This is a genomic window from Paenibacillus sp. J22R232, from assembly GCF_056269165.1.
The window spans coordinates 1-57,671 of sequence record NZ_JBWDNK010000025.1 but is presented as its reverse complement, the minus strand read 5'-3'; the positions used below and the strand labels follow the sequence as shown (position 1 = coordinate 57,671).

At 50.5% G+C, this 57,671-nt stretch carries 48 protein-coding genes (1 of these 48 running past the window's edge); 3 read left to right on the top strand and 45 right to left on the bottom strand.

Annotation, left to right across the window (positions count from 1 at the left end):
- The 31 genes from AC0YN3_RS31825 to AC0YN3_RS31675 all read right to left on the bottom strand — a co-directional run.
- Nucleotides 1–798, bottom strand: the 5' end (the start) of a protein-coding gene (locus AC0YN3_RS31825) for a glycosyl hydrolase family 18 protein (RefSeq protein WP_475778856.1). 936 nt of this gene lie to the left of the window's left edge; only the first 798 of its 1,734 coding nucleotides appear in the window; the start codon lies at nucleotides 796–798; the stop codon falls past the left edge of the window.
- A 203-nt stretch (nucleotides 799–1,001) separates the two neighbouring features.
- Nucleotides 1,002–1,436 carry a peroxide-responsive transcriptional repressor PerR gene (gene perR, locus AC0YN3_RS31820; RefSeq protein ID WP_441946237.1) on the bottom strand — a complete coding sequence of 145 codons (435 nt, stop codon included), beginning with the start codon at nucleotides 1,434–1,436 and terminating at the stop codon, nucleotides 1,002–1,004.
- Nucleotides 1,437–1,508: 72 nt separating this feature from the next.
- The gene (locus AC0YN3_RS31815; RefSeq protein ID WP_475778855.1) at nucleotides 1,509–3,416 is read right to left on the bottom strand and encodes a DUF4097 family beta strand repeat-containing protein; all 1,908 of its coding nucleotides are present in this window, start codon (nucleotides 3,414–3,416) and stop codon (nucleotides 1,509–1,511) included.
- Nucleotides 3,398–4,108, bottom strand: a complete 711-nt coding sequence (locus AC0YN3_RS31810) for an MgtC/SapB family protein (RefSeq protein WP_475778854.1) — start codon at nucleotides 4,106–4,108, stop codon at nucleotides 3,398–3,400. Before AC0YN3_RS31810 ends, AC0YN3_RS31815 begins: the two co-directional genes overlap by 19 nt.
- 145 nt (nucleotides 4,109–4,253) lie before the next feature.
- Nucleotides 4,254–5,693 (bottom strand): Asp-tRNA(Asn)/Glu-tRNA(Gln) amidotransferase subunit GatB, encoded by a 1,440-nt coding sequence (gene gatB, locus AC0YN3_RS31805; RefSeq protein WP_475778853.1) that lies wholly within the window; start codon nucleotides 5,691–5,693, stop codon nucleotides 4,254–4,256.
- A 36-nt stretch (nucleotides 5,694–5,729) separates the two neighbouring features.
- Complete coding sequence (gatA, locus tag AC0YN3_RS31800) at nucleotides 5,730–7,187, bottom strand: Asp-tRNA(Asn)/Glu-tRNA(Gln) amidotransferase subunit GatA (RefSeq protein WP_475778852.1); 1,458 nt, start codon at nucleotides 7,185–7,187, stop codon at nucleotides 5,730–5,732.
- A gap of 35 nt (nucleotides 7,188–7,222) precedes the next feature.
- Nucleotides 7,223–7,510 (bottom strand): Asp-tRNA(Asn)/Glu-tRNA(Gln) amidotransferase subunit GatC, encoded by a 288-nt coding sequence (gene gatC, locus AC0YN3_RS31795; protein WP_281379088.1) that lies wholly within the window; start codon nucleotides 7,508–7,510, stop codon nucleotides 7,223–7,225.
- Between the two features lie 188 nt (nucleotides 7,511–7,698).
- On the bottom strand, nucleotides 7,699–8,082 hold the full coding sequence (locus AC0YN3_RS31790) for an ATPase (RefSeq protein WP_475778851.1): 384 nt from the start codon (nucleotides 8,080–8,082) through the stop codon (nucleotides 7,699–7,701).
- A 102-nt stretch (nucleotides 8,083–8,184) separates the two neighbouring features.
- On the bottom strand, nucleotides 8,185–9,030 hold the full coding sequence (locus AC0YN3_RS31785) for an ABC transporter permease (RefSeq protein WP_475778850.1): 846 nt from the start codon (nucleotides 9,028–9,030) through the stop codon (nucleotides 8,185–8,187).
- Nucleotides 9,027–9,977: an ABC transporter ATP-binding protein gene (locus AC0YN3_RS31780; RefSeq protein ID WP_475778849.1), complete on the bottom strand. Its 951-nt coding sequence runs from the start codon at nucleotides 9,975–9,977 to the stop codon at nucleotides 9,027–9,029. The genes AC0YN3_RS31785 and AC0YN3_RS31780 overlap by 4 nt, the downstream gene beginning before the upstream one ends.
- The gene (locus AC0YN3_RS31775) at nucleotides 9,974–10,183 is read right to left on the bottom strand and encodes a PLD nuclease N-terminal domain-containing protein (protein WP_475778848.1); all 210 of its coding nucleotides are present in this window, start codon (nucleotides 10,181–10,183) and stop codon (nucleotides 9,974–9,976) included. Before AC0YN3_RS31775 ends, AC0YN3_RS31780 begins: the two co-directional genes overlap by 4 nt.
- 51 nt (nucleotides 10,184–10,234) lie before the next feature.
- On the bottom strand, nucleotides 10,235–10,456 hold the full coding sequence (locus AC0YN3_RS31770; RefSeq protein ID WP_475778847.1) for a sigmaY antisigma factor component: 222 nt from the start codon (nucleotides 10,454–10,456) through the stop codon (nucleotides 10,235–10,237).
- A complete protein-coding gene (locus AC0YN3_RS31765) occupies nucleotides 10,444–10,776 on the bottom strand; it encodes a YxlC family protein (RefSeq protein ID WP_475778846.1) in 333 nt (110 codons plus the stop codon). Before AC0YN3_RS31765 ends, AC0YN3_RS31770 begins: the two co-directional genes overlap by 13 nt.
- Nucleotides 10,763–11,296 carry an RNA polymerase sigma factor SigY gene (gene sigY / locus AC0YN3_RS31760; RefSeq protein ID WP_475778845.1) on the bottom strand — a complete coding sequence of 178 codons (534 nt, stop codon included), beginning with the start codon at nucleotides 11,294–11,296 and terminating at the stop codon, nucleotides 10,763–10,765. The genes AC0YN3_RS31765 and sigY overlap by 14 nt, the downstream gene beginning before the upstream one ends.
- A 155-nt stretch (nucleotides 11,297–11,451) precedes the next feature.
- Nucleotides 11,452–13,029 carry a PH domain-containing protein gene (locus tag AC0YN3_RS31755; RefSeq protein ID WP_475778844.1) on the bottom strand — a complete coding sequence of 526 codons (1,578 nt, stop codon included), beginning with the start codon at nucleotides 13,027–13,029 and terminating at the stop codon, nucleotides 11,452–11,454.
- Nucleotides 13,022–13,501 carry a PH domain-containing protein gene (locus AC0YN3_RS31750; protein WP_475778843.1) on the bottom strand — a complete coding sequence of 160 codons (480 nt, stop codon included), beginning with the start codon at nucleotides 13,499–13,501 and terminating at the stop codon, nucleotides 13,022–13,024. Before AC0YN3_RS31750 ends, AC0YN3_RS31755 begins: the two co-directional genes overlap by 8 nt.
- Before the next feature lie 17 nt (nucleotides 13,502–13,518).
- Entirely contained in the window at nucleotides 13,519–14,748 is a 1,230-nt protein-coding gene (locus tag AC0YN3_RS31745; protein ID WP_475778842.1) for a M24 family metallopeptidase, read from the bottom strand.
- Nucleotides 14,749–14,803: 55 nt separating this feature from the next.
- Nucleotides 14,804–15,289 (bottom strand): hypothetical protein, encoded by a 486-nt coding sequence (locus tag AC0YN3_RS31740; RefSeq protein WP_475778841.1) that lies wholly within the window; start codon nucleotides 15,287–15,289, stop codon nucleotides 14,804–14,806.
- Between the two features lie 19 nt (nucleotides 15,290–15,308).
- The gene (locus AC0YN3_RS31735) at nucleotides 15,309–15,734 is read right to left on the bottom strand and encodes a hypothetical protein (RefSeq protein ID WP_475778840.1); all 426 of its coding nucleotides are present in this window, start codon (nucleotides 15,732–15,734) and stop codon (nucleotides 15,309–15,311) included.
- Nucleotides 15,731–15,877, bottom strand: coding sequence for a hypothetical protein (locus AC0YN3_RS31730; protein WP_475778839.1), 147 nt, complete (start codon nucleotides 15,875–15,877; stop codon nucleotides 15,731–15,733). The genes AC0YN3_RS31735 and AC0YN3_RS31730 overlap by 4 nt, the downstream gene beginning before the upstream one ends.
- Before the next feature lie 44 nt (nucleotides 15,878–15,921).
- Nucleotides 15,922–16,071 (bottom strand): hypothetical protein, encoded by a 150-nt coding sequence (locus AC0YN3_RS31725; protein ID WP_183562657.1) that lies wholly within the window; start codon nucleotides 16,069–16,071, stop codon nucleotides 15,922–15,924.
- A gap of 35 nt (nucleotides 16,072–16,106) precedes the next feature.
- Nucleotides 16,107–17,000: a hypothetical protein gene (locus tag AC0YN3_RS31720; RefSeq protein WP_475778838.1), complete on the bottom strand. Its 894-nt coding sequence runs from the start codon at nucleotides 16,998–17,000 to the stop codon at nucleotides 16,107–16,109.
- A 13-nt stretch (nucleotides 17,001–17,013) separates the two neighbouring features.
- Entirely contained in the window at nucleotides 17,014–17,949 is a 936-nt protein-coding gene (locus AC0YN3_RS31715) for a type II secretion system F family protein (protein WP_475778837.1), read from the bottom strand.
- Nucleotides 17,942–19,267, bottom strand: a complete 1,326-nt coding sequence (locus AC0YN3_RS31710; protein WP_475778860.1) for an ATPase, T2SS/T4P/T4SS family — start codon at nucleotides 19,265–19,267, stop codon at nucleotides 17,942–17,944. Before AC0YN3_RS31710 ends, AC0YN3_RS31715 begins: the two co-directional genes overlap by 8 nt.
- Before the next feature lie 44 nt (nucleotides 19,268–19,311).
- Nucleotides 19,312–20,160, bottom strand: a complete 849-nt coding sequence (locus AC0YN3_RS31705) for a CpaE/TadZ family protein (RefSeq protein ID WP_475778836.1) — start codon at nucleotides 20,158–20,160, stop codon at nucleotides 19,312–19,314.
- On the bottom strand, nucleotides 20,157–20,882 hold the full coding sequence (locus AC0YN3_RS31700; RefSeq protein ID WP_475778835.1) for an SAF domain-containing protein: 726 nt from the start codon (nucleotides 20,880–20,882) through the stop codon (nucleotides 20,157–20,159). The genes AC0YN3_RS31705 and AC0YN3_RS31700 overlap by 4 nt, the downstream gene beginning before the upstream one ends.
- Before the next feature lie 242 nt (nucleotides 20,883–21,124).
- Nucleotides 21,125–21,475, bottom strand: a complete 351-nt coding sequence (locus AC0YN3_RS31695) for a type II toxin-antitoxin system PemK/MazF family toxin (protein WP_028609438.1) — start codon at nucleotides 21,473–21,475, stop codon at nucleotides 21,125–21,127.
- Between the two features lie 3 nt (nucleotides 21,476–21,478).
- The gene (locus AC0YN3_RS31690) at nucleotides 21,479–21,760 is read right to left on the bottom strand and encodes a CopG family ribbon-helix-helix protein (protein WP_028609437.1); all 282 of its coding nucleotides are present in this window, start codon (nucleotides 21,758–21,760) and stop codon (nucleotides 21,479–21,481) included.
- A gap of 221 nt (nucleotides 21,761–21,981) precedes the next feature.
- Nucleotides 21,982–23,172, bottom strand: coding sequence for an alanine racemase (gene alr, locus AC0YN3_RS31685; RefSeq protein WP_475778834.1), 1,191 nt, complete (start codon nucleotides 23,170–23,172; stop codon nucleotides 21,982–21,984).
- A 148-nt stretch (nucleotides 23,173–23,320) separates the two neighbouring features.
- The gene (locus tag AC0YN3_RS31680) at nucleotides 23,321–24,595 is read right to left on the bottom strand and encodes a LolA family protein (RefSeq protein ID WP_475778833.1); all 1,275 of its coding nucleotides are present in this window, start codon (nucleotides 24,593–24,595) and stop codon (nucleotides 23,321–23,323) included.
- 207 nt (nucleotides 24,596–24,802) lie between these two features.
- Nucleotides 24,803–28,126 (bottom strand): outer membrane protein assembly factor BamB family protein, encoded by a 3,324-nt coding sequence (locus tag AC0YN3_RS31675; protein ID WP_475778832.1) that lies wholly within the window; start codon nucleotides 28,124–28,126, stop codon nucleotides 24,803–24,805.
- 258 nt (nucleotides 28,127–28,384) lie between these two features.
- Between AC0YN3_RS31675 and AC0YN3_RS31670 the strand changes: the two genes are divergently transcribed.
- Together AC0YN3_RS31670 and AC0YN3_RS31665 are read left to right on the top strand one after the other, a co-directional pair.
- Nucleotides 28,385–28,600, top strand: coding sequence for a PspC domain-containing protein (locus AC0YN3_RS31670; protein WP_183562635.1), 216 nt, complete (start codon nucleotides 28,385–28,387; stop codon nucleotides 28,598–28,600).
- 29 nt (nucleotides 28,601–28,629) lie between these two features.
- Nucleotides 28,630–29,295, top strand: coding sequence for a PspA/IM30 family protein (locus tag AC0YN3_RS31665; protein ID WP_475778831.1), 666 nt, complete (start codon nucleotides 28,630–28,632; stop codon nucleotides 29,293–29,295).
- Between the two features lie 144 nt (nucleotides 29,296–29,439).
- On the opposite strand, the gene AC0YN3_RS31660 is transcribed toward AC0YN3_RS31665, so the two are convergent.
- The 5 genes from AC0YN3_RS31660 to AC0YN3_RS31640 form a co-directional block, all read right to left on the bottom strand.
- On the bottom strand, nucleotides 29,440–32,568 hold the full coding sequence (locus tag AC0YN3_RS31660) for a hybrid sensor histidine kinase/response regulator (protein ID WP_475778830.1): 3,129 nt from the start codon (nucleotides 32,566–32,568) through the stop codon (nucleotides 29,440–29,442).
- Between the two features lie 36 nt (nucleotides 32,569–32,604).
- Complete coding sequence (locus tag AC0YN3_RS31655; RefSeq protein WP_475778829.1) at nucleotides 32,605–33,741, bottom strand: response regulator; 1,137 nt, start codon at nucleotides 33,739–33,741, stop codon at nucleotides 32,605–32,607.
- A 57-nt stretch (nucleotides 33,742–33,798) separates the two neighbouring features.
- Nucleotides 33,799–42,354, bottom strand: a complete 8,556-nt coding sequence (locus AC0YN3_RS31650) for a cadherin-like beta sandwich domain-containing protein (protein ID WP_475778828.1) — start codon at nucleotides 42,352–42,354, stop codon at nucleotides 33,799–33,801.
- Between the two features lie 261 nt (nucleotides 42,355–42,615).
- Entirely contained in the window at nucleotides 42,616–43,434 is an 819-nt protein-coding gene (locus AC0YN3_RS31645; RefSeq protein ID WP_475778827.1) for a PPK2 family polyphosphate kinase, read from the bottom strand.
- Between the two features lie 23 nt (nucleotides 43,435–43,457).
- Nucleotides 43,458–44,144 carry a M50 family metallopeptidase gene (locus AC0YN3_RS31640; RefSeq protein ID WP_475778826.1) on the bottom strand — a complete coding sequence of 229 codons (687 nt, stop codon included), beginning with the start codon at nucleotides 44,142–44,144 and terminating at the stop codon, nucleotides 43,458–43,460.
- A gap of 120 nt (nucleotides 44,145–44,264) precedes the next feature.
- Here AC0YN3_RS31640 and AC0YN3_RS31635 point away from each other — a divergent pair, with 120 nt between their 5' ends.
- Nucleotides 44,265–45,080 carry an alpha/beta fold hydrolase gene (locus tag AC0YN3_RS31635; RefSeq protein ID WP_475778825.1) on the top strand — a complete coding sequence of 272 codons (816 nt, stop codon included), beginning with the start codon at nucleotides 44,265–44,267 and terminating at the stop codon, nucleotides 45,078–45,080.
- A 56-nt stretch (nucleotides 45,081–45,136) separates the two neighbouring features.
- On the opposite strand, the gene AC0YN3_RS31630 is transcribed toward AC0YN3_RS31635, so the two are convergent.
- The 9 genes from AC0YN3_RS31630 to AC0YN3_RS31590 form a co-directional block, all read right to left on the bottom strand.
- Nucleotides 45,137–45,757, bottom strand: a complete 621-nt coding sequence (locus AC0YN3_RS31630) for a hypothetical protein (protein WP_475778824.1) — start codon at nucleotides 45,755–45,757, stop codon at nucleotides 45,137–45,139.
- Nucleotides 45,758–45,992: 235 nt separating this feature from the next.
- On the bottom strand, nucleotides 45,993–46,523 hold the full coding sequence (locus tag AC0YN3_RS31625; RefSeq protein ID WP_475778823.1) for a type 1 glutamine amidotransferase domain-containing protein: 531 nt from the start codon (nucleotides 46,521–46,523) through the stop codon (nucleotides 45,993–45,995).
- Nucleotides 46,524–46,595: 72 nt separating this feature from the next.
- Nucleotides 46,596–51,551 carry a DUF5724 domain-containing protein gene (locus AC0YN3_RS31620; protein WP_475778822.1) on the bottom strand — a complete coding sequence of 1,652 codons (4,956 nt, stop codon included), beginning with the start codon at nucleotides 51,549–51,551 and terminating at the stop codon, nucleotides 46,596–46,598.
- Nucleotides 51,552–51,571: 20 nt separating this feature from the next.
- Entirely contained in the window at nucleotides 51,572–51,994 is a 423-nt protein-coding gene (locus AC0YN3_RS31615) for a ubiquitin family protein (RefSeq protein ID WP_475778821.1), read from the bottom strand.
- A 396-nt stretch (nucleotides 51,995–52,390) separates the two neighbouring features.
- Nucleotides 52,391–53,254 carry an STM4011 family radical SAM protein gene (locus AC0YN3_RS31610; RefSeq protein ID WP_475778820.1) on the bottom strand — a complete coding sequence of 288 codons (864 nt, stop codon included), beginning with the start codon at nucleotides 53,252–53,254 and terminating at the stop codon, nucleotides 52,391–52,393.
- Entirely contained in the window at nucleotides 53,251–54,609 is a 1,359-nt protein-coding gene (locus tag AC0YN3_RS31605) for an STM4012 family radical SAM protein (RefSeq protein WP_475778819.1), read from the bottom strand. The genes AC0YN3_RS31610 and AC0YN3_RS31605 overlap by 4 nt, the downstream gene beginning before the upstream one ends.
- A 12-nt stretch (nucleotides 54,610–54,621) precedes the next feature.
- Entirely contained in the window at nucleotides 54,622–55,407 is a 786-nt protein-coding gene (locus tag AC0YN3_RS31600) for an STM4013/SEN3800 family hydrolase (protein WP_475778818.1), read from the bottom strand.
- Nucleotides 55,408–55,413: 6 nt separating this feature from the next.
- The gene (locus AC0YN3_RS31595; protein WP_475778817.1) at nucleotides 55,414–56,649 is read right to left on the bottom strand and encodes an STM4014 family protein; all 1,236 of its coding nucleotides are present in this window, start codon (nucleotides 56,647–56,649) and stop codon (nucleotides 55,414–55,416) included.
- Complete coding sequence (locus AC0YN3_RS31590; protein WP_475778859.1) at nucleotides 56,622–57,461, bottom strand: STM4015 family protein; 840 nt, start codon at nucleotides 57,459–57,461, stop codon at nucleotides 56,622–56,624. Before AC0YN3_RS31590 ends, AC0YN3_RS31595 begins: the two co-directional genes overlap by 28 nt.
- Between the last annotated feature and the right edge of the window lie 210 nt (nucleotides 57,462–57,671).

Genomic DNA, 57,671 nt, shown 5'->3' with positions numbered 1-57,671 from the left:
TACTGCTTCCCAGGTCATATTGATTTTGTTGCCCAGCACCTTCCATGCAATAAAAGGAGCTGCTTGCTCCTTGGCTGGGATCTGATCAATATCCGTTAGTTTTACATCGTTTTTGTTCACGAAGCCTGTCCAGCCAATAGCGCTTTGAACTTGCAGCCAGCCGTCCTGCTCCTGCCAAATTCTTAATGATTCACCTGGAAGCACCTTTTGGATATAAGGAGCGCGAATGGTAGCTTCGGTGCGAATTGCTGCTCCCTTCTCACGAATAGCCTCTCCGAGCTGAATCGATTCTCCTTCGGACAACAGAGTAACGATTCCTGTGTCTTTCATGTATTCAACCTTCAGTCCATATAGCTCTACTAATGGCTCTGCCGGAATATAGACATTGTCGTTTTTCTTTTCTACCGCAATCGTTAGGTTATAGGGCTTTTGATTGATTGTGGCGGTTAGGGAATCTGTTTTCAAATGAAGCACCTTATCGGCTGTCGTCAAAATAATGGAGCCCGAATCCGGTTCATATCGGATTGGCTTGTCCGCTCCAAGCTCCTGCTCAAGCACCGAAAGAGGCAGCTTAACTTCATTGTTTTCGATAATAGCTCCCAGACTTGCTTCAACGCCCCGGATAAGAAGCGGATGCTCTGCTTGATAGTCAGGATCTATTTGTTCATTGTTCGGAATATAACGCATGTACCCGTACCAACAAAATACGGCTAGTACACCGACTATAAATAACAGAAAGATGCTCCGTGCTCCACGATTACTTTTACGTCGCGGCGCTCGGTTATATATTGTTTCCAAATCATCACTCTCCTGAATGCATTCATGATCGTAGGCTTCCCAAGCGTAAACGGCTGAAGCCATCCTCTGGCGGCTAAGCTAACGTTTCGCGTAGAAATATAGAGAAAGTTGGCAGACTGATACCCTTTCCTATATTTTAATAAAAAACGTGCAGATTAGCGTTGAGTCGCTTCACGGCACGTTCATTTAGTGGCTTAACGCCATTATTTCGCTGATGTGGTATTGCATGTCGAGCATATTCCGTATATCTCCATCCGATGGCCTTCCACGACAAACCCCGTCACTCGCGATGCAGCACGCTCAACCTCAAGCAGCGGCGGATAATCGAAGTCCACGATGGAACCGCAATGTTTGCAAATCGCATGGTAATGATCCGATAAATCCGAGTCGAAACGGCTTGAATCGTCACCGTAAGTCAGCTCACGCACTAATCCAGCTTCTACAAATAAACGCAGATTGTTATATATTGTAGCTACGCTCATGCTGGGATATATCGGCGAGAGCGCTTTATAAATTTCATCTGCTGTAGGATGGGTCATTGAGTCCATCAAATAGCTTAATATGGCGTGACGCTGCGGGGTCATTCGGACGCCGTTGCTCTTCAGTTGCTCAAGTGCTAAGTTAACGCTGGCTCCCATTCCCCTCACGCCCTTCCTAAGTAGTTACAGCTATTGTACGTTCTTGTTTAAGCGTTTGTCAATGAATGCGCCTCATTGGGATAGCCCAAATTGCCTAATGGCAATGCTGTTTGTGGCATTAATTTGAATGCGGTAAGTCCCCTCGCCTATAGTGCCTCTAATCGTTTTCTTACTTACCTCAAGCGGAAGCTCCGTCGTAATATTACCGAAAGTTACCGATCCGTACATCCGGAAATGTCCATTAGCCGGCATTGCGAGCTTTACTTCGCCAACGGAGCTGTCCAAGTCCCAGTCACCGCCTACCGTGCTGCTGCTCAGCTCAATGCTGCCGTTTAAAGTATCTGCTTTTACCGACGAGCCTGCGCCGTCCATTTTAATTTTCCCGTTTTTGGTTTCGGCCTCGATATTCCCTTCAATTCGCTTAATCTCCAGGCTTCCATTGAGGGTATTGGCATAAAGCTTTCCTTTTATGTTCGCTGCCGTAATCGTGCCGTTTTTGGTTTCTAGAATGGAATCGCCGGTTATGCCGTTAGCCGTAATTCCGCCATTATTACCTTTGACGGAGACAGCTCCAACAATGTTGCTAACCGTTACCATTCCGCTGTTGCTCCGAATGTCTAAACCGCCGGGAAGCAGAAGCTTCATAATTTCAATCGAACCGTTATCTGCTTCTATTTTCATGTTCAAAGCTGGCTTCGGCTCTTCTGTAACCTCCGGGCTTTGCTCTATTTCCTCTAAATTGGTTACCGATGGAGATGCTGAAAACCCTGCTCCGTCCGTTGAATCCGTTTCCGCAGGGGAAGGTGAAATTGCAAATCCATCCGTTGCTGACGGCTCTGGCGTCGCTGTAGGCTCCTCTTCAACCTTTACCTGATCAGACAATGACATAGGTACGGTTATGAGCATGTTCATTCTTGGTTTCCTACTGCCATTCGCTCCATAAGACTCGCCTTTCGCTTCAAGTGTCACTTCTTTGCCAGGATTTACTTTGACCGTCGATTGCTCGGCAATTGCATCCGCTTCCGATTTTTCAGTGACATCTACCCATACAGCAGTAACAACCTCGATTTCCTGTACGTCACCTGACTTAACGGTCACCTGTCCATTAGGATTGGCAATTCGGATTAGGGAAACTGCCTCATCCAGCGGTACTTTAATGATCGCTTTGTCATATCGGAAGCCTTTTTCTTCGCCATAGTCGGCAGCTCCGTTCAAATCCACGTTGAATTGATCGAGCCAGCGAAAAGGAATATCCGCGTATTGCGTTACCGCATAAGCCGTAAATGAAATGACTAGCGCAATCATCACACCCGCTACATCCAGCCGAAGCTTCTTCTCCACTCCTTTGAATTTCCAGCTGTACAGTATGATTTCAATTCCTAATACTATAAATATGACAGGCCACCATTGTCCCAGTAGTGAAATATCGTTCCGCCCGTTTAATTGGTCCAATAAAAGCAGAACTCCCACCGTCAGTATGAGAACCGCAGCCGTAAAGCGTCCAAGCTTAAACATAAGTACCGACCCTTTCCGTGAACGTAGCAGCAGTATAATTGAGGATGCCATAATAATTGGACCCACGCAAAGTTCAGCAAGCTCATTCATCCAAGGCATAATAGTGTGGGGCGGTTTCACCAAAACAAGCATGACAATCCCCGCTGCCAATAATAAACCGCCATGCACCGCATTAAACGAAGCAGGCTTGTGAACCGCTGCATCGGCACTTTGCAAAGAATCAAATACACTGATGAAATAAAAAACTGGCAGCATGATTCCGAGGTAAACAATAAGCAGTAAATGCCTTCCTCCATCCGAATCTGCCAGCCGAACAATCGCAGTCAGATCCAGCCAAAAGGCTGCAATCAGCAGTAAGCCCTTCGGATGCTGTCCGGTATACATATGTCCCGCACCAGGCATTGCAAAAGCAAACAAAACCGTAAGCAGCCTATTTTTAATTCGTTTTATTCCGAGCTGACCCAACGCACACCCTCCAAATGCTTAATGCTATCGAGCAGGACGAGAAGCGCTTCCGATTTCGGCAATGTAATGTACAGCTGCAGCATTACCTGGCCGCCCTCATCATCGTCCTCGCATTCTTCCAGCAGCATTTTTCTCATGACGATCTTGCGGTCCAATAACAATCCGTTTATATCAATCATGGCTTGAGACAGATCCTTGGCTTTGATTTTGAGCAAATGCTCCTTCTTGGCGCTAATATACCTTTTCTCCAGCTTATTAAACGCCCACAGCGTGACAAGCACCATTACGGTCGCCGTTGCCGATGCAAAATAAAATCCTGCTCCCACGGCCAGCCCAATGGCGGATACGACCCAAAGCGATGCTGCAGTGGTAAGGCCCGTAATCGACTTCCCGGTAAACAGGATCGTTCCCGCGCCAAGAAATCCAATTCCTGTAATAACGGCTGCCGCTAGACGTGCAGGGTCAACCCGTACATTCGGTTCATCGACAAACGCAGAGAAACCGTACATAGAGAGCAGCATCAGCAAGCAGGAGCCTAAACAGACTAATATATTCGTACGCAGGCCCGCTGCATGATTCGATTGCTCGCGCTCAAAACCTACAAGGCCGCCGAGCAGCAGCGCGAGTAGCAATCGGAGCAGAATATGAAGCTCACTGATATTCCAAGGATTATGCGCGGCAAGTAATTCCATAAGCGATCCCGACCTTTCTATACACGCTATTGTAACATAAGTGTATGCGCGAGTTGGAGCACACAGCTCTTGTACGATACCAGCTGCCCAAAAAGAAAGACGCGGCTCATCGCATGATGAACCGCGTCTTTCGGTGTAAATCAGTTTATTTCAACTGCTCGATTAACAGCTTGTTGGCAAGCGCGGGATTCGCTTTGCCCTTGGATGCTTTCATGATCTGACCGACCAGGAAACCAATCGCTTTGTCCTTGCCTGCTCTGTAATCCTCAACCGATTGTGGATTTGCTTCGATAATCTGATCCACGATAACGAGAACGGCGCCTTCATCGCTAATTTGAACGAGACCTTGCTCCTCAACGATTTGCTGCGGCAGCTTGCCCGATTCAAGCATGGCTTTGAATACCGTTTTGGCAATCTTCCCGTTGATCGTGCCTTTCTCGAGCAAACCGATCATTTCGCCGAGACCTTGCCCCGTAATTTTCACATCGGAAATTTCCTGCCCGTTCGCATTCAGATAACCGAGCAAATCGCCCATGATCCAGTTCGAAACCGATTTGGCATCCTTCGTATAGGAAAGGCTCTCCTCAAAGAAATCCGCGAGCTTCTTGGACGATGTAATCACTTCTGCGTCATATGACGGCAGGCTGTACTCAGACGTGTATCTGGCCTTACGCCCGTCGGGTAATTCCGGTATCGTCGCCCGTACGCTTTGCTTCCATTCTTCGCTGATATGCAGCTGCACAAGATCCGGATCCGGGAAGTAGCGGTAATCATGTGCTTCTTCCTTGCCACGCATCGAGAACGATTTGCCCAGCGCATCGTCAAAACGACGCGTCTCTTGAATAACTACGCCGCCGCCATCTAGAATTTCCGCTTGGCGAAGCTGCTCATATTCAAGGCCGCGTTGAACGCCGCGGAAGGAGTTCATGTTTTTGAGCTCGGCACGCGTACCGAATTCCTTCTGCCCGTAAGGACGGAGACTGATGTTGGCATCGCAGCGCAAGCTGCCTTCCTCCATCTTCACGTCCGATACGTCGCAATACTGCATAATAGCCTTTATTTTCTCCAAATAAGCTTTGGCTTCTTCCGGCGTTCGAATATCTGGCTCCGATACGATCTCGATGAGCGGCGTTCCGACACGGTTGAAATCGACAAGAGAGGCATAGCCGCCGTCTACGTGAGTCAGCTTGCCTGCGTCTTCCTCGAGATGGAGCCTAGTAATGCCAATCCGCTTCGTTTCACCATTCACTTCAATATCGATCCAACCATGCTCGCCGATCGGCTGATCGAATTGAGAGATCTGGTAAGCCTTCGGAGAATCCGGGTAAAAGTAGTTTTTACGGTCGAATTTACTGATGTCCGCAATTTGGCAATTAAGCGCCATCGCTGCTTTCATCGCGTATTCGACCGCTTGGCGGTTCAATACCGGCAGCACGCCGGGATGTCCAAGACATACTGGACAGGTATGGGTGTTCGGAGGCGCGCCGAAAGCCGTGGAGCAGCCGCAAAAGATTTTACTATTCGTATGCAGCTCCACATGGACTTCCAGCCCGACAACCGTTTCGTATTTGTTCGGTTCAGACATTCGTATCGATCCCTTCGTAAACGTATATATGGCCGCTTATAGCTGCGGACGTTGTTTATGATGCTCCGTATGCTGCTCGAACGCATGAGCGGCGCGCAGCACCGTCGATTCGTCGAACGCTTTCCCGATAATCTGCAAGCCGATCGGCAAGCCGTCAGCCATTCCGCACGGTACACTAATAGCGGGAACGCCTGCAAGGCTTACTGGTATCGTACAAATATCGTTTAAATACATCGTTAACGGATCGCCAACCTGTTCTCCGATACGGAAAGCCGGTGTCGGAGCCGTTGGTCCGATAATCAGGTCATATTGGCTGAACACTTGGTCGAAATCCTGTTTGATTAACGTACGTACCTTCTGAGCCTTCAAATAATAGGCGTCGTAATAGCCCGAGCTAAGCGCATACGTACCGAGCATAATCCGGCGCTTCACTTCAGCGCCAAAGCCTTCGCTGCGAGATTTCTTGTATAAATCAATCAGGTTTTCTGGATTCTCGGCGCGTACGCCATAACGTACACCGTCAAAGCGAGCCAGATTTGAAGATGCCTCCGAGGAAGCAAGCAAATAATACGTCGCAATCGCATATTCCGTATGGGGCAAAGAAACCTCTTCCCACGTAGCGCCTAACGACTCGTATACGGACAGTGCTTGGAGCACCGCTTCCTTCACGCGCGGATCGATACCCGCTCCGAGGTACTCCTTCGGCACGCCAATACGCAAGCCTTTAACATCGCCGGTAAGAGCTGATGTGTAATCAGGAATTTCCACGTTAGCAGATGTGGAGTCGCCTGCATCATATCCCGCAATAGCTTGCAGTACATACGCAGAGTCCTCGACATTTTTGGTTAATGGACCGATTTGGTCAAGGGAAGAGGCAAAAGCAACGAGTCCGAATCGCGACACTAGCCCGTAAGTTGGCTTAAGTCCTACGATACCGCAATAAGCAGCGGGCTGCCGAATCGAACCGCCAGTATCAGATCCGAGCGAGAAGTATACTTGGCCAGCGGCCACCGATGCTGCCGATCCGCCGCTGGATCCGCCGGGTACGTATTCCGTATTCCATGGATTGTGAGTCGGGTAAAAGCTCGAATTCTCATTCGATCCGCCCATAGCGAACTCGTCCATATTCAACTTGCCAATCGTTACAGATTGAGCTGCTTTCAGCTTGCGAACGACGGTTGCATCGTAAATCGGGTCATAGTTGCTTAAGAACTGGCTTGCGCAAGTAGTCAGCAGCCCTTCCGTAACGATATTGTCCTTCACTCCCGCTGGCAATCCAAACAGCAACCCGCGTTCGCCGCCTTCTTGCAGTTGCTTGTCCAGCTCGGAAGCCTGCAAGCGTGCTTGCTCTTCGTTCAAAGTAATAAAAGCCTTGATAGCAGGCTCAGTTTCCGCAATTCTCGCATATGATGCGCTAACCAGCTCAGAAACGGAAAGTTCCTTATTGTTCAGCTTGTTATGTACATCCTGCAGGCGCAAATCAAACAGTGCCAACAGTAGTTCCTCCCTTCAAATAAAACCCATTCGTATTATTCAAGTACCGCTGGTACTTTAAATTGTCCATCCTCTTCATCAGGCGCATTGAGCAGCACTTTCTCGATTGGCAGCGATGGCCGATTCTCATCCGCACGCATCACATTCGTAATCGGAAGCACATGGCTGGTTGGCTCGACATTTTCGGTATCTAAACCGTTTAGCTTCTCGGCATATTTCAATATCGCGTTGAGCTGCTCTGTAAACTGATCCTTCTCCGAGTCGGAAAGCTCAAGCCGCGCCAGTCTCGCGACATGCTCTACATCCTTGGGCGTAATGCTCATCAGGTATTCTTCCTTTCCTATTCCTGTAATCATTCTTCCTATTATATCTCACTTGCATGGCGAACATCAATGAAAAGGGCAAACATCCAGCCCATATGCATGCTGCAATTCCGGTGACTGCATAAAAAAAGACTGTCCCGATGTCAGCAAAGTGACATACAGAACAGTCTGCAGCGCATGGCTGCGAGCTAAATCCATGCTTTTAAATTAACTTGACGGATAAAATCTGCAGGGCTAAGCGGTTCATTGCCTGCCTGTTCCAGCTCGGCCTCCGGCTCAGGCTCGCCATTCATCACGCGCTTGAACAATTCTTCGTTGTGCGTAGCGAGCGCGAAATCAATTAGCGCTTCCCGTTCGATGCGATCAACCTCGTCTTGAATAAGTACCTCTTCGAGCTCCACGTCCTCGTCCGGAATTAAAAAATTCCGATTCGCCGAAGGCACCCTCAGTACGTAATCAAACACATTATCCGCATTGCGATCGTAAGCTATTATATAACCATGCTCCCCTATGGGAAGGTTTTGTTCAAATTGGTCAGCCACAATGACGACCTTTGTGCCTAGTTGTAGCATCGTCCTCAACTCCCGTTTCTTCGCCGCTGATTCTTTCACTACTATCCTACTAAAAAATAATAGCGGTGTCCAATCGAAGAGAGTCAATAGACAGACTTTTCTTTACTCAGCTGCCAAACTTTTACGAAGCCGCGCGGCTGCAAGGCTTATTGCAGCTAACATACAAACAATAGTTACCACTACAGCTGCACTGAAGTTACTAGAGTCTGGTGTGCCTGCGGCCGCTAGCTGATAGGCAAATCCGCCTAAAGCGCCAGGCGTCCAGCCAAGCTGCCTGGGGAAAAGGCTTGCCAGCAAGGTAAGCATCAAGGCGCCTCCCAGCGCAGCAAAAGCTGCTGCTGCCGAGCTTCGCAGCCATGTACTGAAAAACAGGGTAATCGTCATTACCGCGCTTAACCACAAACCATAAACGAGCATGCTATCGTATGCCTGGACGATTGGCGTCTCGCCAATCAATAACCCCGTATAGTACCAAGATGCCAAATAACCGGCAGCAAGCGAGCCCCACGCAAGCAGCAGCATCGACGTCCATTTGGAGCTGATATAGGCTAATGCGGATATGGGCTTTACAAGAATGATCGCCGAGACGCCGCTTTGACGCTCTCCAGAAACCGTACCCATGCAGGCTAATACGAGAACGAGCATGCCCAGCGTACCGAATTGCTGAAGGGTTTGTGCGAGCACCTCGGCGGCGAGCGGCATTGGAATATCGATAACCGTTCCTTCCGGCAAGTTGCCCGCATGCTCTAGAATTACAGGCATGTAATAGGTCGAAACAGGCTGCATGATGCCAAGGAGAACGAAGACAAGCGGTACCCATAGCAGCTTATAGCTTCGCGCTTGTTCGAGCAGCTCCTTCCGAACCATAACCAGGTAGCGGATAAAGCTTGAGGTCGCAGGAAATGAAGCTAGATCAAGCTTGTTTGTCGCAGTCGCTGCACCCTTCATTCGCCCACCACCTTCATAAATAAATCCTCTAATGATGAATGGCCTACCTCAAGCTTGCTTAGTTTTATTTGATTGCGTGCCAGCTCCCCGACAAGGATCTGCCTGGCGGCGTCTACATCCTTCACGGCAAAGCTCGCTGCTCCGTCTTGCTCATATGCCATTTCGAACAAAGAGAGTTGATTGGCAAGCCTCTTCTCATCCCTTATGGTTTGGATAAATAAAGTCAGCCATTGCCTTGAGCCTTCATCGTTCTCAAGCTGCAGGTTAATAATCGGCTTCCGCTGCTCATTGCGAATGGTTTCGATTGCTCCTTGCAGAGCAACCTTCCCTTCACGGATAATGATGACATCGTCGCAAAGCGCCTCAGCATCATGAAGGACATGCGTCGAGAAGAGGACCGTCGTTTCGCGTTTCAATTCGCGCAGAAGATCCAGCACCTCCCTGCGCCCAATCGGATCAAGCGCCGAAACGGGTTCATCCATAACAAGCAGCTTCGGACGATGGACAAGCGCTTGAGCAAGCCCAAGCCGCTGCTTCATGCCGCCCGAGTACGAACCGATCCGTCTTTTGGCAGCGCCTGCAATTCCTACGCGTTCGACCAGTTCCTTTGCCCTTTTCTTAGCCTCGGCAGAGGTAAGGCCGCACAATTGGCCAGCATAGGCAACAAACTCCAAACCCGTCATCCAATTATGGAAGGAAGGCGTTTGCGGCAAGTATCCAATCAGCTCTCTGTGCGCACCGCCATGTCCGGCACCTTTGAAGACCATCTGGCCTGAAGTCTGCTTTAGCAGGCCGGCAATCATGCGAATGGTCGTCGTTTTGCCTGCCCCATTCGGTCCGAGCAGTGCAACGCAATGCCCCTCGGCTATCGTAAAATGGATGCCATCAACCGCTTTTACGGTGCCGAAGCTTTTCGTCAAACCTTTAACCTCGAGCAATGCGGTCATCCTTCGTTCCTCCTGCCTGCGATAAAAAAGGCGATCGGCCCGAATATATTGATAAAAATAATAATGAGAACCCAGACCCACTTGGGTCCGCGCGTATTCTCCGCCTTTGCGCACAAAACCAAAGCGATAGTCATTATAATCAATTGAATGACGATAATCGGCGCAAGGATTGGCAATAAATCGGCGATTACGATTGATTCATTCATCCTTTATCCTCCTTTAAACCTGTCAGCTTCCGCTGCTGCTTCTCTCGTTCACTACTTCTCTTGATTTCGCCTGCCGCGACGAAACCATCCGCTTCGAACAAATAAAAAGTAAAAAGCAAGCGGCATCGGAATTTGGATCAAGCCCCATATCCCCCAAAGCCAAGGCATGCTGTCCCGTTTGCGCGCATCGATAAATAACCAGGTAGATTGCGCAATCAGAGCAGCAGCGAGCAAAATCCAAAACCAAATCGGCAAGATCTTCAGCTCTTCCATTGGCGCAGCCTCCCCCGTGCGAGTGCGTAGCTGGCATACCCAATCCCGCCAGCCGTAGTGACTGCTTGAATAATTGCGAACCATCTCCAGTTACGGTCGATGATCCACAGCATCACTCCGAGAATAAAGCATGCCAGCAACCAGAACAGCAGCAGCTCTCTCCGAAGCTTTCTTTTCGTATCCTTAACGTGTGCATGTACAAGCTCCTCAAATCGATGCTGCTCAGGAACCTCCGGCGCATGCGCAGCGTCAAAGCGGGTTAAATCTTCTTTCATTAGATTATTGAACCAAAGCTGGTCTTCCTCATCATGCTTCTTCATGCTCCGTTAGCTCCTTTCGCAGCTGCTTCAATCCATTATGCAGTCTCGATTTCACTGTTCCCGCCGGAATGTCCAGCATTGCGGATATTTCATCTTGTCCATAGCCGTAATAATATTTAAGCAGTACGGGAATCCGGATGCTGCTGCTCAGCCGTCCCAGCGCTTGAAGTGCATCCGACCACTCAACGCCTTCCCGGATCGTTTCGTATTGAATAGACCGCAGCGAGCGTTCTTCCTGCAGCCAATGCCGCTCCAGCTCATTGCGGCGCATCCGGTCAATAACAATCCTAGAGGCTATCGTAATCAGCCACGTCGAGAATTTGGCTTTTCCCTGAAAGGTAGCTATTTTCTCAATCGCCTTCAGCATCGTCTCCTGCGTGACATCCTCCGCGCGGCTTTTGTTCATCGTTGCCTTAAGCAGATACTGATACAAAAACGAGTAATGCTCACGGAGCAGCTCGGATAGCGCCCGCGAGTCTCCGCGAACCGCTTTCTTAATAAGCTTCGTCTCGTCTTCCACGAGCGCCTCACCCCCTTGCTTCTTTCGGTAATATTGCTTAGACGAACAGCTTGCGCGATTCGTTCACTCCGAATGCGTATTTTTTTTGGAATGAAAAAAGCCGCAGAAGCGAGTGGCTCTTCTGCAGCAGCTGTAGGGTCTATTTTACACTAATGCTATTGTTGACTTCGGCTGTACCAACGCCATACAGGCTCAACATCGGCATGATCCAAGCATTTCACGCGGTACTCGAACGGGCTGCCGAGCGCACGCACGGATAAGGTTAGCAAGTTCTTGCGCTGCTGCCCAATCGAACGGTTCACACGCATCGTCACAATCTGCGGCCGTCGAATCAAAAACGTCGATCTCGATAAAAATCGCGTACGCAGCGTAAGCTGCCCATTCCTCAGACTAACCCCTGCGGCAGCGTAACAGCTTCTCCTCCACCATAGAACAAGTGGCATGAGCGCTAACGACCACAACCCTGCTTCTTTCAAGAAAATAATTGAAGCTGCGCATAGCAGCGCGGCAAGCAGAAGCTCGATCCTAATATAGTACAACAACGCTCGCTTCGGTGCGCCCTGCAAGGTTGCTTTCTCAGAATGCTCAATCTGCGGTACGAAATCATTCAAAACCTGCTGAATATCGGAACGTTTGATAAAGGGATGCAGCATAAGCTGCTCCTTCTTGTCAGACGAAACGATTTGCAGCCGGATCTCTGCGTAACCAAAGGCTTGCCGCAGCCAGCTTTCGCTCACAATGACAGCTTGCACTTTTTTAGGATCAAACACGAACGACTTTTTTTCCAACAACCCATAGGATACTGAAATTTGGCCGCCTTCTTTTTGAACGGCGAAGCCGCTGAACTTCAGCACGTACAATACAATCGAGAGCAGCCAAGCAAAGACAAGTCCTGCAATGACTACAACGACAACGACGATATAGCTTGGCATAAGGCTAGAGGAATCCTCGACGACCGACTCGAAAAAATGATCGGGAAGCAGCTGGTTGATGAAATCGTTAGCGAAAGAGTACAATCCTGCCATAAAAGCTGCAACCAAACCAAAATTCATCGAGGTCGCAGCTGCCTGTAGCAGCTGTCCCGCATGAAGCGCAATCGACGGACCGCGCTCAGCCTTATGGCTGACGGATTCTGACAGTAATGGTTTTTGATTTATTTTCACAACCATCTGGTCGTCTACCCCAGGTTTCTGCGTTATCAGCTTCTCAGACACCAGTTGACCTTCGTGAGCGACAATGACCGTGGCTTGTTTCTTATGCACCGGTTGAGCTTCGCCAGCAGCAATGACCGTGGCTTGTTTCTTAAGCATCAGCTGGATATCGCTTGCTTCTTTAAGGGAGAGCGCCGGTAAAATGCCGTCTGCCTTCTTATTGCCGCCGGGCGTCTCGATCTTCACTTGTGCGACCTTTAACAATCGCTGAACAAGCGGCTGCTCTACGTTAACCGAATGAATCCTCGTATAATAAATCGTCTTCTCGTCTCTGAACAACCAGCCTTTGCGAATGATGATCCGATCGCTCTCAAGCCAGAAACCAAAGCTTTTCCATTCGATGTAGCTGAACACAAGTATGATGGCGGATAACGCAGAGACGCCTGCATACCAATACCATTCCAGTCCCGTCCAGTCCGTTCCCCTCAACAAGCCGATCACTATAAACGGAATGAAGCCTCGAATCGTATTCAGCAGCCCGAACAGAATATATATGGGATGAAGCGTTCGACGCTCATTCATCTTGATCGTCCACCTTAGCCAATGCGCCGATTCTGCGTTTAAGCTGCTGAGCTTCTCCGAGCTTCAGCCCGCTGATCCGGTGCGTTGTCGCAGCCGTAACAACCGAAACGCTCGCCAAATCGTATTTGCGCATAAGCGGTCCGCTTTCAAGCTCCACATGCTGCACGCGAACCATAGGAACCAATACATTGCTCAAAAAAACAAGCCCGGATTGGATTTCCAGCTCATCCTCAAACAACTCATACTGAAACCGCTTATATTTCATTTCCGGAAAAATCCAAGTAAAGAGAATGATGGAAGCAACGCACACAGACAATGCAATCCATCCCGGAACGAGCGTCCAAGCCCAGATCGATGCGCAGATGAAATAGGCAATTACGACAGCTAGGAAGATACCGTTCGATATGAGCTCGCTAATTCGGTAAACCTTTACGTAATCACGATGAAGCCGCTTCGTAAGCTCCCGATTCATACTTACATCCCCCTTGTTTAAGGTAATACAATTAGACCTTCCCTGAACTGCGTCAGCTTCCTTGCCCCCCGATCCGTAATAAGGTAGCTGTTCTCAATCCCAACAACCCCAAGGCCAGGGAACGTAAATTTAGGCTCGACGGCAAGCACCATTCCTGGCTCCAATGGCATATCGAAGCCCTTGGCGAGAACCGGCCATTCATCAATTTCAAGCCCGATGCCGTGTCCAAGGAATTTGGCCTGGTCGGCACCGAAGCCCATGAAGTGATCGGAAAGATTTGCGGCAGCGCAGCCTTCAAGCGCAGCCTCGTATAACTTCGAGCATGGCGTGCCAGGAACCATCATCTCCTCTGCCTTAGCGATGAGCGTCTCCGACACCCCGTATGCATGCTGAAGCGTTTCGGGCAGCTTCCCGATAACGGCAGTCCGAGTCTGGTCAATCACATAACCGTCTACGCAGCAGCCGATATCGATCAAGATGGGCTCATTTCGCTTAATCAAAGAACGGCTGACGCTTTGCGGAGAAGCAGCACCGAGCCCCAGGCCTCCTGCCGGACCGTCAAAATAGGAAGGCACTGCAGCAGCCGGGCCCGATATGACCATCCCCGTCGTAATTTCTTGATTAAAGCCCCGCATGCGCATCAAGCCGATATGTCCCCTAATTCGCAGCTCGTATTCGATGCGTGCCATCCACTCAAGCTCGCTTATCCCCTCTCTAAGCACGCTAAGCGCTGCGGTCAATGACTCGGAGACTACGCTTGCCGCCGCTTCGATTCTGCCTATTTCCCAAGGTGACTTCACCATTCGAAGCTTGCGAATATGTGAAGAGCCATCTATGATCGCGCAGCTTGCGGCAGAACCAATGAGCTCCTTTAGCTTGGTATATAGCTGAGCCGGCAGCACATCGAGATCAGCGGCGATTCGCAGGCCTGATTCCTTCCCAAACAAATACGGGTAATGGTGCGCAAGCGTTTCCCCAAAAAACCGAAAAGCACCAAGTTCGGCTACCTTTACCGCGGTCTCCAGCTTGGCTCGCTGAACACTGCGCCGAACGTAAAAGGTAGCATCGCCGGTGCTTGGAATAAACAAATACCCATTTTGCATCGAGCCGGTGAAATAATAAAGATCAACATTTTGCGTGAGCAGAAACGCATCTACGCCTTCCCTCTGCATAACCGCCTGCAAACGGACCAACCTCTCGCTCACAAGCGCTTCAGGAACATCAGCAACAATATCCATCACAGCCATTATCAACTCCTAAGTAAACTCCCTCCCCTTATTACACCAATTTTCCTATTTTACGTCAACCTGCTACGAGCTCCGCCGCCCCCTTAATATGCCATTCAATAGGCTCCATCACTTCAAAAACGCGTGGATATACCATTTTTATGATTAAAATGACGCCTGGACGCTGTAAGGTAACCTCGTATTGGTAAGCATTATTTCGGTATGTATAGGGAAATATTTCGTCCGCGTTTACCAGCTTGAACACCGCAACCTGCACCGCTTCCTTCAAAAAGGAGCCGGAAAGCGGTGCACCTTCTTCATCCAGCAGCAAGTTCTGCTGCAAGTACAAAGCTGCTGCTGCTTCCGCCTTTATCGGCTCAAGACGAAAAACACCTTCTCCTAGCGCTGCCGTATCAACCTGCTGGGCCGCTGCATGAGCGGCTCGATTGACGGCATGCTTCCCTTGAAACAAAGTCTTCATAGCGAGCTGTTCCTCTACCTGAAGCAAATGCAACGAAAGCCAAATCGACATCATTACAACGATGAGCAGCAGCTTGTACATTCGTTAACTATCCTCTCCCCTACGGAACATACTCGCTCATTTTCATCCCGAACGCCTTCATCCTATCTGACGGCAATGGCGGCGTTAAGCCAATTAAGCGATCAATTTCAAATAAACGCTCGTAGGGGTAGCTCATTGTTAATGATATGCCCTCACCGCGAGGCAGCGGATCGTACGGATTGGATGCTGACTGCCCATTCGTTGTTGCAAGCTCATACGATATATCCTCAGGACGCATGCCAAATCTGGCTAGGCGCTGTCTGGACTGCTCCTGCATCGCAGGGCTTATGTAACCGTAACTTCCGCTAGCTCCTATTTCCAATAAGTAATCCACCTCTTGCTGTAATACCGCCTGCCTGACAATCAGAACATGTTTATAAATCGGAGAGAACATAAGCCAGCAGAGCAGCGCTGCAAACAAAACGAAAATCAAAATCTGCTTCATGGGCTCATGCTCCTGATATGCGAGCTGATCGAGCTGCCGGCGCCGTCTATCTGCCGCTTCATTCCCGCATCGCCCTCGGCGATTGATTGATAGCAAGCCAGTACGGCAACAAGCAACAGCATGGAGATTAGAATTCCGCGCAAATCGTATTCCCTCCGCTCTCTTTGGTTAACGCAATAACTATGAATTAAGGAAGCATCTGACTAATCTTTGTATTTGCGGCTGTGCCCTGCGTTTCGATTTGACTGCTTGTTCCAGTCGTATCCTGAGCGATTATCGTATTGAATAGGACGATTACGACGACCAGCATCATTACGGTCATTAGAATATTGCGCACGTGATCACCTCCTTCCGCGAGCTACGGCGTCTATTTCAGTTCAGGGACTGAAAGAGCTTCTGTCCTTCTCTCACCCACGGATAAATAAAGATTTGGAAGGTGTACAAAATCGGAATGCCCGCGATGATAAATAATAGATAAGAAGTTGATTCTTTGCGGCTTTCCTTGGCCAGCTCAATCTTTTCCTTATAGTCTTCTATTCTTGTGCGAATCAACTCATAATATTGATGGCTTTCATGCAGCCTCAGCGCGTCCAGCGTTTCTACGAAGCTTAAGCCCTCTTCCGTGCCAAGCCTCTGTTTAAAGCGCTGCAGCGCCCCTCCCGCATCGTGATACCACTCGGCAAGAAGCTGGTTCAATTCAAAACGTATCACACGCGTAAAGGGAACACAGCGCTGCAGCTTAGCATGAATATGCAGCGAAGAATCTGACAAATAAATCAATTGCTTGCTCACTACAAAAATCTCTTTCGTCACCTGCAGCGCACGCATCTTGCGAATGGAACGCAGCCATAGAAGGTCAAGATGAATAAGCAGCATTGCCAGAAGCAGGAAGGGGCCGATGTAGGAAACGGGAACGTAGGCGTTCAGCCATTTATGCCAAATACTCACACTAACGATTAAGCTGCCCATCGCGCAAACAAGCAGCCGGTACGCGATCATATACCATGCCGCATCAGCCGTTACCCCGCAGCCGGCAAGCAGAATTTCTCTTTCCATGAAAGACTGCCTCTTTCTTGAAATGAAGAAGAACCGCAGCCAGTTATCCGGCACCATTCTCGTACGCCAAGCCGACACGACAGACAGATGCTTCCATCTAGCGGGACGTTCAGGCCATAGCTGCAATAGGATGTAAAAAAATACCGCTCCGAAAACGCATTGCCCGGCCATTAAAGCCAGCCCCATCATTTGCATCGCCCAATTCGGCATTGCTAACCTCCTCTCACATCTTTTTGCGCGATAGCCATAATCCCATCAGAAATGAAGCGAAAATCAACAAAGCTGCATTAAGCAGCATATCCCTTCCCATCGGATCAACAACGTAATAGAAATAGGTATTTTCTTTGTTGTATCGCAAGTTAATGCCAATAAATAAAGCAAGGAACAACAGCGGTGAAAAATTGGCAACTCGGATTTCCAGCAAGCGGTTCCGCTCTTGTTCATTCGCCCGCCTAGCTTTGCGCATATCGGTGAGCAGCTCTTTCAAGCTGTCTGATACCGTTACGCCTTCTGCGAGCGCTACCCGCAAAATATGCACGAAATAATCAGCCCACAAATGACCGAGCGACGTGCTGAGCAACCTTAAGCTTGCTTCATCGTCACCCCGCACCGACAGATTGCGGTAAAGCTGCTCGAATACGGCTTGCATCGGTCCCAGCAGTCTTCGCTCTTCTACGGTTCGCTGCAGCGCAACCCTGACCTGGCTCTCTCCTGTAATCAGATAGCATTGATAAAAAAGCTCAACGGCCGGCAAAAAGTCCATTTGCGTCTGCATGCGCCGATGCACGAGCAGCGTCCGAAGGATCGTATAGGGCAATAACCCAATCACTAAGCCGAACAATAAGGTTCCCTTTATGCTTTGGAAGAAGAGCCCGCCCGCAGTAAGCCCTGCCAGCAGCAGCAGACCGGAAATATAAGCAAAGGCGGACGGTGAAATAGCAAGGCGCAGCGCCTCCAGCAAATCCGATAAATGACGGTACAGCCATGCGTAGCGTTTGAAGCGCTCTGCTGCCCGCACGCGCAAGCTGCGATTCGAAATATAAGTTAGCTTGCTGACGAGCTGCTGCTCCTTAGACCAAAGGAAAAGCAAATGGATAATCGCAATAAACAATAGGCAAAACAACAGTCCAGCAGCCGCGCCGGCAGAAAGCTCATTCATAGCGCTTGCCTCCTGCAGCAAGCCGTAAGGCAGCTGGGGCGGATGGAGGCGCAGGATAAATCCATTCATCCTTTATCTCATCGTACGTAACCCAATCCTTAAGTCTTACCTGCCCGCTCTCCCAGCTGAGCTCGCTAATCCTCCTAATCAGGCGTCTCCCTCCCATTAAAGCCATCTCGATTCCAATCTCTGTAACGTATTGCGTGATCCGTTTGGTCAAACGCTCAGCATTCATCCCTCTGCCATCCTGCATGCACATATCCGTAATCGCCTCAGGCACATCCTCCAGGGTATTGGCATGCACGGTCGTCATGCTTCCCGAATGTCCCCGCGTGCAGGCACGCACATAAATGTTCGCATCCTGGTCGCGTATCTCTGCATGAATAATCCGCTTCGGCGATTGCCTCAAGGCGAGCTTGAAGGCCTGATCCGACCGGTGATAATCATCCTCTTCATCCGTCATGTACTCGATTACGTTTTTGTTTGGGAAATCGCGCCCGAGCATCATTTCAAAGCGGCCTTCGATCGTAATAATCCGCTCTTCGTCCGGCAGCTCGGCAATGAGTGCTTTCATTAGATTTGTTTTGCCTGAATTCGTAGGACCAATGATAACTAAATTGAACCGTGCCTCCAGAATGGCGGTTAGCAGCATCTTGATCTGCCCGTTCATCGTCCTATACCTCGGATCGCATAATGTAAGCAAGCCAATGCTTCGTACCGTATAAAAACGAATGGTCAAGGTTGGATTTGCCGTGAACCCGAATCCGGTCATCGTTACGCGTGAGCCATCCTGCAGCATGACCTCTGCCCATCTCTTGCGCGGATTTATGCGATCATTATTGTACAAGACCAGATTTTGCTGGATTCGCTCAACCTCCCGTACGCTATCAAAACGAAATTCGCTAGGCTTGGAGACTCCGTTTCTGACAAGGAAGATGCTCGTTCCGACAACCTGTATTTCCTCTAAACCGGCTTTATCCGCCAGTACCAGCTCGAGCACATTCAATCCGATTACTTCAGCAAACAACGCTTCTGCGAGTGTGTGATAGGGGTGCTGCACATGATCTGCCCGATGAATACGAAGTCTAATCAATCGATCCGCGATGACGGCAAGCACCTGCTCTCGTTCCTGCGAATAGCCTAACACCGCGCGATTCAGCGTTTCGCTGTATTGCCTCCGCTCAGCTTCTCCTACTCCGTGCGGAATGCTTAGATAAGAGCGAATATCATCAGCCAGCCGTACGAACTCTCCCTGCGAGTCTGCTGTCTGGTACGGTGCAAGCGGCTCATTATCGTGCTGCTCCCGCTCCGACTGCATCTGCGCAGCAAAACCTGAAGGCGAGAATCGATTCTGCTGTGCCGTCACGAGCTTGTACCGTTGCGATGGGCAAGCAGCTTGCGGTACCACGGCTGTACGGCTACGGAAACCCCCACGCTCCGAATGCCATGCTTCTGCATCATCGCCTTCGCGGGACCCTTCATCATCTCCGAACCGCCGCTGTCGGTCTTCAGCCACTGAGCATAGGTTCCATTATCCAATTGGCTGGAAACCGATTCGCTTAATTGAAGCTGGCCCAATGCCGACGTGCCTAGCTCTTTACAAATATGCTTCATCTGATAGCCTCCGTTTCTCCAAGGTCCATTAATGACGACCGAATCGTATTGATCGGGATTTACCCCGAATAATGGCGATACCTGTCCGATCCAGCGCTTGCCATCCTCTTGAAAATGAGACAAGGCCGGCGTAGTCACAAGTATCCTTGAGCCTGCTCTCCTAACCGTGCAAATCGTAGCAGCGTTATCCCAGTATGCGCCGACATCCGCGACGACGAATGCAAAGGTCTGCTCTGCGACATCGAGCAAATGCTCCGCTTCCTCTGGCGTGAAGTATTCCGCTTGGTCCCTCATCATGTTGCCGAATAATACCTGTACGTTCGGCTGGCTTGCCACCGGATAAGCCGCCTTACGCAGCATATCCGGCGTCAACGCGGAGGATCTCAGCTCTGGGCGAAGCTTATCCAATGTGACGAGCGGCTCATCGATACCGAGATAGCGATGGATTTTCGAGCTTTTGAGATTGAGGCATAAGTACCCGACCGGCTTGCCGCTCGCTTCCCCAATCCGGACAGCAGCTGCGAACGCCGCTGCTGTCGTTCCGATATTCGGTGTCGTTCCTATAAATGCAGCTAAGGGTACCATTGCAGCATTCACAGCCCACCATCCTCTCCAGCTGCAGCAAGATCAAGCGATTCCGGGCTGTACGCCACGACCAGCTTCAATGCTCCTCCTTTGCAATAGCGATCAAGCAGTAACCATTGCTCTTCCGTTAAATTCAGGTTCAGGTAGTCGATCATGCCGTTAGCCTCTCGCCGCGAAGCATACATCTGCTCCTTATTCCCTTCCGCCCGCGAGATGAGATTCGGATTCTCGACATTGTCGATTTCCACATTACCCGATGACTTCACCGATGCAACGGTAACGGCGTCTGAGAATAACCGCTCGGAGGGCTGTCCTTCCCCCGATGCATACAGTAGTACCTTATCGCCAGCCCTAATGCCGTTGGAGATGGAACGGATGTACTCCTTGGGAATCTGGAAAGTAGATTCCGACCGCTTGGGCTGCAAGTGGAACTCATCCACCTTCCAAAGCAGCAATGGCTCGCCTTTGCCGAGCGGAATAATCGTCTCTTTCCCGGCTGCGTCCTCCAGCTTCATGACCATATCGGGAACATACACCGCCTGAGGAACCGTTTTGTATTCCAAATCGCTCTCCTGAAGCCGTTCTCCCGCTCCTATGAACCGTTTGGGTACAATGACGGCTATCGTCTCCTCGTTCTCCAGATGCACGCGCTGCAGCTCGTAGATGCCATAAACCAAGCTTGCCGACAGAACGGCCGCTGTCAGGCTGATGATTGCGTTTCTTCGTTTTCTCATCGCCACTCCTCCCCGAACACAAAAAAAGAACGCACCAGCAGCCATCTATGGCTTACTGAGTGCGTTCTTCGCATAATAGTGCTCGTATATAGGTTTACTTAAGTAATTGAGTTCATAATAGCAAATCCATCTTTCATTTGTCTATCATTTTTTCCTAATTTCATCATTTTTATGTAAAAGACGACAAAAAAAGCCATTCAGCAGAAGGTTATCCCTTCTTAACGCTAAACAGCCCATAACGCTCAGAAATCAATTAAACCTACGCTAATTAGTAAAGCATCATCGACCTTGCGCATCGTTTCATCATCCAAATGCGTAATTTTGTCAGTCAGTCTCTGCTTATCAATCGTTCGAATCTGCTCAAGAAGCACAACGGAATCGCGGTCAAAGCCATGTGCGGCTGCATCCATTTCGACATGGGTCGGCAGCTTTGCCTTCTGGATTTGAGCCGTTATTGCAGCTACGATGACCGTAGGGCTGAAACGGTTACCAATATCATTCTGAATGACCAGAACGGGACGAACGCCTCCCTGCTCCGATCCGACGACTGGCGATAAATCCGCAAAAAAAACATCACCACGTTTTACAATCAACCTCTACACCCCGCTAACGAGACGGCCTAACGTATGATCTGCTTCTTCCTCCGCTTGAAAAGCTTCCGAGGCCATGTTCAGGTTTATTTTCGCCATTTCCATGTATCCGCGCTGCATGGATTCCCGGATTTGACGTTTTTTACGTTCCACCAAATAAAGCTTCATGGCTTGCCGAATAAATTCGCTGCGGTTGGAGTTTTCCTTGGCAACAATCCCGTCAACCTCCTCCAGCAAATGATCTGGCAGGCTAATCATGATTCTTTTGGTATTTTGTACATTGGCCACCGAACTCGCACCCCCAAAACTTTTCCATAACCTTACTACACATTATGACAATATATTGCCGTCGCTATACTTCAACATATCTATGATAGCCGTATATCAAATATGCTGTATGTTTTCATGTATAGCCTTTATAGATACCCTTCCATACTACATTCGAGATTTTTGGCGAAAATCCTCTTCATTTACGAAAATTTGTAAGTTGAAACAATTACCATTTGTTATTATGACTGAGCAAGGGGGTTTTCAATCGCGATTGTCCGGTCACCGCTAACGTAAATGCGCGGCAGCCGTGCTGCAAGCATGCAGATGACCTCGTAGTTAATCGTGCCAAGCTGATCCGCTACGTCCTCAACGGTAATAACCGCATCGCCTTGGCGGCCAATGAGCACCACCTCTTCGCCGTTCTTCACGTTGCCATCACTTTCCGTTGCCGCAGGATCAAGCGCAATCATGCACTGGTCCATGCATATCGTTCCAAGAATCGGGGTCTTTACTCCGCGTACGATCCCTTTCGCTTTGCCGCTAAGCATACGGCTATAGCCGTCTGCATAACCAATCGGGAGCGTTCCGATGCACTCTTCCTGCGCCGCTACATAACGTGTGCCGTAACTTATTCCCCAGCCTGCCGGTACCGTTTTGGCCATAACGACTTCCGTCTTCAGTGACATCACGGGCTCCAGCTCGATGCGCTGCCGGTTTACCTCATCTGACGGATACAACCCATACATACTGACGCCTAAACGGAGCATATCGCCTGCCCATTGGGGCGTATCAATGCCCGCGGCGCTGTTTGCCGCATGAATGATCGGAATGGGCCAGCCCTGATGCCTCACATGCTCGGCTACCTCTTGAAACCTTTCGTACTGGCGCTTCGTGTAGTCTTTATCCGCCTCGTCCGCGCGCGCGTAATGCGTGAACAAGCCTTCCACATCCAACTGCGGAACCTTCATAGCCATTTCGATAAAGGACAGTACCTCATCCTTGCCGATTACGCCCAACCTGCCCATTCCGGAATCCATCTTGATATGAACCTTAAGCTGGTGGCCGCTGTCATCAGGCGGCAGAACCGCCGCGGCTGCTAAGATGTCCTCCCGGAAGAGACTGATGGTAATGTTATGGCTTCTAGCGACAGACAAGGCATCCGCTGCCACGTATCCAAGCACGAGAATCGGGGTTTGGATGCCAGCCTGGCGCAATTGCAAAGCTTCATCAAGGAATGCAACGCCTAAATAATCTACGCCGAAGCGTTCTGCCTCCCGCGCAACCTCTACCGCGCCATGCCCGTAAGCATTTGCTTTCACAGATGCCATAATTCTGCATTTACTCGGAATCGCATTTCGAAAAGCTTCTAAGTTATGTCGTAAAGCATCTAATGAAAGTTCAACCCTGGTAGGGCGATAATACAATTCCAAGCCGTTCACCTTCTCCTTATATGGCAGCCACAACAGTCCGAGCAGCAAACATCAATAGCAATAATGTTAAACCTTGCTGCTGAGACTGTCAATGAAACGAACCTCGGAAATGGCTAGTACGTCTTGGAAAATCGCCCGTTTAACCGATTTATTTGCCGATTTCGCCCTGTACGGATTGCGCGACTTTAATCATTTCTGTTTCCGGCAGATTGGCGCTTGTCAGACGGAACTGGTGGCCTTCATACGTCCAAGTCAACGTCTGCTGCTCATCGCCGCTCAGCTCACCCATTGTGAAGCCTAGATCTATCATCAAGCCTGGCACCAACGATGCCGCTTGATCCTTCGGCTCTGTCTGAATAAGCGTGTAGCTGTAGTCGCCTGAGTAACGCAGCATCAGGCCCGGGTTGCCGCCAAACACGATGTCAATGAGCTCGGGCTCCTGGACGCCTGCCGGCAAATACGAAGGCTTCATTGCCGTAAAGCCCGCTGCCTCTTCCGGCTTGGCGCTCGTTGCCGCGTCATCGCCTTCATCCTCGGCCGCGTTCCCGCTGTTGTTCGTTTGATCATCGCCATCTACGGCGCTGTTGTTACCGGATTGATTGCCGGCATCGTCTGCCTTATTGCCATCCGTTGCGGCATTCGCATCCGTATCCGCATCGTCTGCTTTATTCCCGTTCGTTGCAGCATTTGCATCTGCATCCGCGTCGTCAACGTTTCCTTCGGCAGCTCCGTTAATGCTCTCGTCATCCGGCAGCGTCATAGTCGGCTCTTCTGTCGTTTGGCTGGAAGGTGTCGCTTTCATGTTGGCCTCCGTCTCAAACACGGCTTTGTCGAACTTCGGTCCGAAGTCGAAAGTGTCGAATTTCACTTCGACCATAACTGCCGCGTTCGTATCGCTCACTTCAACCTGAACGGGCTTATAGTCCGCTTTGTTGAGCCATATTTTTTGGCGGGCCAACGAGCCGTTATTATAATTGGCCATTACGTCAAAGACATAATTGTCCTCGTCGATTACGAATTGCCTGGAATTATCCACAAGGATGCTTTGCACGAGCGTTTGGTACAAATAAACCTGACCTTGGTTTTGCGGCCAATCGCTTTGGAAGCGGAAAACTTTATTCAGCTTCGGTGTGAGAACGAATACGCCGTCGTCATTGCGAAGCACGATTTGTGTAATGTCCTTCTCTTCATTCGTAAGCTTGATCCGATAATATTGCGGTTTCTGATAGGAAACCTCCACCTTGTACTCCAGTGGCTGCTGACCCGTCCGCAGCGTCATCGTACCGCTTCCTTGATAGCTCTCCATGCTGTTTACTACTTTGTCGAGCTCCTTAACCACGGACTCGGCGTCCTTCGTTCCGCAAGCTGCTAATACGAGCGACAAACACAATATGATTGCCGCGGTCCATGTCATGCGACGCATGTAATCATCCCCTCTGCACATTGTTTTTTACTGGCTGATAACATGTCTATGAGGGGACTTGACCAATTATGCGGACTAGTTTGACAAGCTTAGGCAAGCGAGCAGCTTGAACAAGAAAAAAGAGCTTGCTCCCAGGTCGGCGACCTTAAAAGCAAGCTCTCGTTCATTCGTTATTTTTTCGGAAAAATTAGTACGTTCACTAATCCGTTAACGTTTTACTCTAGACAACAAAGCCGCTGCCTCTGCACGGGTCAACGTGGCTAGCGGCTTAAAGCTTCCGTCCGCATAGCCGTTTATGATGCCCGCATCGATAACCGCGCCAACCAAGCCTCTATTCGATGCCTTGATCGATAATCGATCAGCAACCTTTGCCAGTCCATCCGCTTTTTCCGTCAGTTTTAATGCTCTAGCCGTCCATACCGCCATTTCTTCCCTCGTTACAGGATCAGCCGGCTTAAATGTGCTTCCGTATGCTGCCGCATCAAGCCAGCCATCCGCTACGGCAGACTCAATTACAGCTCTTGACCATCTCGCTTTAGGTACATCAGAAAAAGGTAGCTCCGATTTCCTTAATGTCGTATCGAGCTTGTTTGAAAGCATAGTCAAAAACTGCTCGCGTGTGACTGGAGCATTCGGTCGATAGGTCCCGTCAGGGAAACCGGAAACAACTTCAGCTTCTGCAAGCTTCTCTACCGCTTCCCTCGCCCAATGCGCCTTCATATCAGGAAATAAGCTTCCTGAGGAGCGTGTAACTTTAATATCGAATAAGCCTAATTCATTCCCGTTGTCGATCACTGCTACTTGGAGATCATTAGTAATACTGCTCACGCTAGACTTATCACCCGCCAAATCAATCCGCCACTTCATGTTGCCTGCCGTATCGTAAGACGCGACAGAATGGCGGCTTCTAGCCGTTATTGCGTTCTCCTTTAAAGTGAAAAGCCATTCATTCTGCTTCTGGTTGATCGCTTCCGGATAATCTTTCATGTTCAGCAATTGAACCGCGTTCTCTTCCTCGGACAGGCCTCCGGCTACACCTTGTTTGAACATAACTAGTTTGTTTTTGCTAACGAAAGGTTCAGCCTGTGAATATAGTTTGAAATTGTTTTTCCATTTCAGCTTGCCATCCGAGTCTACTGCGCTTACGGTTCCTTCCGAGCTAGCGACGGCTATTGTTCCATCTTGAAGCAGCAGCGGCTTGTAGAACGCTGAATTCGCATGTCCAAGATCGTATTTCCAGCGAATACTGCCGGACGAAGCATCAATTGCATATAGCGTGCCTAGAAAACGAATGCTAATCATTCCCGTCGGATGGGCAGAAACCTCGCCAACCGCCTCGCTGTTCTTCGTAACGACGTAAACCGTGTCTTCCTTGGTGTTCAGGACAGGTTCATCATGCGCAATTTCTCCAATCAACGAAGTAGTCCATTGAACAGCATCCGCTCTATCTACCGATTGCAGCCTACTGCTTTCCCCTCTCGTCGTGAGGGTAGACGTACTCATGCTAAATCCTGTATACCTATTTCCAGAGCGATCCCAGCCGAGCAGCGTACTGTAATGACCCAACGCGATATTTTGATTAAGCATTTGCTTGCCGCTAGCGAGATCATATGAAATAAGCTGACCGGTATTCGTCCCCATATAAAGTCGTGCATCAGGACCAAGCACCGGCTTGTTGCGCATTAGCTGATTCACATTGTGCTGCCATTGGATATTTCCAGCCGGGCTGACCGCTGCTATTTTGCCTTGGGTGCTTAGCGCGTAAACCGAACCGTCTGCCGATAGAACTGGCGCCAAATAACTTTCGTTTTTACTCGTTTCAAGCGCCGGCAATATGTATGACCATTTTTTTTGCAGCATGGCGCTATAGGTTATTTGCGGCTTCTCTATGTTCGGCCGACCACTCACCGTTATCTTCATTGTCGTCTTTACGTTTTGGTATTCAGCAGTCACTTCCACTTCACCTGGCGCAACGGCATGAAATGCGGATTTTCCAAAATATGCAACTTTTTCATCACTTGTGCGATAGACTATACCCGTTGGATTCAATTGTTCTTTTCCGTCTGCATACTTCGCTCTTGCTTGTAGCGAGATAATCGTTCCCGCTTGGAGCTGCGTAAATGCATTTCCGAATGAAAGGGAGACAACCTCGCGCTCATTCGTAATATTTTTTAACTCCAATGCAATCATACGTCCGCTGCTCGTCCCCATATAAATTCGGTTCTGATCGATGTACGCGAGATGAAAGGTAGAACTGACATCAAACTCCCTCGTTGTTTTCATCTCCAAGTCCGATAAAATAAGTTTATTATAGCCGTCGAACAACGCCATTCCATTGTCCAACCATACAACTGGCTTTTCATATTTTCGGACCGTAGAAGAAACAAGCTTCCCCTCTTGGCTGAACCGGTGAAGTTCGAGTTTGTAGAGATCGCTCCGCTCAGACGAACCGTCCCCAGATACATAACGATAAAGCATGCTATAGAATAAGAGCGTCCCGTCCTCTTCAAGATGCATGGCTGTGCCATTCTCATTTAAATCCGTTCGCTCATTAAGCTGCTGTTTCCAAATGAGCCTACCTGACGAATCAAACTTAGAAACAACGGCATCCCGTGTAACGATGTAAGCATTTTTCTGCTCATCAAATAATATAGGTGCTTCCGTCCTCCCCGTTAATGCATAAGTCCGTCTCACCGCTCCCTCGCCTATTACTTTCACTTCGGATGGCTGCCTAGACCGAACGTAGAATGGCAATTGGGATTGGCTTCCGACATCCGCAGGCTGGATAAACACCATCATATTCCCATCTGAGTCTACGTCGGGATTCAGATAGGAGGAACTGCTGTTCAAATTTACCTTCCAGCGAGTTGAACCATTTGTATTTAATTCCTCAGCGTAAGCAGTGTGCTCAGGCACATATTTATCATCGATCTTTTTTGTTGAAATTTTATGCGACGTTACATAAATCTTATCTTCATTTGCGCCTTTATATTTCACCAAACCTGAAATATCGGTCCGCTCGAGTGCTTTCGTACCATCCAGACGAATGCCCAGCATGGAACGGAAATCCTGGATATAGATCAACCCGTTACGCTGCAATACTACCTTATCTAAGCGTGGAGAGGTCGTTTCATATTCCCATTTCTTCGTTCCATCCGCTTGAAAAGCATATAGGTTCCCGCCTGAGCTTACATAAATGACCCCGTCAGTCCCTAGCAGGACTTGGCCTTTTTCATTTGCATATTGTTCGCTCAATGGCCTAACCGCTGCCGTCCAAATCACCTTGCCCTCGGGGCTTAATGCATGAAATTGTCCCTTTTTCGATAAGACGTACACCGTCCCGTCATCCCCGACAAGCGGTACTGCCCCTACTCCGCCTTTCACGTTCACAGCCCATCGCTCCGCCAAATACGAACCGCTCGATAAGGCAGGCTCCGCTTGGACGAACAAAGGAGCCATCCAGCCTGGAAAACAACAAACGAAAACAAGGAGCAAACAAACTACCCGTTTATGATAAGACCGCTTCTTCAATTTAGCCTTTCCTCCCATACCTACTAATATTTCTCTATTAAAACTAGCTTCATAATAGGAGATAACGTGGTTGCTGTAAAGCATAATTACATCTTGAATCGCTAGTCTAATCAACCTCCGATGCCATTCTTCCCCGCCATTTGTCGCATGAATACCCGCCTAAAGACCAGTAGCGGGAACAGACTGCGGTCCGTTACGGGAATGCGGGCCTTATTCTACAATAAGGACATAGATGAGCCGAAGGAAAGGATGAAAGATATGAAAAAATTATTTCGATCAACGACGGATAGCAAGCTAACCGGTCTCTGCGGAGGTATTGGACAGTGGCTGGGGATTGATTCAACGATTATCAGATTGTTAGTTGTCATCGCCGCGTTTTTCAGCTTTGGGGCAGTCATTCTGATCTACTTCCTCGCTACGCTCTTTGTTCCAAAAGCCGCAAACCATGACTTTAGATTTGTTGACCACTACTAAAACTAAACCATTCAGGGAGAGATGATATTATGGGAATTTTACAACGTTTGGCCAGTATGACGAAGGCGGCCGCTAATGAAATGCTGGACAAGATTGAAAACCCGGTCATGATGCTAAACCACTATTTAAGGGACTTAGACGAGGAAATTGCAAATGCTGAGCATGAAAGCTTGAAGCAGCAGGCGCATGAGCGATTCTTGCTTGCCAAGCTAAATGAGCTGAACGAGCAGGCGACCTATTACGAGGGTAAAGCGGAGCAAGCAGCGTTAGAGGGCCGCGAGGCCGAGGCTCGCACGGCGCTTGAGGCCAAGCTTCTGTATTTGGAGCAAAAGGAAGAGACCCAGAAGCTCATTCAGCTTGCCAAGCAAGCGGTGCTTGATTTGGAGCTTCGCGTCGGAGCCTTGAAGGAAGAAAAAACGAGACTGCAAGAAAAACGGCAGGAACTTGTCGCTAGGCTGGAAAAAACAGCTCCATCGCCTGGTTATCCGTCCTCCGTTCACCACGGCAGCAACGCTGCGAGGGGTTTCGATCGAATCGAGCAGAAACTGATGGAGCAAGAAGCGCAGCAAGAGCTGACCAGAGGACGCTATGGGCTAGACGCCCGCCAAACGGGCATCCATGAACAGAGCGAGCTTCGCAGCGCACGTGTCGACGAAGAACTGAATCGGTTGCTTAAGAAAACTTCCGGCCAGTAATCTTAGTTAACCATACAAACACGAAAGAACCTTCACTGCCACATAAAAGTGGCTATGAAGGTTCTTTCGCTGTTTTCGATTACCTACGAAGTGGGTTTGAAATGCTCAAAAACCGACTTTTGGACAGCCTATTTTCGCTAACGGTTAATCTTCATAGCTTTCTATTTCATTCCCCTGCTTGGCCTGAGGAACCCGGAAGGATACTGTCGTGCCTTCGCCTTCCTTGCTCGCAATGGCAATGCCTTCTCCGTACAGCGACAACAAACGCCGATGTATGTTAATCAACCCGACCCCGCCTAGAGGTCGCTGCTCTAATAACAGAGCGTTAAGCTCGCTAGCTTTTATACCTACGCCGCTATCTGTTACCGAAATCTGCATCTGATCGCCTACCAGCTGAACCTTCAAAAAAACGGTCCCGCCAGCCGACTTCTGCATAACGCCATGTCTTACCGCATTTTCGACAATGGGTTGAATGCTTAGCGGCGGGATAAAGCCGACAGAGCGTTCATCCACCTCGTATTCTACTCGCAGCCGCTTGCCGAATCTTGCTTGCTCCAGCGCGACGTAGGAACGAACCAACTCCAGCTCTTTCTCCAAGCTGACAATCTGCTGCCGATTATGGAAATCAAAGCTGCTTCGCAAATATTTACTTAAATCCATCAATAGCTCGGTAGCCTTTTCCGGGTCGGTAGGGCAAACCGATATGATCGTATTTAGCGCATTGTATAAGAAATGAGGCTTGATTTGCGCTTGAAGGAACGCAAGCTCAGAACGGATCGCCGCTTGCACCGATTGACGCAGCTCCAGCAAGGTTCTTACCCTTGCCCGCAGGACAACACCGTCCACAGGCTTCGTCAAAAAATCGTTAATGCCTGCGCTGAAGGCTGTTTGGATGTCGCCTCCAAGGCTTCTGGCCGTAAGCATAAGGACAGGGAGCTCAGACAGCGCATGGCGCTCCCTGATTCGCCTGCAAAGCTCAAGCCCTGACATGCCCGGCATCATCCAATCCGTGATTACCAAATCAAAGCGGCGTTTAGCCGACAATGCAAGAAGCGCGTCCTCTCCGTTATCTACGGCAATGACGGTGTAATGCTCTGTAGACAATAAATTAATAAGGACTTGCAAGTTAATCGGGTCATCGTCCACTATCAGCACCGTAAAGTGCTGCGAGTCCTTATCGGCTTCGCCGTCGCCCAGTCCGTGAGCAATTGCCGTTTGCAGCTGATAAGGCGATTCAATCGTAGCCGCATTCCTTTTACCAGCTGCCGCTTCCGTGATAGCGGATGGACTGGCAGCAGGGAGCGTGAACGAAAAGGCAGAGCCGATGCCCGGCTCAGATTCAGCCCAAATCCTCCCGCCATTAAGCTCAACGAGTTTTTTCGTGATGTTCAAGCCAATGCCCGTCCCGCTATACCCGGCTTGAATATCAACCGTGCCTAAGCTGTTGAACGGTTTGAAAATATCATCCAGCCTGTTCGGATGAATGCCGATACCCGTATCCACCACTCGGATGACGACCATTCGATCCGCAAGCTCGGCTTGAATCCGAATATATCCGGCATGCGTAAACTTCACAGCATTGCCAAGCAAGTTAAACAGGATCTGACGAAGCCTCTCTTCATCCGCATCCAGCAGAGGTAGATTTTCCGGCCATTCCCGAATGAGCTTCACGCCCTTTTTCTCCGCCAAATGACCGATGACCTCCATGACCGATTGCGCCGCGGCAGGGAGATCAACCGCTTGACGGTTCAGCGTTAGCTGCCCGTTGCGCAGCGTAGAGAAATCCAAAATATCATGAATGAGATAGTTCAGCCTTCTGCCCGTCGACACGATCATGGACAGCTGCCTTGCTTGGTCACTGCTCGGAGTCCCGGCTACCCCCTCCAATAGCGATTCCGCGATGTTTACGATACCATGCAGCGGCGTTCTAAGCTCATGCGAGGTGTTAGCCATAAACTCATCCTTTAATCCGTCTATCTCCACCAGCTTGCGTGAGAGCTCTTCTACCTCGTTAAAGGAATTCGAGAAACGCTTAGCCAGCATGACGACTTGGACGACAACGAGAATAAGCAGCTCATAGGAGAGATAGAAGTGGCTTTCCAGCATGCCTAGCACCTGCATAATGCTGACAATAATATAGACCAGTATGCTAATCGCGCTTAAGAGCAAGTAGTGCGCGTCCTTGGACCTGTTCAGCACCGCCTTTATTAGGCTATAAAATAGGACACTCACAACAAACATGGACAGAATGACAGCAATAAAGAACCATTTTGAGTACAGCATGGTCGGCAGGACAACGGAAGCGGTCAATGCGAATATCGCAGCAGCTTTGCAGGCTTTCCATATCTTTTCGTTAATTTCCTGCGGAACCGACACATAGACATAATAAAGCAAAAACAAATGCCCGAAGGTCGAGGATACGCTCTGCAGCTTCATGATGATCCCATAGTCTAACTCTGGCAGAACGACCGACATGAGCTTCTCTCCATGCGTGAGCACATAGATTAACAAAGACAAGCAGCATAAGGCCAAATAGAGCAGCGAGCGCTCCTCTCTACGCAAATAAAATAAGAAAAGAAAAAAAACGGCAAACATGGAGTAGCTTACAATATTGAAAAATTCGCCGAACAATCGGAACTCCCGTGTTTTTCGAAGCTCCTGCTCATCACCGAACCAAATCGGATAGATGATTCCTCCGGAAGAATAATTGAAATTGGACACCTGCACGATTATCTCGACAACCGGTTCATTGATCGAAACAAAACCTAGATAAGGAACATTGGAAGATTTATCCGCTCGTTCCGAGTCGCCGGGAAGCCCGCTTGCGCCCGCTTCCTCTCCGTTAACGAAAATTTTGTTCGCCATCCGGATATTGGTCGTTCGAATGCCATAATACTTTTCGTGCTGGTCGCCTAGGTTAATATGAAGCCGATACGTGCCGAACCCTGCTGCGGCTGGCTCGCCGCTCTCGGCAATGTAGGCATTCCATTGCCCCGGTACAGGAAAGAGGCCTGTTAGCTCAGGCCCCTTCGATGTGTTAGACTCCGCTTGCTTGAAATGCTGAGGCGTCAACAGCTGATTACGATAAAATTCCCAGTCGCCATTCAGCGCTACCGATCCATCCTTGCTAAAATCCCAGTCGGATAAATCAAGCGTGCCTCCGCTTGAATGCGGCGCTTTGTCTTCTGCCAACTGCTGATACACATATTCGTATATCGGAAAAGCCACGACGATAAGGAAGAATACAATTATCGTCCCCCATTGTTTTTTCAACCTATCGCAGCCTCCTTGCCCATAAGCATTTGCATTTTATAATAGCTGCTTATAAAGATCTGTTGTTTGCCTCTCAGGAATAACGCCAAGCTCATTAAACAGAACCTGCTCGAATGCTTTGTAGCATTCCTTCAATGCTAATCGGTCCTCGAGCTTGGCATATCCGGTCATTAATAACCTGCACAGCTCATCCGAGTATGGAAAGCTTGCTTGCGCGCTCAACAGCCGTTGTATGGCAGAGCGTTCGAGCATTTCCTGCATTTCATGGCGCGCCATGCTGCAGATGAGCTGAAAGTTGCGCTGCTGGAGATTGGTGCGCTTTGTTTCTGCCCAGTCGTAATTGTGGTCCTCAAGGTAATCGCCCCGGTATAGGGAAGCCGCATGCTCATAGTGGCTCCAATTGTCTCGGGAGATATAAGGCAATTTGGATAATGCCTGCTCAAATTCGTCAACATCCGTACGAACGCCAGATGTGGCAAGGCGATAGCTGTCATCCTCGTACTGAACCGTAAACGATACTCCCCATTCCCTAAGCAGCCATCTGATCCGCGAAACGGAATGATGCAAGTAGGTAATCGCTTTATCTTGGTCCTGCTCTCGCCACAGCGTTTCGATGAGCCGGTCTTTTGCGACCCAAGTCCCGTTCAGATGAAGCAAATATGCAAACAGCTCCTGCGCTTTTTTCGTACGCCATTTCACTTTGCCGTTTAATGCGGCACCGCCGCTAAGCTCAAGCCGCTTAAATAAACGCACCGAAAGCTCATTTGCTTCTACCTCGCTTTCAACCGGCTGCGCCTGCTTGTTCAGCAGCTTCGCATATTCCTCGATCCGGTTGATCGTTTTTCCGATTCTCGCTGCATCTACAGGCTTCAATAAGTAATCCAGCGCATACAGCTCAAAGGCTTCTACCGCATAAGCGGAGTAGGCTGTCACATAAACAATACGGATATGCGGGTATAGCGTTTGAATACGTTCAGCTGCCTGCAAGCCGTTCATCTCAGGCATGCCGATATCCAAAAAAGCAACATCGGCATCGTTACGAGCAAGATACTCAAGCCCTTCCTGAGCAGAAGTGTACTTGCCGGCAATTCGTACGCGACCATCCGCTTTAAGCAAACGCTCCAAATGAATGAGTGCCGGCTCTTCATCATCAATTAATATAGCTCTTAGCATGAAGCGCGCAATCCCCTCTCCGCCATTTCGTTATCAGAGAGCCTCTTGCTCTTGATGTTAATGTAGTTGCAATAGACGGACTTGTCCGTCCGGCAAAACCTGCACATAGCCGGAAGCTGTTGCGATGTCATTCGATGCCCAGAAAGCAGCAGGAACATCCGGCCAGCTGGATGCTGCACGTTCTTGCGGAATTGGGCGTTTAAAGACGGCATTCAGTACACGTACAGCCTCTCCGCGCAGCAGCAACTTGTTTGGACGGAAAGTCGCGTCCGGATATCCTTGCATCATGCCGGCTTTTTGAACCGCAGCAACATCATCAGAAGCCCAATGACCAGCGAGGTCGCTAAAGCTCGGTTTGCCATTAGCGGCTGCGAGCTTATTCCAACGAGCCGCGATTACCGCAATCTCGGCACGCGTTACGCCGTCACTAGGTCTAAAGTTGCCTTGCTTGTCTCCATTCATCATACCATGATTTCTAAGCAGCGTAATAGCTTCCTCTGCCCAGTGTCCCGCTTTGACATCCTGATAGGATTGCGTCTCGGTACCTTGTCCGGCTTGAGCCGTTTCTGCGAACAGCTCCTCATTCAGCTTCAGCTCCTTGGCCAAAACAGATGCAAGCTCTGCGCGCGTAATGGTTTGGTTAGGACGGAAGGTTCCATCCGGATAACCGGAAATATAAGGCTCGTACCGTTTATCCTTAGTCAAGCGTACAAGCGTAAATAAACTAAACTTCGTCACTTCGAATTCATACCCTTTTACAAGGCCTTTGTCATCATATAGCAAGGTTCCTTGCTTGAGCACTTTGTCGCCATCGCTATGTTCAATATACACGGCTAGTTGCGCAGCCAACTCTTTGGCCGCTTCGCTATTGCGGGCAACTGTCAGCCCTGATAGCGGAAGTACGATACGAGTAACACTGTCTTTGTAGTTTGTTTCTATTGTAGTCGGCACGCCTAGAACGGCTGCCTCCCTGCCTCCAAGCATTTTCTTCAAGGAAGACTCGTTCAAGAGCCTGTCTTGCACTTGCTGCTGCGAAGCTTGCGTACGAATCGGCACAATCCGGAAGTACAGCTCAATCCCTGCTTCCTTAATGCGGCGTATCGTCTCAGCCGATAGCGTCAATTCAGCATTCGGCGTTGTGACGATCAGGCTGATTCCGCTTTCCGATAATGCTGCAATGGCCTTTGATGGAATGTTCAGCTTAAGCTCGTCGGCACGGTCAGATGCAAGGTCCGTAATGACGATTCGTGCTGTTTTTTGCTGTTTTTCCGATACCTGTTTAATAATTTCATTCGCTTTTTCAAGCGGGATATTAACGGTATCTACTTTGACGCCATCTATGGTTATGCTTCTTGTTATCGTAACCTTGGCTATCGTAGAGCCCGAATCGCCTGCGGCTACCTCAGCATCGCGATCAGGTACAGCTGACGATGCCTTCTTCACGACCTCAATTGAATATTGTCTCGAGCTGCTTCTATCGGCGGACTCAACACCGATTACGATTAAATTGGTGCCCACGGCTAAACCTACAATCCGTTTTTCGCCTTTTTGAATCGGCTTTCCATTTAGCGTCAGGTTTACACCTGTCGTTGCCGTATTAGCCACGATGCCAACATACGAATCTTCAATCTCTTCCTTCAGCGAATAGCTTAGCTTGCTTGAAGTGAAAGCAGGAAGCATATTCAAACCATCGACCTTCAGCTCGCTAAGGAACGGGGCTTCCGCTGCCGGTGCGGATTGTTTGAGTATTGCGAGCTTATAGCTCGCAATCGTACCATCCTCAGCCGTCACATCGAGTTGAACATGCTGTGCGCCGTCTTTTAGCGATATAGGATGGGATGCCCCATTGCCAATGACAGCCCCGCTGTCCGCCAAACGAATGACGGCAGTCTGGCTAGCTGATTGCGGCGTAATCTCGAAAACAGACGTTCCTTCCGGCACGATAACCTGATACTCGGTTTCATTGCCCGCAAATGCTTTCGTAAACTTGCCGCCTTTCAGCGTCAATTGCGAAAGCTGCGCATTGCTGTCCTGCGCTCGCGTGACAATGACCGTATACTCTTTCGCATCCTTTCCGTTCGGGGCAGTTACTTTTACTCTAATCGTCGTTTCCCCCACGCGAACAGGAATGGATTGTTGGTTTTGCTCCATTAGGCTTGGACCGTTTCCAGCATAAACGTTAATCGTTGACCCTTGCTTGTACGCTTCACCCGTTACTTGAATCGTAGATACGTCATTCTCGACGTAGACCTTGTATTGGTCCTGAGCGCCATTGAAGGCTGGCTCCGTTAACAGTTCTTCCGTTCCTGCAACCAAGGAGAGCTTTTTGAGAACAGCCACATCAGACAGCTTGCCATGAACCTCGACTACATAGGTTTTGGTGCTGGAATCCGCTCCGGTCACCTTGACTTGAATCGAATTCACGCTATTGCCGATCGGTGCGTCAAGCTCCGCATAGCCCGCTGAATCAAGAGGCTTATTGTTCACAGTAATGAGTGAATCGCCGGCTGCTGCGACAGCATACAAGCGAACTTTCCCTTCCTCAATTACGGTTTCATAGACACCGGTATGATCGGGATGGAATGGCTGCGATAACACGCCTTGATCAAGCTCCAGCGTTGCCAAATCAGCTGGCTTCACCTTCGACTGCTCTGCCGTTTCGGTGCCCTTCACTACATCGAACCGATATTCCGAGGTGTTGCCTACCTCATCTTCCGCGATGACGATAACGGTATGAACGCCATTCGCATCCCAAGCGATCGGAGCGAAATAATTAAATTTGCCCTCTGCATTGACCGGAACAGAGCGACCGTCCACCGTCAACGAAGCGCCAATCTCTGTTTGTCCAATTATCGGCAAACGGCTGCCGTATACAACTTGGCCGTTTAACGGCATCCGATCTTTGCCATTCTCCTCTAGCTGACCAGCAGCATAGAGGAACGGTTCCGTGCGGTCGATATATAATTTCCGGTAATCGGAGCTGTAATCGCCGCGCTCATTGACTGCTTCGATTTCAATCGTGTAATCACGCTGTTCAAGCGGAGCTGCCTGATTAATGGCACCGTTAACCAACTCATTCAAGTTGAAATCAACAATATCATCCGCTTGAGCCGCTTTCGTTGCCACCAGCTCTCCGTTTACATAAAGACTGATTTCCGCGGCTTGATCGCTTTTCGCATTCACGGTCACTTGCTCCGCAGCCGTATTCACCATGATCTCTTCTTGCTCATCATAGCTCTTATATGTGCTCGTCTTCTGCTTTGCGCCAGCCGTGTTAAATAAAAGCTCGAGCTTCGCCCGATTTGGAGCTGGCAAGAAGGTCTCAATGGAATCAGAAACCGGACTTACGATTACCTTTCCGTCGAGTTCACCCACTGCCATGACGTTGAGGGAATAGCTTTGCTCGGACTCATATCCGGAAATAATGATTTCTTGGTACTGTCCGTCCATCGGATCAACGCCAAACGTCTCCGTAACGGGATTGCCGTCTTTATCCTTTGAGCTGACGGTCAACTGATAATATTCCAGTCCGTCTGCAGCAATGGATGGGAAGCGGAGTGTAATTTCACCATTTCCAGTAGAGGCAATCGCCAGCTGCTTCGGTTGCGGCAGCATAACGGATGCATTCAGTTCAATGTTGTCTTTCGTCACGGCGAACAATGGCGCAATCTCCTCGCCGTCAGCGACCATTGACAGCCAATATTGCCCAGGCATGAACTGCTCAGGGATATCCACTATTTGTACACCAGACGAAGGAAGATCCTTCAGAATAACAGGACCGATTGCTTTTTCGGACAAGTCCGTAACCATTAGGCTCACTTTTGTCCCTTGCTTTGCGTTCTTTACATTCCATTTCACTTTAAAGCTGTTTGTGCCAGCGTCTACAGCTTCAGCTGTGAATTCACTGATTTCCGCGACCGGATCAAGCTCGTACATGCTTACTTCTACAGGCTGAGAAGAACGAATCGTCCATTTTCCCGTTTGCTCTACATCAGCGCCCAAGGAGAGCAAGTCCCGATCCTTCACCATCGGCATATTCGAAGTAAATGTCATATCGCCATACAATTCCTCGTTGGCTGCTTCATCCTCGAATACCGCTTCCTGCAAAACAGCGTTGTAATTCTTGTCATCCTCATCCGCGAATATAAGCGGATACGCAATGCCGTTCGGAGCGATGAGCTGCGTATCCCGAGCGCCACCCGTCACCATAAACATATAACGGCCGGCTTTGTCGATTTCAACGCCGGAGTAGTAGTCTGCGCTGCCTTCTGAGAAGAACGGGATTAAGCTATCGTGCTTCTCCGTACTCGTGAACACGCGCACCGTCACAAATCCGCTGTCGCGAACCGTCCACAAACCCGATTCCTCGTATGTGGCATCAACCAAAATCGTCCATTTCTTTTTGTCTGCTTCATATTGCGCATTCCAATTGGATTCCTCGCGGTCTGGCTGCAGCGGATAAATCGTACCGTCAGGACGATACAAGACTGCCGTTTCCTCGGCTTCCTCAATTTCTACCAAGGCTTGGCCTTCCCCCAGCTTCAGTTCCGTTTGCACTTGGCCGTTAGCCCTCCAAGCTTTGAGCTCTTCAAGCGTCGTCTTTTCTCCGAGCGTATAAATCTTAGCTTTTATGCTCTCGCCGGCATCAAGCAGCCACTCTCCCGGCTGGGCGACGTCAATCCGTATGTTCAGCTTGCCGCTTAGCGGATCCACGAAGCTGTTCCAGCTTGATTTCGAAGAGTCATTGACCAGCTCGTACTCGCGACCGTCTGGTTTATATATCTTCAGATCGCCTTTCGGCTGCTCCAGCTCAATCAGCGTCAAGCCTCGCTTCATGATATCAAGAGCATTCAGTTTCAGTTCGGATGCTGCTTCCCATCTTGCTGCCAACTCATTCAACGTCAATGATTGGTTCGCGAATGTCAGCTCGTACAACTCGATCTGCTGTGACTCTGATGCGATTAGCTTCCATGATTCTTTCGCATTCAGTTTAAGCTTTATATACGTCTTTCCTTCTTCTTCGCGGTATACCGCATCAATAAATCCATTAGAGGTGCTCGGCTTATCCGTATAATTTAATGAAGCAGCCGTTCCTAACGGACGAATAAGCTTAACGTCTTCTTGCTTGCCATCCAGTACGAGCAAGGCTTCATAATGATGATCAGCTTTCCATGCATATTGAATTTGATCGCCTGCCGTAAAGCTCGCTTCAAGCGTATTCTCGCGAAGCACTCCCGTAAACTGGCCTAGCGTGATACGACCAACTGCTGACGTATCCAAGCCAGTCTCACCCTGCTGAAGCACATCGCTTGCCAGCCTCAAGGCGTAGCCGTTATCGCCGGTGAGCAGCGGATTCGTAAGTGGCGTAAAGGACGTATTCGCAAAAGCATTGGAGAACAGCATCACGCCTCCGCCGATTTTGGCCATCGAGCGACCAGCCGGCTTCACCATGTTCCGTTTCATTCGTTCAATTTCCCTTTTCATGTCACTGCTAGCACCTAGACTGAAATCGAAGCTGTTCGGCTTAAACATGTATTTAGCCGATCCCCCGAACCAGCCTGAGCCGACCGAGCCGAATATCTCCTTGTTATTCACGCCAACGTCAATCCCGCCAAAGGATTTCCCGCCTATAACGGATACCCATCTTGGGATTTGTACGCGTGCGCTTACGAAGCCCGCATAACCGCTGTTTGCAAAATATTGCGCGAACACTTGTCCGACAACGACGTCAACCAAATTCAGATTCGCGTCGAAACGGAAGCCCGCGCTGCTGTATTCCTTAAAGCCTGCCGCGTTCCAGACCGTCAAGAAATCCAGATTGGCGACGGGAACCCAATAAACCGCAAGCTCGCCCGATGCCTCGAAGTGGTAACGGGATAGCCCTACGCTCAAATTGTTACCATTCACCATGTTGTAGCCTTGGATTTCCGGCATGATCGCATCAGAAACGCCGCCGAACGCTTTTAGCGTGAACGGTACCTCGTTCTGGCTCGCTAGACCGGAGAAGCCTCCGCCAAGCCTCGTAATTTGAGCGCCCGTAGAGCCCAGCTTGATTTTGCGGCGAACGCCAAAGCTTAATGAATCAAGCTTGCCGCGCTTGAACAAAATATCAGCCTCGAAGCCGACCTTCTGTTTACGCAGGTCAAATGAGCCTCCCGCTCCGTAAAGCGGAACGCGCGTGTCCAGACGGAAACGCAACTCAGCGCCTTCCAAAGGACCTGTCTCGAACTGTCCTTCTACACTGAACTGTCCCGCAAAATCAAAGCGGTCCCGCTTGAACTCAAGCGCTTCTATTTCCGAATTGCCTTTAATTTTGGTTGTGCCTGCGGTGAAATCAACTTTAATGTCGCCGCCCAGCCTTACGCCGCCATTAACGAAAGTGATCATTTTCAGGTTAACCGGCAGATTCAAGCTCAAATAATCATACCCGCTCATGTCTCCTGCGATTTCAATCGCGAACTCATCTGAATTGAATTCAAATTCGCCGAGGAACAACGTATACATGATGCCTGCTTTTTCAACGTACAGGCGCCCGAAGCCCTCTACGTAAGTCACTTCGCCTGTCTTATCAATCGTAAGGCTCGTGCCTTTGAATTTGATATATTCGTTCAGCATGATGACCTGATCAGGTTTGTTCAGCTCGAATACGCCAAGCTTGTCAGGTTTTTCTGTGAATGGACCTCTAATAATCATCTGCTGGATGTCTTCGTTATCCGCATCCGTGCTCGGGATCGCAATTTCGTTATAGTCACGCGGCTCATAAACGCCAGTGGAGGTAATTAGCAACGCGTCCGCAATATTATAATCATTATAGAAATCATGATTAAGCTCCAGATCGTACTTTCCATCCGGCAAGTCCGCTGTCCAATTCAGCTCCAGCTCCACATTGTTGCGCACGTTGGTCGTGAGCGGGTAGACAGTACCGTTCTTGCCTTTCAGCGCATAATGAATTTGATCGGCCGGCTTGCGCCATAGGTTCGTAATGCCGTCGCCAACGACGACGATCCGCTTCTTGTCCTTCGCGTGCAGCACCGATGGCGATGAGCGGTCATACCGCAGATCCGGCACAACCATCGCGGGATCCTCATAGAACTTGAATGAGGAAACCGTGCTGTAAGCCGTGCCTACCGGGTTCTTGGCATAGACACGCGCTTCATAGTCAACCTGCCATTTCAAGCCGTTGATTTCAAATGGAATCGCGCCGGCTTCCGTGTCATCATGGATTTTTTTCTCCCAGGCAGTCGCGCCTGCCTCGCGGTATTCGATCCCGATTTCGCTCATGGCCTTGCCCCTTATTTCAGAGGTGAATTTGACCATATCTTTCGTTTTGTCTACCTTATCCATCAGGATGACCGGAGATCCTGTAATGCTCGCGGTCGGCAGCACAGGAAGCTCGTTCCCGAAGGTAAAGGTCTCATTCGTTAAGCCGCCCCATTCGTGAAAGCCGCCGAATAAAACGAATTGGTTGCCGTCAAAGGCCATGCTCATATAGCTGCCCGATCCCGGTCCGTCTTTTACGCCGCCCCCAGGGCCTTTCGAAGGTCCGACCCACGTAGACCAAGCCGTGCCATCCCAGCCAAATGCGGCTTTATTTCCGTTGCTATCCTGATATTGGGCTACAGGACGAGTTTTGCTTGGCGTAACCGCTTGACTGCTTGGGTTAATCCAGTCAAACTCGCCTCCATAGAAAACAACACGCCTTCCGTCATAAGCCATCGCTTGGCCCCAGCGGCCCCAATCGAGCGCTTCAACCGTCGGAGCGCTGTCATCCCATGTCGTGCCATCCCAAACCCAAAGCTTATTGGAGTTGATCTGGTAGCTTGTACCGCGCACTTCTTCACCGATATTGCCGCCATATAGCACAGCATGCTTGCCATCGTACGCCATCGTTGCCGAGTGCGTGGCAGGCGGGCTTTGGTCCGGCGTCTTCTCTTCCCACGCCGTACCGTCAAATACCCATGTATCCGCAAGGCGGGTTTTCGTTGATCCGCTCAGCTTATAGCCGCCGAACAGGACGAGGTTCTCACCGTCAAAAGCGAATGCGGCGCCAGCGCGTGCTGGCGGCGTCGCTATAGCAAGCGGCTGCCATTGCAGGCTGTCGCCCTTCCACACCCACATATCGTTCAATACGCCGGAAGCACCCTCGCCTCCGAACATAACTACTTGCTCTAATCCAGGATCATAAGCAATGGCCGCTCCCTTGCGTGCAGCAAGCCCTCCGGGAACGCTGGAGTCGGCAAGCTTTTGCCACTTCTTCTCCGCGCCATCCCACAAGAAGTTATCTTTAAGCAGTCCGGATACGCCTTGTCCCCCGAACATGACGACTTTGCCATTCTTCTCGTCAAACGCCATCGCCGCTCCCAATCGAGCGCTAGGCATAATGTTGCTGATCACTTTCTCCCAAGAATAGTCTTGGAGCTTGTCGACAGGCGCCGGAGGCGTCTCCGGCTCGTAAGTCGAGTCCGTCGGCGTCGTATCGAACGGTGGCGTCACGTCAGCCGGCTCAGCATATACTTGCTGCTCAGACCTGCTTGGATACGCCGGATAAACCTGAACGAGCAATACTACTGCAAGCAGCATGCTGATCAATCTGGCAAATTTCTTGTGTTTCATAATGATTACCCTCCCGATTGCTCTATCTTCGTTGTTTTAACACTATTAACCAGTATAGTAGCTGGCTCTATACATGTTCTAAACATAAACGAAGGGCGAATAAGGCGGGCAGCATATAGGTTTATTGATTCAGCTCTCCATTTCTAAGCGCTGCAGCATAAAAAAAAGCAACCTTATTATCCCAAATCGAATAAGGTTGCCTACCAGGAGAGGTATTCCATTTATGCTATTTTATTGACATGGTAGAGCCATGCCTTTCAACTAATCGTTCTCGCGCTTAAGCTTATCCAGCATGGGCTGGAGCTCAGGGTTGGCTGGAGGTTCTTGTAAATCAAGGCTTCGCAGTGCTTCAACGGCAATGCGCAGCACCGCATAGTTCCGGTACCAGCGATTATCCGAAGGAACGACATGCCATGACGCCGACTTGCTGCATTTCTCGAACAGCTCCTCGTAAAGCTCGCCGTACTGCTTCCAAGCCTTGCGTTCCTTCACGTCCGCAGGATCGAATTTCCAGTTTTTGCTTGGGTCCTCGATTCTGCTAATCAGCTTCTCCAGCTGGAACTGCTTGGAAATGTGCAAAAAGATTTTAACCACCTTCACGCCGCTGTCTGCCAGCAAGGTTTCGAAATGGTTGATATGCTTAAATCGTTTTTTCGCCTGCTCTTCGGAAACCTCGCCATGCACCCTCGTTATTAGCACATCCTCATAATAGGAGCGATTAAACACCGCTATCTGCCCAAGCTCCGGAACCGCGCGATGCGCCCGCCACAAAAAATCATGCCGAGCCTCCACCTCCGTCGGCTTCTTAAAGCTGTACGCGGATATGCCTTGAGGATGCAGGCCGGCGAATACCTTTTTGATTACGCCATCCTTCCCGCTGCAATCCATCCCTTGAAAGATGAACAGCACGGCATGCTTTTTGCCCGCAATGAGCTTCTTCTGAAGCTCCTCGAGCTCCTGCTCAAGCTCCGCCGTTTCTGCCGTAACCTCTTCTTTATGCTGAAACCGCCCCGTATCCTTCGGATCGATGCTCGATAAGTGAATCTTCTTCTTTTCGATCAGCTTGTAGCTCTTTGCCATTTCCTCACTCACCTTCCTGTTCACTATCTACTTATTTGTATCCCGGCTGCGCGGCTCCTAAACAAATAACCGACAGCCGCTCTTGCGCACCATAACGAAAATCCGCAAAATACGGTGGCCCATACGAATGCAGGCAGATAAGCTGCTTGGCTCAAGCTTGCGGCATCGCCAGCCATGGCAGGGTCGGTAACGGCTAGATAAAACACAATAAACGGGCTAACAATCGATTCTACCAAGCATATAAAGGCGATAAGCAAATAATAGCCTTTGCGAAGCCAGACCGGCGCAGCGAATAGGACAAAAACCGTTAATGCAGCAAAACCACCGCTCCATGCCATCCCATATCCATTGCGTATAAACAGGGCAAGCGCCGTTCCCGCTGCCAGCGCGATGCAGGCTAATCCGATGCGGTCATGCCCACGGGCGTGCAAATAGAAGAGCAGCAGCGTGAACAAAGAAGCGCCTACGTAGCCTGCTAGCGCAATCGGAATCGACATCCAATTATCCGCATAAGACGTGTAGGTTACTCCGCTTTGATCGGCGTACAAATGAATATGCATAACGCTGCCTTTAAGCAGCAATGCTGCAATGGCGTGCGCAAGCTCGTGGACCAGCGTATTCACATTTCGGAAAAAATCGGAGAAAGGAATGAACCGCGTTAAAAACGCAACCACGATACAAATGACCGCCATTCTTAGCCAAGAAAACATCTGAAGCTGACCTCCAATCCATTGTCTTTATTGTACCTGTTCATACGCATCAAAAAGATTTATTTTTCAAATGCTTCTTATTGGGGTAATAAAAAGGATAATCACGGGAGGAGAGATACTATGGGACATTATATTGAGGTTGAGAGGAAAGTGAAGCTATACGTTGAGGATATCGGCACCGGCACCCCGGTTATTTTCCTGCATGGCTGGCCGCTGAGCAGCCGCATGTTCGAAGCTCAGTTCACCCTGCTTTCAGAGCAAGGCTACCGCTGTATCGGCATTGACCAGCGCGGCTTCGGCAAATCCAGCGCGCCTGCAGCCGGCTACGACTATGATAGGCTCGCCGATGACGTGAAGGCGGTCATAGAATATTTGCGGCTGGAGCATGCTTATTTGATCGGCTTCTCGGTAGGCGGAGCCATCGCAGTCCGTTATATGGCACGGCATGGAGGCTATGGCATCCAGAAGCTCGCACTGCTTGGCGCCGCAGCTCCCTCCTTCACGCAGCGGGACGATTATCCGCATGGCATGAAGAAAGAAGATGCCGATGCGCAGATCGCTGCCGCCAAAAAAGACCGTCCGCAGATGCTTCGTGACTTCGGCGAGCTGTTTCTAGCCAATACAGATTCCAATCCGATATCCGATCCCTTCAAGGATTGGCTCCAGCAGCTAGGCTTAGAGGCTTCTGCTTGGGGAACGGTACGTACGTTCGAATCGCTGCGCGATGAGGACTTAAGATCGGACATCTTGCAGATTAAAGCGGCTACGACCATTTTCCAAGGCGCTCTGGACCAAATCTGCCCGCCGGAATTCGCGAAGCAGCTGCTAAACGGAATCGATGGCTCTACGCTCGTCACCTTCGAGCAAAGCGGCCACGGCATGCTCTACGACGAACCAGCTAGATTCAATCAAGAGCTGCTTGAGTTTTTGAAATAAATGCAGAAGAGGAGCCGGACCTTCGGCTCCTCTTCCTTTGCTATTCCGAGCGGCAATCAGACCTCTGACAGATCACTGTAATATTTGTTCAACAAAAAGTGGAAACGCTGAAAGTCGCTGGACAGCACTTTGATTTTTCTTTTGATTCGCATTTTCCGCTTATGGTCTTTTTCCTCCAGCTGAAATTGATCAATATTTTTATCCAGCTTCTCCCGGAGCGTTAGGATGATGCCAATCGCGATATGCGACCGTGCCATATCCTGCAGGTCGGCAGCGAGCGCCTCCCCGAGATGGTCCATCGTCTGCTTCGGCCTTTGCAATACCTTCTTAATGGAAAGCCGTTCAGGAGTGAAGTCTTCCCGATAATCCTGACCAGGGACCTGCTCCCAGAATGCCTGCCACTGCTCCAGCTGTCCAACCTCATACAATAAATATTTATGGAATCCGCATAACCATGCCGTACAGCTCGTGTTCCGAAGCTGACACCCTACGCCATCCGAGAGATTCCGGCAATCCCTGCAGCATGAACCGCTGTTCGCAATGCAAACCTTGCAGATGTGATCGGCCCCCCAAGCTTGAAGCGTCAGCATCCCATTATCAATAATCGAAATCCGGCTCACGAGCTTGGACGGTCCTGCTGCTGGGACTGTCTCCCTATCAATCACAGTGCCAGACATGCGAAGACCTCCTTGTTCGTTCAATTTGGTAAAACCCTTGTCCGTATTTGCCTGTTAGATGAAGTATACTCCAGCTTTGCGCAATAGACAATTAGGATGTGCCGCGGCCAAGCACAGTCAAAACCATTGTGAAACTTAAATAGCAAAAAGACTGTTCTTCAATCAATTAAGATTCAAGAACAGCCTTTGTACCCGAGACTTGCATGCCTTTACATGCGCCGCAAGCCGTGTTACGCTACCATGCGTTTACGCCCAGCTTGTCAATCGTCTCGCGGATAAAAGCAGGCTCGTCCGCCGGTGTTCGCGAGGTAATGAGGTTCCGGTCGACCACGACCTCTTTATCGACGAAATGTCCGCCCGCGGCTTCTATTTCCCCCGACAATTCGGGATAAGCGGTAAGGGTCCGGCCTTTGAGCAAACCCGCTGCCTCCAAAATTTGCGGTCCATGGCAGATTGCCGAAATCGTCGTACCTGCTTGGTCCGCTTTTTTAATGAATGCCTGCACGGCAGCGTTATCCTTCAAATGGGACGGAGACTTCCCGCCCGGAATAATGATCGCAGCATAATCCTCCGCATTCGCTTCATCGATACCTAGATGCGAGGTGTACGTGATCGTCCCCTTCTTGCCTGTCAGCTCCTCGTGGCCGTTCAAGCTGATAATAACGGCCTCGTGGCCATTTTTCACCATTTCATCATACGGATTTTGCATCTCGGAGTCTTCAAAATCATTTGCCAGCAAAAAAGCTACTTTTTTGGCTTGCGTCATCCTTGCACGCTCCCTTCCTTATTTCTACCATAATGTACTATACCCGAAATGGCAGCATTTGAAGCATGCAGGTCAGGCTTGCAGCTGCGCCAATATTTGCGGATCCTTCAGCTTCCCGTCCTGCGCCAGCAGAACGATTTTGGACAGAATCTCCGCCGTCTTCGGGTCCTCATCCATGAATGGCAGGAATACGCGGCCGCGATGCTGAGAATGAACGGGTATAATCGCAAGCGCTCCTTTGGCCAGCTTATGTACGATTCCGCTCCCCAGATGGACGCTGTATTCACCCAGCTTGCCGTCGATCAAGGCATGCTTGCCCTCGAAGCGGACATTGACGATCTTAAGCAAGCGCAGCGACTCTCTTACGATGGCAAGGCGCATATCGACCGTGGTGAGGCTTGCTTCCGGATCGACGCCGCCGACATGCGCGACGCTGACGACCAGATCAATATCACGCATAACCTCGGAAAACACAAGACTTGGGACCTCTGAGATATCCAATCCTTTCAACGTATGCCGATTAAAAAACTGGACGGTTTCAAGCGTGGGGCTCTCGATATCCGAAGGAGAAAACCAGTCAGCAAGCGCATAGATATTCGCAATGACATTCTCTTTGTAATAAACCTTCTGCAAGCCCTCTTCATAGCTGATCGTCCACTTGCGGCTTTTCAGCAAGCTTACCGTTTTGCGAGGCTGTACCTGATGGCCCGCATATCGGCGGGACAGCGAGCCGCCTGCAAGTTCATCGGCATTCGGCAAATACAGCTCTCTGAATATTTGCTTAAACGGCTGCACGGCCTGCCGGTCGAACAATCCCTTCTGGAATAAGCTCCACTCGCCGCCGGCATATAGGTCAAACGGATGCGCGATGATCAGCTCGTCCGCTTCTTCCAGCCTATGCTTCGCTCCCAGAGCATCAATTAGCTGCCCATCGCTTTCGCTGTAGTAGCCTAGCTTTCCATTAGCCTTAAAAACCAGTTCGCGAACTAGCGGAGCAAGGACCGGATTCCGGAACAGCTTGCCGAGCTCATGCAGCGTGAAGCCGCTCCCGCTTACCATTGAGCGCTCCAGCTCCGTACGCGCGCGTCTATATTGGTCAGTCAGCTCGGTTTTCGTTTCCTTAAGTGCCGTGATATACGGGTGCTTCTTGTGAGCGGCAGGCACCGACTTCAACTTCTTGCCTTGCTTCGTTACTTGAATCTCCGTTTTACCGAGCTCATCAATCGTCAGCTGCGCGGAGATCCCAACATCCAGCTCATGCGGTTCGAAATAATGAAGAAGCTCATCGAGCTTCCTGCTTTCCATATCCCAAGTCAAGCGTATGACATCGGCATAGCCTCCATTGCGCGCTAGATTGTCCAGCGCGATGCTGGACGCTTTCTCCTCGCTAGCCCTTCGCTGTGCGCCGAAAGCTTTGCTTTCCTTCAAAAAACGCTGGATGAATGAGTATCGCTCCAGCACTTCTCCAGTCTTCTCCTTCTCTCCGCCCCAAGGGAGCAGGCTATAGCTGAGCAGCAAATCCTTATTCCGCTTCTCTATAATCGATGCCTGAAGCTCGCTTGCATTCAGTTTTCCGAGAACGGCATCCGCAAACAGCTGGGAGCGACGATGGTTCGCGCCTGCCGATATATATTTCGCGCACTGGTACAGCAGCCGGAATCGCTCTTCGCCAAGCTCTCCATAGGCTTGCCCGAACCACACGATGTCAAAGGCGCCATCGTTGAAATCCTGCGGATCGATGGGCGAGTAATGGGCAACGATCGTTTCCTTCTCCGCGGAGAAGGATTCATTGATATGCGCATGGAAATACCAAGCCGCGCTGCGCAGGCCGTCCCAGCCCAAATAATCGGAGATAAGGTCCACCCACTGCGGCGCATACATGGCGGCTTCGAGCAGCCTAATCTCCGAAATGCTCTTTTGGAGCAGCTGTTCCCGAAGCAGCGCAGCATCCTCGTTGACTCCGGGACAGCAAGCCTTGAGCAGGTGGCAAAAGGTTTCCTTGCGCGTGATGTCCTTGCCGTATCCGTAAATATAGCCGCGGACGAACGACTCTTTGTCCAGCCCTTCAAGAATCGCAGTGAAGGTACGAATGCCTTCGATATGCATAATGCCCATCGCTAAGTGAGTCACCTCGGTTGCCAATTCCCCGCGGCTTAGCTCCAGCTCCAGAATGCGCTGCACCACTGCATCTTTGATGGCAGCGAGCTGCGGGTAGGTTTCGGCCAGCTTGCGCTTCGGGTTTGTCAGCTGCCTGATATGCGTAGCGCTGTGCGGCCTCGACAGCAGCTCCTTATACAGCTCATTCTCATCGATCACGCCTAAGCTGAACGCGCGCGCGAAATCCTTCGTGTCGAGCAGCTGCTGCTCGAACCCAAACTTCTCATACAAGGGATATATGGTTCGAATCCATTCGGTGAAAGATTCATCATCGCGGCTATTGGAACGAAGTATCCGATTCCAGAAGCCCGTGAACAAATCAAGCAGCCGGCTCTCCTCTTTCGCACACTCAAACGGGAAACAGCTGATGATCAAGCTAAGGATATGCCTTGACGTTTCGAACTGCTCTACCCCGCGGCTGTCTTCGACATAAGCGTTGATGATCCGATAAACCTGCGAGCTATAGGGTAAGCTTTCGCCTATCAGATGCACCTCACGCATAAGATCAAGCGGATAGAGCTGGTCAAGCAGCTCTTTTCTCCAGCCCTCGGCAGGCTTATAATGCGCTGACTCCCAATGCTCCAGCTCACCGGCTGCATAGCTGTAAAGCTTATATTCGCTGCGCAGGAATTGAAATTGAAGCAGTTCCTCGGGACCAAATCCGCTGCTATCCAAATAGTCCGACCACAAGCTTGCGAGCGGATAACGCTCCAGCTCCTGCGTAGCATCATCCGGCTCATATCTCCAATTCATCTTCGTCAGCTGCGCCCCTACCAGCAGAGTCTGCTTCGCGCCTGAATAGTCAGTCGCTTCATATTCATGCTCCCGGTGCAGATGAACGAGATCCGCCAAACCTCTCATAAAGCCGCTGATCTGCTCGAGGGTCAAAGTGAAATAACGTTTGCCTTCACCCAATGCGGTGAGCGGCAGCTGAGCTTTGCCCGCAAGCTCCTCCTGCACGAGCAACGGATCAAATAAGCCCAACCCGGCGCTGAGCGTATATGCCGTCTGCTGCTTCAGCTTGGCGATGAGCAGCCGCTCTTTCTCAGTAGGCTCCTCCATTAAATCAACTTCTTCCTTCATAGTGCTTGAGAGCTCGGCCAATCTCGGCTCTTCCTTCATCTCCGTCAGTAGCTCAAGCGCTGCCAGGCGCTGCAGCTCATTCCGGCTTTGCAGCAGAAGCTCCAGCACGCCCGTCAGCTGGTTCGGGGCTTGCTTCAACAGCAATCCGATTGCCGCCTGCCTGAGCGTTCCCGTTTTCAGCTTGAGCAGCGAGGCTACCGCTGCGAGCTCATCCTCGCTCAACGCGAGCTCCGAAGCCTTATGTATGGCGATTTCACGGTTGCTCATGCTTTTATCTGCAAGGGAAGCCAGCAGAAAGGCGCGCTGAGCCGCATCCGAGGGATCGGATATAAAAAACCGAAGCAGCTCGCCTCTCATATCAGAGCTCAGCCTATCCTTTATGGCTATTATATCGGCAATCCATTCCCTATCCATATCGTAGGCGGACAAATACAACAGCTTGCGGACAACCATATCGGCTGTAAACGAGTAGCTCACCCACGGAAACACCTTTGATCGCTCTTCATTATCCGCCGCAGCCACGCTCGCAAGCATTGCCTTAAACTGCCCGTACTGCCGCTGCCTCACCGCTTTGTCTTCAAGCAGTACGGATCTTCTAAATACAAGGCGCCTGTATGCTCCCCGCGAGTCGCTTTCCCACTCAAACGAATAGTCGAAAGTGTAATTCTGCAGTACCCAGTACTGCACTTCCTTATGCGGCTCACCCAGCCAGTCCTGCGCGATTAGAAAGCGGATATCTTCGTTCTGGGATTGCGCGAGCATATGCTGCGCCACAATTTGCCGAAAAGGCTCTTCGCTCGCCATAATCAGGCTGATCTGCTCGTACAGCTGCTTCTCCTCGCGCACGGCTGTCGCCCATAGACTCATGAACAGCTTATTCACGTCATGGCTCGCCAAGCCGTCCCGCAATGCAGCGGGATCTGTCAAGCATTGCGCCGCATAATCTATATTTTGCCTAGCTACCCGTGCATTGGAGGCTTCGAGCGCCAGGCCCGTCCATACGTCCAATGCCCGAATAACGGAGCTAAAGCGGATCAGATCATGCTCCGTTATAACCTTCATCATGTCGGTCATCGCTTCGATCGTTCCCTCGTCCATCGCTTCTACAATGCTTTGCCGCAGGCCCTCCTGCAGCCTCGCTGCAACCAGAAGCTCTCCAATCATGCGATAAGCGTCTCGGTTGTGGCTGAGGAAGATACCCGATATCATCGTACGGGACAATAACGCGGTATTGTTATCGCCATGAATGATATCCTTTAAAGCTTCCATGACCGCATCATCGCCAGCGTCAATGGCGTATGCAACCATATCTGCTATCGCCATTGCCGGGAATTGGTATTCATTCTCTGAGAGGTAACCGGGAACCGTCAAATAATCCGTAACCGAAAAATGCCTGGCCTGCAAATAAAACAAGGAAATCAACTTGGTCAGCAGCCGATCCACATGGAGCCGCTGTTCCTTGGTTCGAAAAGGCCTGCGCGCATAGCCGGTGCTGTACGGATATTCGATGGCATGTTCCGATATATAGCGAAATACGCGGCCGTACGGATCATCCAGCAGCTCGTCGATCACGACTGCAAGCGGCTCGAACAGCGGCTGCTCTTCTCCTGACGCAAGAACGAGCAGCTGCTCTTTAATCTCAGCGCTAATCTCATAATCGTTGTATCCCCGTTCGCCTAACCGGACAAGCAGCAGCGCGAGCCGCTGGTGCGAATCGGAGAGCGGTATTACTGCCGCTTTGTCATTCATTTGTTGGAAATAGAGCTTTTGCTCTGCACGATCCATCATCCTGCCTCCTTTTTATCGTCCTACCATAATCCTCCGGATAGCATCGTAAAACGAATGAATGCCAGCTCGTCTCCGTCGCGGAGGGCAAGCGGCATATCCAGCCGTTCTGCTTCGTTCCCATTAATAAACACACGATACAAACCGTCCTCGAAGGCGAGCAGCGCAGTAGAAACAGCCTCCTCCTCGCCGTTCCCTTGCTCGTTGTACAAGGTACCGAAACCAACCTTCCCCCCATCGGCTTGCCGCAACATATCGTTCTGGGTCAAGTAGGAAACGAGCGGCACTTGCGTCTCCCGTTCGTTAAACGATTGGACGCCCGAGATCACGACGGCTTCAATTAATGCTCTCAAGGTTGGCGGCGCTTCCGCAAGCGGCCATGCCAGACGGTCGAGATGATTTTTTTTCCTTCCTAAGCTTTTAACCGTTATGAACACATTTAACACAGCTGCACCTCCAGCTAGTGAAATAATCGACTAGGCTTATCGTACCATAATAAGGAATTTCATTTCCAAGTACGGAAAATGACGGGATCCTACCGATAGCAAGCATAAGAAGAAACGCCTGACGGCGTCCTTTTAATAGACGCCATCGTTACGGCGAAACGTATAGAGAAAGGTAGGGCAAACCCATATCCTTTCCTATACGTCAAGAAGAAACGGCTTCGCCGTCCTCCCCAAGAGGAGGTATCCGTTTCTCGTAGAAATAGAAGAATACTTATCGCGTGAAACATATACAGTCTTATATTAAAAAAAAGCTGCTGCGAGGCGTGTTTTCATCACCGTTCACAGCAGCTGCTTATCCATTGGGGGAAATAGCCGATCGTATTTGATTATTCCCGTTCAGCGGGCATAGCCAGCCGGGATTCTTTCGAGCAAGCTTGTGCCGTAAACATCGTTCATGGCTAGCTCAGGCATATGAATATAGCCGATATAGCATCCGCATTTCTTCATCCCGCAGGGACGTTCTGAAGAAAGACCCTCCAAACCGTCACGGTAGAGGTGTCCGATGACCTTCCGGTCGCTGTAGCAGCGCTTCACAATACCGGGGCCCTGAACATAAAACACGTTTTCGCCAGCCCCGCAGCGCGCCCCTAGGCTGTCGTAATCGGGGACGTTTAGCTGGAAATAGGGATCGATGCCCGTAAGATAAGCGATCTCGTCAAGCGTATAATACGCCTTTCGGTCTTTGAACGCGTTCACCCAAAGGTAGACGTCCGGCGGCAGCTCGCTTCGCAGGCGCGCGATTGCGCCAAAAGCGCTGCGGATGCCAACCGAGCCCACGCTGAATGCAAGGCCATTCCGGTAAAGCTTCATGCACTGGCCCAAAAAATGGGCCTCGCTCGTCTGTCCAGGATGGTAGGTTACCCAGAAGGCGGCCTTGCTTTTCTCAAGCTGCTCCGTCCAATCCAGCTTCGCCGATAAATTCGTTTGCACGGCCACCTTCTCCACATGCTCCAAATGCGACAGCTCCGTCATCGCTTCGCGGTACCAACGATGAACGAGCGCCTCGCCGTAAGGGTTGAAAAAGATCGACAGCCGATGTCCGGCCGCTCCCTGCACGCGAACCCAGTCCATAAAGGCGAGCAGCTGCTGCCTATCCTTCTCCAGCGTCTCCTTGCTGTCCTTCGTCTTGCTGAAGGGACAGTAAGGACAATCATAGTTGCAGGATGAGAGCGCTCCACGGTAATACAGCACCGCCTTCATCGGACGATGTATCCGTTCATCAGCTCTCTTACATCGCCGGAGATGAGCTCATCTCCGATTGCATCCGAATACGCCATCCCTCTCGTCGTCAGCCGAAGGATGCCCTCATCCAGCTCAGCGAGTTCAAGCGAGAGCAGCTCCTGCAGATCGGAATGCTCATTCACCGCATCGCTTCCGAAGCGAGCTTCATAGGAGGCGAGTGCCAAACCTTCTCGGTGCAGCAAAGCTTTCAGAATGAATCTTCGCTTCTGCTCAGCAACGCTTAGCCTAAATCCGTAATCGGCCGTATCATGACGCTCTGCGGCAACGTAATCCTCAATGATGCTTCTAGTTGCGGCTGCGCTCACGCCGTAACGCGAAGCGTAATGCACGTCGCGCGTGTACGAGCGCGCCCCGCAGCCGAGTCCGGCCATGCCTTCCTCCTGGCAGCTGAAGGGCAGAATGCTTTTGTGGGTGAAATTCGTTTCTTTCGCGAAGCGCCGCATCGAATATTGCCTATAGCCGGCCGCCTCGAGCCTTTGCCTCGCAATATGGTACAGCTCCAAGCGAATATCCGAGCCAGCGCTGCGGATCTGATCCGGCTTCAGAATCGTATTCTCCCGCGTATACAGCGGATAAATGAATATTTCTCCAGGGCCGTAGCCGATTGCCTTCTCGAGCGAGTACAGCCAGGTATCCGACGTTTGACCGGGCAAGCCGTATATCAAATCGATATTAATGAGCGGAAATTGGTAGCCCATCAGCTTCTCCAGCGCTTCCTCCGCAAGGCGCGGCTTCTGCGGACGGTAGATCGCAGCCGCTTCATCCTCGACGAAGCTTTGAATGCCCATGCTGACGCGGTCAACGAGCCGATCCTTCAGTACGCGCATGCGATCCTCGGTCACCGTTTCCGGCGACGTTTCGACCGAGATGGAGGCTTGCCGCGGATCAAGGCCCATCGTGTGCTCAGCAATATCGAACAGACGGTTCAGCTGCGCAGCCTCGAGAAGCGTTGGCGTCCCTCCTCCAATGGCGAATCTGGAAAACGTCCGTCCACGGAACCATGGCGCCCACTCCTCAGCCTGCCGCTGAAGCGCATCCACATACTGCTCATGCACGCTAGCCCTGCGGTCCGGCAGCGTGAATAGATTACAGAAGCCGCAGCGTGCCCCGCAAAAGGGAATGTGCATATACAAAAAGTAATAATCGGTTTGATCCCGCTCCCACAGCTCCTTCAGCGGTTCCGCTGGCGATAAATCGCGATAAGCTGTCTTATGCGGATAAGAATACAAGTAGGAGCGGTATGGAGCCGCTGTCCAGCGCTGCTCGGTCTCCCGCCGTTCGGGAGTAGCTGGTAGCGATGATGGTTGCAGCATGCTGTTCCCTCCTTAACTCAATATAAATTCGCGATACGGCACGTTCCACACGACTTCATGAGCGAGGCGATGCCCCTCGTAGCCGTCCTCCCCATATGCGGTTCCGTGATCCGAGAACGCCAAGACTAACGTTTTACCCCTATTCCGCATCGCGTCAAACAATACGCCAAGCTGGCTATCCACATAACGCAGCGCTGCCCGCTGGGTTTCGACCGAATCTTGTTTGGCGCCTGGGACAAAATAGCGGTTCGGTCCGTGCATGGCTGAAATATTAAGAAACAGAAACAGCCTTTGGGCAGGATCTGCCTTCTCCAGCAGCTTCAAAGCATGATTAACCTGATGCTCGGCCGAGCGCGGATTCGTCACGCCAAAGGTCATCCGCCAATAGCTCTCTTGGAAATAACCGGGCAGCACCTTAGCCAGCTTGTTCTTTTTCGTAAAAAAAATGACGCCTCCGATGCAGACCGTGCGGTAACCCGCCTCCTGCAAGCCGGATACAAGATCCGGGGCGTCAAACAACCATGTGTGGGGATGCGTTCTCAGCCCCGTATTTTTCGTATGGAACAGCCTCACATGTGAGGTTTTATCGGTCGTCGCGGGGGTTGGCAGAAACCCTCCGAAAAAAGCATGATGCGCCGCATAGGTGAAGCTGCCCGGCGAATGCCGTTTCTCCCACCCCCCGCTGCCGCAAAGGTTCGGGCAATTCGCCTCCTCCAGCTTAGCCGCGTCATACCGAAGCGTATCGAGCGTAATCATTAAAATATCGTGGGTGCCCACAATATGGTTCATATTCAGCATAGCTGCTTATTCCTTTCTGAGAAGCTGGCGCATTTGCCACTCGTAGGTGTTCATCCCCTCGTACTCGGCGCCATACAGCAAATCGCCGAATGGATTGATATCAATGGGATAGGTAGCGCCGCTGCCTCGCTGGACAATCACATCCACCCCTGCCGCCGAGCTGCCCGGGAATGCGCGGAGCGCTTTCTCGGCAGTCTGCTGGACCGCTTGCCTAACGTCTTCAGGCAGAAGGCGCTTCATGTCCATGCTGCGCTCGTTACGCAAATGCAGATTGGTAATTGGCGTATGGCTCAGTCGAGCGACGGTGTGGCAAGCCTTGCCGTTCACGACGAGCTGGCGTACGTCAAAGGCTTTGCCCCCGAAGCTTTCCTTCTCGATCCAGCGCTCGATATGCGCGCCTTCGCCGCATACCCAATCGATAATGCGGCGGATGTCCTTCGCATCGCTGTAACGCCTCAACCGGCCGGCATTGTAAAAGCTAAAGCCGTTAGAAGCCGGCTCCGAGCCGATCGTCGTAATAGCCAGCTCCGCCCCCGTGCGCGGATTCGTCTGGTAAGCGATAACGCCCGCGGCTCCAGAGCCGCAGGCTAATTTAATGAACAGTCGCTTCATGCCGCTCGTGCTTATGGCAGCCCGAAGCTCTTCATAGCCTTTGATAGTTCCCGCCGCGGCCGGGAGTGCCGGCAGTTGAAGGCCGTGACGCTCGAATAGCTGCCAGCAGGTTCTTTTGTCGAACATTTTGGCTATGCTTCCCGGCGAGTTTACCCAGTAAGCCCGGGCGCCTGAAGCCTTAACCTCCCGCTGCATCGCCGCGAGAAACCGGCAATAACCCCGGTACCACTGCGCCGGATGCCAGATTCGGCCATGCTCAGGCGGCAGCAGGAGCGCTTCCGACGATACGATCGAAATGCCGTGCGGCAGAGAACCGCCTGACCAAAACATGTCGTCTCCATTGCGATCCGGAGCACCCCATGCAATAAGCTGCCGCTCGACAGCCGGGTTCTCTCCGGGAGCATCGAGCCGAATGATGATATCGCCCCTGCCGGCAAGCTTTCTGAGGACATCTCCTATGCATGCGTCGCCGCTAAGCAATTGCTCATACGGCAGTACAGCAGCAGGAGCAAGCCCAAGCTTCGCTCTGGCCGCTTGCAGCCCTGCCGTCCGTTTATTGGAAGAATTAGCAATAAGCAAATAAGGCTGCTCGCATCTCTCCATTATTCGGTAAGGAACGGATAACGCCAATCATCCTCATCTGACTCCTGCTGGTCCTTCACGTCGACGGACATGCCCGATTGCTGCCAACGGAGCACGAGCTCGTCTGACATGTAATGGTAGCTCAGATCAAGATGCTTCAGCTTCTTGATACGGGCACTCGCAAGCAAAGCCTCCCCACCCTCGTCGGTCAACGTGCCGTAAGACAAGTCCAGCGTATTTAACTGGTCGAGTATAGGCGCGTCAGCAGCCGCAATCGCGATTTCATCCTGGATCTCGCTGTCCTTCAGTCCTAAATACGTAAGCTTAGGGAACAGATCGCCTTTCAGGAGCGGCAAAACATCCTCAATCCCTCCATCGAAGCCGTAGTTCTCTACACCTAAGTAAAGCTCTAGCTTGCGCAGTTCCGGCAGCCTTGCGTTCGTAATCTCCTGAAGCACGGATTGCGGAAGCCCGCCGCAAATGATAACAAGCTCTTCTAGGTTCTCGTGAACGAGCGGCTGCAAGCTTAGCTCCTGGCTGCCCTTTATCGACAGCGACTTTAAATTCGGGAAAGCTGCAAGCAGCGGAGAGAGATTCGTCTGGTTAATCCAAGACACCTCGCACTCTTCAAAGCCCATATCTCCAATAAATAGTTTCGTTAAGTTAGGAAATGAATCCTTATGGCTGATCAATGTTTCAATAAAGCTCTCCGGAGAATTTTCATACGCCTGACCCCAGTCGCCGATCGTTAGTATGGACAGCTTCTCGCCATCCGGGCTCGATGCCAGTTTTTCAATCAAGCTGGACATTCTTGCCCCTTCTTCATACTCGTCATACCCTACTGATAAGCGAATTTCAATCAAGTGTATCCCTCCATTTGTTTCCATATGAAGGTAGCGTAACATGCTATTTTTGATTGCGTCAATGGTCCCATAGTCACATCTGGTACCTATGGCAGGCAAGCGTAAACGGCTGAAGCCGACCTCTGGCGGCCAAGCTTTCGTTTCGCGTAGAAATATAGAGAAAGTGGGCGAAATGCTATACTCTCCTATATTTCAAGCGTAAACGGC

Coding starts and splice junctions, on each gene's coding strand:
- perR (WP_441946237.1), bottom strand. CDS start 1,436: ATGGGAGCCAGCGTTAACTTAGCACTTGAGCAACTGAAGAGCAACGGC.
- AC0YN3_RS31810 (WP_475778854.1), bottom strand. CDS start 4,108: ATGGAATTACTTGCCGCGCATAATCCTTGGAATATCAGTGAGCTTCAT.
- gatB (WP_475778853.1), bottom strand. CDS start 5,693: ATGTCTGAACCGAACAAATACGAAACGGTTGTCGGGCTGGAAGTCCAT.
- gatC (WP_281379088.1), bottom strand. CDS start 7,510: ATGAGCATTACGCCCAAGGATGTAGAGCATGTCGCGAGACTGGCGCGG.
- AC0YN3_RS31790 (WP_475778851.1), bottom strand. CDS start 8,082: ATGCTACAACTAGGCACAAAGGTCGTCATTGTGGCTGACCAATTTGAA.
- AC0YN3_RS31785 (WP_475778850.1), bottom strand. CDS start 9,030: ATGAAGGGTGCAGCGACTGCGACAAACAAGCTTGATCTAGCTTCATTT.
- AC0YN3_RS31780 (WP_475778849.1), bottom strand. CDS start 9,977: ATGACCGCATTGCTCGAGGTTAAAGGTTTGACGAAAAGCTTCGGCACC.
- AC0YN3_RS31775 (WP_475778848.1), bottom strand. CDS start 10,183: ATGAATGAATCAATCGTAATCGCCGATTTATTGCCAATCCTTGCGCCG.
- AC0YN3_RS31770 (WP_475778847.1), bottom strand. CDS start 10,456: ATGGAAGAGCTGAAGATCTTGCCGATTTGGTTTTGGATTTTGCTCGCT.
- AC0YN3_RS31765 (WP_475778846.1), bottom strand. CDS start 10,776: ATGAAGAAGCATGATGAGGAAGACCAGCTTTGGTTCAATAATCTAATG.
- AC0YN3_RS31755 (WP_475778844.1), bottom strand. CDS start 13,029: ATGAATGAGCGTCGAACGCTTCATCCCATATATATTCTGTTCGGGCTG.
- AC0YN3_RS31750 (WP_475778843.1), bottom strand. CDS start 13,501: ATGAATCGGGAGCTTACGAAGCGGCTTCATCGTGATTACGTAAAGGTT.
- AC0YN3_RS31745 (WP_475778842.1), bottom strand. CDS start 14,748: ATGGCTGTGATGGATATTGTTGCTGATGTTCCTGAAGCGCTTGTGAGC.
- AC0YN3_RS31740 (WP_475778841.1), bottom strand. CDS start 15,289: ATGTACAAGCTGCTGCTCATCGTTGTAATGATGTCGATTTGGCTTTCG.
- AC0YN3_RS31735 (WP_475778840.1), bottom strand. CDS start 15,734: ATGAAGCAGATTTTGATTTTCGTTTTGTTTGCAGCGCTGCTCTGCTGG.
- AC0YN3_RS31720 (WP_475778838.1), bottom strand. CDS start 17,000: ATGCCGAATTGGGCGATGCAAATGATGGGGCTGGCTTTAATGGCCGGG.
- AC0YN3_RS31715 (WP_475778837.1), bottom strand. CDS start 17,949: ATGAATGAGCTTTCTGCCGGCGCGGCTGCTGGACTGTTGTTTTGCCTA.
- AC0YN3_RS31710 (WP_475778860.1), bottom strand. CDS start 19,267: ATGCAGTCGGAGCGGGAGCAGCACGATAATGAGCCGCTTGCACCGTAC.
- AC0YN3_RS31700 (WP_475778835.1), bottom strand. CDS start 20,882: ATGAGAAAACGAAGAAACGCAATCATCAGCCTGACAGCGGCCGTTCTG.
- AC0YN3_RS31680 (WP_475778833.1), bottom strand. CDS start 24,595: ATGCGTCGCATGACATGGACCGCGGCAATCATATTGTGTTTGTCGCTC.
- AC0YN3_RS31670 (WP_183562635.1), top strand. CDS start 28,385: ATGAAAAAATTATTTCGATCAACGACGGATAGCAAGCTAACCGGTCTC.
- AC0YN3_RS31665 (WP_475778831.1), top strand. CDS start 28,630: ATGGGAATTTTACAACGTTTGGCCAGTATGACGAAGGCGGCCGCTAAT.
- AC0YN3_RS31655 (WP_475778829.1), bottom strand. CDS start 33,741: ATGCTAAGAGCTATATTAATTGATGATGAAGAGCCGGCACTCATTCAT.
- AC0YN3_RS31650 (WP_475778828.1), bottom strand. CDS start 42,354: ATGAAACACAAGAAATTTGCCAGATTGATCAGCATGCTGCTTGCAGTA.
- AC0YN3_RS31645 (WP_475778827.1), bottom strand. CDS start 43,434: ATGGCAAAGAGCTACAAGCTGATCGAAAAGAAGAAGATTCACTTATCG.
- AC0YN3_RS31640 (WP_475778826.1), bottom strand. CDS start 44,144: ATGTTTTCTTGGCTAAGAATGGCGGTCATTTGTATCGTGGTTGCGTTT.
- AC0YN3_RS31635 (WP_475778825.1), top strand. CDS start 44,265: ATGGGACATTATATTGAGGTTGAGAGGAAAGTGAAGCTATACGTTGAG.
- AC0YN3_RS31630 (WP_475778824.1), bottom strand. CDS start 45,757: ATGTCTGGCACTGTGATTGATAGGGAGACAGTCCCAGCAGCAGGACCG.
- AC0YN3_RS31625 (WP_475778823.1), bottom strand. CDS start 46,523: ATGACGCAAGCCAAAAAAGTAGCTTTTTTGCTGGCAAATGATTTTGAA.
- AC0YN3_RS31620 (WP_475778822.1), bottom strand. CDS start 51,551: ATGATGGATCGTGCAGAGCAAAAGCTCTATTTCCAACAAATGAATGAC.
- AC0YN3_RS31610 (WP_475778820.1), bottom strand. CDS start 53,254: ATGAAGGCGGTGCTGTATTACCGTGGAGCGCTCTCATCCTGCAACTAT.
- AC0YN3_RS31605 (WP_475778819.1), bottom strand. CDS start 54,609: ATGCTGCAACCATCATCGCTACCAGCTACTCCCGAACGGCGGGAGACC.
- AC0YN3_RS31600 (WP_475778818.1), bottom strand. CDS start 55,407: ATGCTGAATATGAACCATATTGTGGGCACCCACGATATTTTAATGATT.